Below are 57,671 nucleotides of genomic sequence, written 5' to 3' on the forward strand. Positions count from 1 at the left end.
CAATATTATTGCCCTGGATTGTGGAATCATGGGTAGAATAGATCGTGAGACATGCTATTACGTTATAGAGATACTCAAAGGCTTTTTAAATCGGGATTATGACCACGTTGCAAAAATGCACTTTAAAGCTGGTTACGTTTCATCACAGCATAGAAATTTTGTCACAGCTTGCAGGGCAATAGGTGAACCCATTATTGGGCAGCCTATACAGAAGATTTCATTTGCTAGTTTACTTGCTCAGCTATTAAAAATAACTGGTGATTTTGATATGAAAGTTCAAACACAATTGTTATTGCTGCAGAAAACTATGATTTTACTGGAAGGGACATGTAGAAAGATCTACCCAGAAATCAATATGTGGAAAGTAGTTGAAGCGTGGATAAGCAGTCAACATGAAAGTAAAATAGGGTATAGGGAAAAAATTAGAAATTCTTATCCTGTAAAAACAATCCAAGGGATATTTAGCCTTATAGAAAAATTAAACCTAATAGCTGATAAAAAATTAGAAAACATCCAAGTTAAAAATAAATCAAATGGAAAAGTCTATTTTTTACTGTGGTTTGTAATTATAATTCTAATCGTTAAGTTTTTAATTTCTTAAACTATGGGAAAAAACTGCGTCAAACCCAATTTTTAATTCAACTTAATTTTTAATCTGCAGGAGTCGAGTTGAGAATGTCCAATTTTCCACTTTCTTTATAGCATAACATACTTCAGTCCTGATCCGCCTCTTGCTCCTCTTGAAGCCCAATAGCTCACCACTTATGTGTAAATTAATCGTTAATGTTGTACACGTTCTTTTCTTTTTCTACTCTCTCTTGCTCTTCAATACAATATATAGCAAGCGGATTAGCTTTAAGTCTTTCGACTCCTATTTCTTCTCCTGTTCCATCGCAGTAACCATAAGTGCCTAATTTTATTTTTTCTAACGCCTCCTTAATCTTTTCTTTTCTATCTTTTCGGCGCTTGATTAATTCCTCATTTCCACTATCTCCATCAGAATAGTATGTATCAATACTATTATCTTCTAGTTCTTGTTTCTCCAACTCAGCGAGTATTGATTGTAACTTTAAGCTGAAGTATTCCAGTTGTTTTACGCTCATATATTCTTCATCTTCTGAAGGAGTATAATCCTCTGGTGACTTTATTTTCGGTAACTTTTCCATAATTGCATTATCAAAAAAATAATAAAACCTATATAACTTATGAACAAAAAATTATACTACCCTCAAAGTAAACACTATAATTTATAATAAACATTTAAAAGCCTAGTATGATCGACTTAGTAAAAAAATTAGTAATAGATGGTAAGAACCTTACCTATATAGTATGTATTTTTATTATAATGTTAAGTTTATCTTCATTTACACTTGAAAACAACAATAAACAAGAAGTTATGTTAACATTAACATGGATATGTGCTACATTTGTTTTGCAGATCTCTACAAATAATTTGTTTACATCTGATTATCATGATGGAATATTAGAGCAAATCTTTGTACAGCCACTCTCTTCTAGGCTTATAGTTGCTTATAAAATTTTCGCTCACTGGTTATTATTTGGGCTACCGATTTCAGTGGTTTCTTCCATATTCAGCTTTGCAGTTCTAGGCAATAGTATTGAACACTCAATAGCAGTTGGAGTGTCTTTATTATTTAATACGCTGATAATCATTAATATTTCAGCTACTGGAAATGCATTGATGATTGGTCGAAACAACTTAGCATCAGGAGTATCGCAAATTCTTGTTTTGCCAATGATAATGCCAACCTTTGTGTATTTTAAAATTCTAACTCAATTTGAAAATTTGTCCTTGAATATTTATACACTACTAATCACCATGTTAATTTTTGTCGTTTTGATTGTTAACAGCACTATAACTACTCACATTGCATTAAAATTTGCTGTGGAACAGGATTGAAAAATCTTACTGTTATTCAGTAGGTATCCGTTTAGCAGAGTGGCAAAATAGGTAGACAAGATAAACCAAAAAATCAAGAAAAAGTGAGTTTACAACAAATGGTGTCATGCAAGTAGCTGACAACATAGAAACGAAAAAACTTACTTGACAAACTCCGCCAGCCCCCTTATTATGACAATAAGGGTATTTATGACTCAAAACTTGTTTTTGACCTGCAGGCTCAATGACAAAATTCAGTAAAAAACTCAGGGTATTTATTGGCGGATTACATAAAATTATAGCGGCTGCATGTCTTTTTTATTTTTTCTACATTCAGCCAAATCGCGCTTATTTTAAGCGTTAGCACATTATTACAGCGCCAGTTTAAATTATTATAGGGTCAAAACTCGCACCACGGGGCTTCTTTTGCCTTTTTTTCCGCTTGGTAAATTTCTTAATGTTTGTAGCTAAAGCAATTTAAGAGACCGAAAATGGTGTCATTCCAGTGCGTGACGCTGGAATCTAGTCTTTATTATGCAGCCACTTATTTAAAGTTAAGTTTTCTGGATCCAAGTAGTCAGGGCACTGGGATAACACCTTGACGATTTGAAGAATCGTCATCCCGCTATGTGTTAGCGGATGAGATACCGCGGCGGTATGACGGTCTGCGGCAGTATGACGGTTCGCGGTGGCATGACGATAACCTAGTCATCCCGCTGCTTGTTAGTGGCCGCGGCGGTATGACGGTTCGTGGCGGTATAGTAACTCGTCATTCCGCTACTTGTTAGCGGGATCTGCTGTGGCGACATGAACTCAAATCATTTCAAATTTCAATCCAAAGAGGTATCATTATGTCAAACAATTTCAATTTTTAAAGAATTTTTTAACCACTATGAAACAAATAGTACGTCAGATGATATACAAAGGTATTATTTGCTGTGGAAATCAGTAATAGCGCAGGCAATGATTGATGCAGCAAGTCACTGCAAAAAAACAGAAAGCTTGGTAGAAAAACGTAAGGCGATTTCTTGGTTGTCAGACTTCAGTCAAGATTTTGTTCACACATGTATATTGGCTGACTGTGATCCGATATACGTAAAAAACAAAATACAGCCAATTTTAAAAAGCCTTACTAGATAAAGCCTTTTTAATGAGGTTTACTCCTTTTACCGAAAAAAAATATCATTCAATCTCCTATCTATAGCTGCCTCTATATCTTTGATTAATAGCTGCTTTATCATGTCTACTTTCCGCTTTGCATCTTGAGCGTGATGCTCATTGTTACCACTGTTATTGCTGTAATTATTCTTATCACTATAACTACTGCCACTTGGTTTACTACTGTTACTGAACTCACTACCCTTTTTTCTTCTTGTGCTGAGTATCTGCACTATCTTTTCCTTTAAAAAAGACTTCCAGCCTTTGCTAAGGAACAACTTATAGAGAAAATGCGGAGTAAGGAATGCTACTAACACTCGAATAGAAATTCCATAACCGAGATCTTCCCTATTTTCATAATACAATTTGCAATATTGAAACAAATGGTAAAACGCATTTTTGAAAGAGCCAAATTCTACAGCATACCAAAAACCATTGCTGAGAAACATGAGCACAATGCTGAATGTGTAAAGATACATTGTGAAGAGAAACAGTTTCACAGTTATATCTTTTAGACTACCTAATATATAATTCAATAATCTTAATTTATAGAAAAGTGATATCATTTCACACCCACTTCAATATGGCTGGGGTGGAAGGATTCGAACCTTCGCGTGGCGGTATCAAAAACCGCTGCCTTACCACTTGGCTACACCCCAATACTACTTACATCAATAACACTATTAGCCCAATTAGTAAAAGATTTATTTGCTTTTTCTATGGGCATCACAGCAATAGCTGGCTGATCATAAGAATGCATTGCTTCGATTTTTTCTACAATTTTATCAACTTGATCATTTTTGCTCTTCATAATTGCTACTACTTCACAACTATTACTAATTTTACCTTCCCATAAATACAGAGAATTCACTTCGGGAAATATATTTACACATATAATTAATTTCTCGTTTAATAATTCTTCAGAAACAGTTTTAGCCTCCTTCAAACTTGAAAAAGTTGTATAAATCAAAACTAAATTATTCATTAGAATCTACATAAATGCATTGCTACTATACTCCACTCAGGTTTATTCATCAAGAGAAAATAGATGAGATTTTTCTGTTATTCTAGCACTCTCTTCTGTCATTCCAGTGCCCAGACACTGGGATCTCATTTCTTAATTTCACAATATAAATCATTCCAAATTGCACCTATTTGCAAGTATATAAATATAATAATTTTGCATAAAAACTTAGATCCCAGTGTCACGCACTGGGATGACAGAGGATAATGTAAAAAGTCTAATTGTAAATTTAAGTCGACTATAGTCAAAAACAAAAAAGGATGTTACTCATTGAGTAACATCCTTTTAGAGAAGGTGAGCTGTTTTGTTTATTACACTGTTGTAACTTTTTGTGTAATAGGTTCCAGACTAACTCTATTCAAACCCGCACGTCGTTTTGCCAACTTTTCCCCAAGCTCTTTGTCAAATTGTTCTTTTGAAGGAAGACCTTGTCTTGTTGGCGTAGAATGAGCAGATGAGCCAGGTGAACTCCTTCCACTATCAGGGGAAGGGCTTCTAGGTACCTTTGGTGTAAAAGTAGGAGGCTTTTGTTGTTCCTTATCTCCTCCATTAGTTCGAGCAGAAAGCGCGTGGTGTTTCACCCGCTGATCAACAAACTTTGACCATTTATCCTCTAAAGTTGGACTTTCAGGCACCTTTGGTGAAGCAACTGGAGTAAGCTTAGAAGTTAAGCTACTAGATGAACTGCTTCTTCTAAGACGATTAGGATTTACTGTTGCAGGTGGCATTGCGCCTGATTCAAGAGCTTGATATTCAACTTCAGAAGTTTTTCCTGACTTTTTGCCACTTTTGAAAGGTGATGAAACCTTATCCCAAAATGAAGAAGGTGCTTTTACTTCTTTATGCTCACTAGGGTCTAACAACTTCGCTTCGCTGCTAGTAGTGCTGTCAGTCCTTGCAGAATCTAGTGAACTCATTGAACTGCTTTCTGATAAACTGCTAGTTAATTGTGTAGAGTCTTTTCTTCCTAGTGAAGACAATGATGACGATATAGACCTAGTTAAACTTTTGAAAGAAGGCCTGTTAGCTCTTTTCTCAGCTTTGTTGAACATATTGCTTACGCTTGAATACAAATGACTTTCTTTACATTCTTTAATAACCTCCTTAATTTCATCGTAATGGTCAGAGAAAACACTGTCGATGAAATACCTATACTTAGGCAATGACCTTTTTGTTAACAAGCTATACAAACTTTTTTCATTTAAATTATGAATGAATTCTTTCTGTACTTGCCACTTAGGAGTATGCTCTTCCCATCTTGATTTTGCTTCCTCTGCCATTTTTAAATCAATTTTTGACGATATTCTAGAAAGTATATTTTTTACTAACCCAGAATTATTTCCTTTGTCAGCAAAAATTGCCTTGAGATCCCCTTTTATTTCTTGAATTTTCTTCTTTTGTGATGAATCAGGAACAAGCTCATCATTTATTCTGTCTGAATAATTCTCGCTACCAGCCGCATTATATAACTTATTTGCCGCTGCCTCAGTTACACGACTTGCTCCTTTCTTTACTTTTTCACCTACGAAGCTAACACCTCTTTCTAGTGAAGCTGCCGAATATTCATAACCCTCTTTTACCTTGTTTTTGGAATATACAGCACCATCTCTAATTTTTCCGCCAATATAATTCGCCCCATCAACTGTCTTTTCTGCAGCATATTTGAAGCCTTCTTTTATTTGTGCTCTATATTTCCACATTGCATAAGAAGCACCAACCAAAACAATAGCTCCTACTACTGCTCCAATTACAATTCCAGCTATTGGTACAGCAGCTGTTCCTGCAGCGACTGTAGATGTTCCTGTAGTTGAAAAAGCAGAAGCAATTGCTGACCAGTTGGTTGCAACAAGATAAGATATGAAGCCAATTGCTCCCAACCCAAAAATACTACGGTCCAATCGAACCTGCTTTTGTAATGATTTTATTTCTTTCCCCAATGATTCTATTTTTTGTTTTAATAAATCCTCTGAAGAAGGCGTAGAATTACTTTGTTGTTTAAGTTGTTGTATTTCAACAACATTTGAATTTGTTCCATTATCAGATAACATTTTAAACCTCACTATTAATTAAATATATTCATATTGTACACCCTCGATTCTTAAGTTAGTGTTAATTTGGCTGTTAATGTTCATTTGTCTTTGAATAATTCTGCTTGACGTGTTTTTTGATAGTGTGGAAAATTAGGTCAAGAAGCCGGAGTATTTATGAGGTGCATAAAAAAGGCACTCATCTTTTTGGCTGTTATAACTTTAATAATAATAGCTTTACTATTTAGGTACAATTCCCATTTTCACGAAGACGTAGTGCACTTAAAGAGTGACAACAAAGAATTCAAAAAAAAGCCAGAAAATTCTATAGAGTCGACCATACTACATAGAGAAAAGGAAGTGTACGATCATGTTTTCCATCCTGATGATTAATTTGTAAATAAAATAGCAATTTATGTTTGCATTTTCTTATTAAAGAAGTAATATTAGCGTATTAATTATAGAATCAATCATTATGTTTGATGAGAATAATCCTTGGAATTTGGGAAAGAAACCGGTAGGGAACAAAACTCCTAATAATGAAGATATTTTAAGTAAAGCTGTATCTGATGTAAGGTTCTTTCTGAATGGATTAACCAGAAACAGGGGCAAAAAACCTTATTTCATCATTTTTATTATTTTGCTGTTCTATGCTTGCACTGGCTTTTATATTGTCCACCCTAGTGAGGAAAGTATAGAACTTACCTTTGGTAAGTATTCTAATACAGAAACACCTGGTTTGCGTTATCACTTCCCCTACCCTATTGGCAAGGTTTTTAAAGTGAATGTTAAGGAAGTAAATCGTGAAGAAATTGGGGTAAGTAGTTCTTATGGGCGAGACACAGATCGCGGTGAAGGTGTGATGCTAACTGGAGATGAAAATATAGTCAACGTTAACTTCGAGGTTCAGTGGCGCGTTAGAGATGCTAAGGACTATTTATTCAAAGTGCGTGATCACAAACCCGGTTTCAGTGTTAAAAATGCTGCTGAAAGTGCTATGAGAGAAATAATAGGTAAAAACACGATCTCTTTTGCACTTGGTCAAGGCAGACCAGAAATTTCTAGAGATACTAGAATTCTATTGCAGCAGATTCTTGATGGATACCAAATGGGCATAGAGATTTTATCTGTTCAAATGAAAAAAATTGATCCACCAGAAAAAGTAATCAGTTCGTTTAGAGATGTACAAAGTGCTCGTGCAGACAAAGAGCGTACTATAAACGAAGCATATGCTTATAATAATGATATTATACCTCGAGCAAAGGGTGAAGCGATAAAGATAAAATTAGATGCAGAGGCATATGAGAATGAAGTAATAAATGAAGCAAAAGGTAATGCAAATCGCTTTTTATCTCTTTACGAGGAATATAGACAGAATCCTTCTCTCGTTAAGAATCGTATTTATCTTGAAACTATGGAAAATATTTTCAGTAAGGTAGACAAAGTTGTTGTAACTGATGATCTGAAAGGTATGTTTTCTTATTTACCTCTTACAAATTTAGGGAAATAACCATGAGTAGTAATATTAAAATTGTTTTTGTTTCTGTATTTGTTGTTTTATTGATTGTTTTATTTAATTCAATATTTGTTGTGCAAGAAACAAAGCAAGCGATAGTTATACAACTCGGTAAAGTTGTAAGAGATGTTAGGGAAAGTGGCTTATATTTTAAGTTACCATTCATAAATAGTGTAGAGTTTCTTGATAAAAGAGTTTTAGATTTAAGTCCTGATAAGATCCCAAGGGAAGTGATAACAGCGGATCAAAAACGTATTATAGTAGATGCGTATACAAAATATAAAATAACAAATCCTGTTACTTTTTACCAGGCTGTGAGGAATGAATCAGGGCTGGTTAGAAGATTGTATCCGGTTATAGAAGCACACATAAGAGAAAATATAGGCAGATTTTCGTTGATTAGTTTGTTGAACGAAAAAAGATCAGAGGTTATGCAATTGATTCAGCGTGGAGTTTATTCTGAAGCTGAAAAATTTGGCATAGAAATAATAGACGTAAGAATTAAGAGAGCAGATTTACCAGAAGAAAATAGTTCTGCAATATTTCGCCGTATGCAAACTGAAAGGGAAAAAGAAGCAAAAGAAATTAGAGCAGAAGGAGAGCAAGCTGGGCAGGAAGTTAGATCAAAAGCTGATAAATTAAAAAGGGAAATTATCTCTAGTGCAGTAAAAGAATCATATGAAATAAGGGGCCGTGGTTATGCTGAAGCAACTAGAATTTATAATGAGGCATTTAAGGTTGATGAAGAGTTTTTTAACTTTTATCGCTCTATGAGCGCTTACAGTAAATCATTTGCCGAAAATAATACTAAATTTGTACTTTCACCAAATAATAACTTTTTAGATATTTTAAACAAAGGATGGAAATAATTTATGAAAAGTAAGGCATTTATTTTATCTATATTTGCATATTTTCTAATTGCGTTTTCTTCATACGCTAATATGTTTGATTGGGATGCAAAAAAGGTCGTTGATGCTAGCACTACTGCATGTAACTGTAATCAAGGACTTGCCGATTTAGTGGAAGAACTCATTCCTGCGGTTGTAAATATTTCAAGCGAACAAATAATCAAACAAGAAAGTAACAATAGAACTAAAATCCCTTTTATGCCAAGAAATAATTTCTTTGATGATTTTAGAGAATTTTTTGAGCATTTTGATCAGTTTTTTATGGATAGGGGCCCTAGTGTTAACAGAGAGGTGGTGTTGCTTGGTTCTGGGTTTATTATAGATAAAGGTGGAACTATAGTAACCAATTATCACGTTATTAAAAACGCCCAAGATACCACAGTTACTATGAACGATAATACTTATTTCAAAGCAGAAGTTTTAGGCTATGATGCAAGAACTGATCTTGCTGTGCTTAAGGTTCATTCTAATAAAGATCTTCCTTTTGTTGCATTTGGTAATTCTGATACAGCAAGGGTTGGCGATACAGTTATTGCAATAGGTAACCCATTTGGTTTGGGTAGCTCTGTAAGCACAGGAATTATATCTGCAAGGTCCAGAGACATTAGTATCGGCACTATGAATGAATTTATTCAAACTGATGCTGCAATTAATAGAGGCAACTCTGGAGGGCCATTATTTGATTTAAATGGAAAAGTTATAGGCATTAACACCGCTATCTATTCCCCATCTGAGTCTGGCGGTAACGTGGGTATAGGCTTTGCTATACCATCTAATTTAGCTATGTCAATTATTGACACATTAAAAAGTGGCAAAAAAATAAAACATGGTTGGCTTGGTGTGCAAGTTCAGCCTATAACGAAAGAATTTGCTGAGTCTTTGGGTTTAAAAGATACAAAAGGTGCACTGGTTGCAAGTATAGTAAAGGATAGCCCTGCAGAAAAAGGTGGAATTAAGGTGGGTGACATATTATTAGAATTTGATGATAAAAAAATTGATAGAATGACACAACTGCCTCAAATGGTTTCAAGAACTGAACCTGGAAAAAAAGTACAAATTAAGTTACTTAGAAAGGGCAAAGAGGTCAATATTAAGGTTGTGATTGAAGAATCTGCAAATGATGGTCAAGGTAATAATCAAGAAGAAAATAAATCAACATCCGATTACATAACTGGTTTAACTGTTTCAAACCTGCCAAAAGAATCAAAAGAAAGTAATCCTACAAAAGGTGTGATAGTTACTAATGTAGATAGTAACAGTAATGCCACGCTGCGTGGTATTAAAAAAGGAGACATTATTATCCAATTAGATGGAACCGATATAGAAAATACTAATGATTTTCAAAAACAAGTTGATTCAGCAGTAAAGAAAAACGGTAAAGATTCAATAATGTTGCTCATTTACCGCAATGGAAATCAGTTTTTTACTTCAATAAAGTTAAAGAAATAGCTGGCTTGCAGATTATTCTGTAAGGCAACATTTTGCGTTACTTCCTGTCACCTCAGTGCTCGACACTGGGATCTATCTTCTTTTTTTCTAGATTCCAGCTTCACGCGCTGGAATGACCCCGAAGGGTGAGCGTGGTTATGCAAGAAGTTCTCTGAATTTGTATAGCCAGAAAAATCTTCATAAAATTTACTTCTTCTAAACTCTTCAACTTTCTTCTCATCATTTAGTGAACCACGTTCAGCAAAGTATGCATCTGTCTTTTGAATATATAAACTAATCAACTTAGGAAAAGTGTAACCAGCTTCGTTAGAAGATTTTAAACACTTAATAGGCAAGCCATGAATGCCCTTGTTAGTCCTTTTATGATCAATGCATTCATCATTTTTTATTAACATTGTATGTTGCTTGAAAAATTTCTCACTCTCTTCAAAACCTTCGAAGACTTCTTTTTTTTGATAATTTTTCTTTCTACCATTTTTTTCTATTCTTTCTATTTTTGTTGCAAGTTGCGCTGATTGTTTGATTGTCTTATCTCCTTCGCGATTAAAGTACATCTTATAAGGAGTAATTGAATTTATGATTTTATGTGTTTTCCAATGACAACCAAAAACCTTTAGTACTAATTTGATTATCGGAGCAAGAAGAATTTTTAATTTTGCTATAAAACCAAAGTAGTAAAGAGAGGCTTGTTTGAGTGAACTAGCAGCGTTGCTAACAACACACCTCAAATGTATATCATTATTTTTAAAATTTTTATGAACCTCTGCAGCTACATGTCCGCCAAAGCAATCCCCAAATAATATTATATTATCCGGCTTTACACCATTTTTTAACAAATCAGTGACAACTACAATGCCTGATTCAACTCTATCGTTACGAAACGTAAAAGAGTTTTTGCTCTTGCCCAAGCCAGGATAATTAAAGAGATGTACAGTAATTCCTCGGTCTGTTGACCACTGCCAATTTTGCAAATCCAACTCTTTGGATTTTACAATACGATTCCCTCCACCTACGAAATAGACTAGATGCTTTCCATTCCATTGATCTACATCTTTACTAAGCATTATTATTTTTTGGATTTTCATCCCATTTCGAGTTTTCACAAACTCTTCCTTAGTGTTTATTCTTTCCGTTGCTGTCACCTTAATTCTCACTACATCAATTTCATAATACATAAAACTTTCCAAAAAGTCAAATTTATGAACAAAATCAACTTTCAAAAATTCATTGAGTTATGCTTTCAAACGGTGGTGCCGGGATGTAAGTATAATGATTATCAGTACATAAAAGTCATAGAAGACAGGCTGAAAGCAGCGAATGCTGGCGAAGTAAGGCGCATAATATTCAATATGCCACCGCGTTCAATGAAGTCCATGTGCATAAGCGTTGCGTGGCCCGCATGGATACTGGGAAATCAGCCAACTGCAAGAATAATAGTTGCAAGTTATTCTCGGCTGCTCAGCGAAAAGCACTCGCTTGACACCAGGTGCATAATGCAATCTGATTGGTATAAAGAGCTGTTTCCAGAGGTAAAATTATCCAAAGACCAGAACACTAATACCAATCCCCACTATACAAAGAACGGATAGACAATAATGGGAAAAAAGCCATACTAAAGTAAGTGAAGTAGCGAGGTATAAATGGCATTAAGATCAAAATTATTGGATGAAAAAGTAGTAGAATCAGCAAAAGAAATGCTGAAGAAAGTAAGGAACAATGTATATGTTTCAAAAAAACTAAATGCTGTAATTGCGGCAAAAAAGCATAGTATAACGGCTGTAGCAAAAATATATTGAATTTCAAGAAGCGCACTAACTTCGTGGATAAAACTCTTGAAATTTGGCAGAGAAGAAAAACTGTTTGCTCCTCCATCACGCCGTAGAAAAACTAAATTAAATCAGGCTCAACTACAGCAAATTGAAGCATGTATAGAAGAAAATCCTAATATTACCATTAAAGAAATGAGAATAAGAATCCAGGAAAAGTTCGGATTAAATATCAGCAAATCTACAGTACACCGCCATATGCAAAAGATGAAATTTTCATATATTACACCAAGACCAGTACACAACGTACAAGATAAAAGTAAACAAGAGGAATTCAAAAAAAAATCTCAATGGAGCTATTAGCAAGTATCCAGAAAAAGAGCTATTTTTCTTTGATGAATCAAGGTTTGGCACACATTCGAAAGTTGGGCATGGATGGTTTAAAAAAGGCACTAGGACTCGGGTTAAAATAAAATTAGGTAGGCATAATTTTTATCTCTACAGTGCAGTTAATCCTAAAAATGGAGAGAGTTTTAGCTTATTTGCACTAAATGTTAACACTGATTGCATGAATGTATTTCTTGAGCAAATGTCGCAATATCTAGGGACAAGAGAAGCTGTTCTTGTTATGGACTGTGCTAGTTGGCATAAGTCAAAAAATTTAAAGGTAGCTAAAAATATTGAGATTATATACCTACCTCCATATTCACCTGAACTCAATCCTGTTGAGAGGCTTTGGTTATACATAAAACAGAACATTTTGCGCAATAAAATATACGATACAATTGCTCTGCTTTAGGGTGCTTTGTGCAAATTTATTACTTCTCTTGCCAGCTCCACAATTAAACAACTCTGCAATTTCTCCTATTTGACTGACCAACAATGAGAATTGGTATGAGATACCGCGGCGGTATGACGTAGGGAAACCTTTCTTGGGTTAGGTGTGTCGTAGAGACACAAAGAATGTTCAAGTAAGAGCAAACTAAGTGCAAAAGCTACTCAATAGATGAGGGTGGGCCCCTCGGAGCCGGTTTACAAGAGCAGGCTTCAAACAACATACTGTAATTGCAATTGAATGACGGAGAGACATACTCCATTATTTTAGCACGAAGTAACAAGTTCAATGAATCTGTTCTTCAAAAATAATTTAAACCTTTACAGTAGGAGTAGTCTTATGAAATATTATAGCGGATTAGATGTCTCACTCAAAGAAACTTTTGTAAGTATCGTTGATGAGAAAGGAAAAATTGTAACAGAAGAAGTTGTTGTGAGCGAAAGCAAGGCAATAGCTGAGTATTTGCTCAGTCAGAGTAAAGAGTATGAAGCAATAGGAATAGAAAGTGGACAGCTGTCAATATCAATGTGCAAAGAGTTAAGGAGCTTTGGATTACCAGTAATTTGTGTAGATGCGAGGCATATGGCAGCAGCATTGTCTGCGAGAATCAATAAAAACGATAAAAATGATGCAAGCACAAATGATGAGAGCTGGGCTGTATAAAGAGGTATTAGTAAAATTAGATGAGTCTTGTCAAGTTAAGGTAGCGCTCGGAAGTAGAAGGCAGTTAATGTATTGCAGAGAGCAAATTATGGGAACAATAAGAGGGCTATTGAAGATATACGGAATAAAGCTTGGCAAGAAGTCAAAGATTGTAATCTTTTCTTTAAAAGTGCAAGAAGCAATAAAAGATCTAGATAAAGTCAGTAAGGATTCAATTGAAGCATTAGTTTGTAGTTTGGAAATAATAGAAGAATCAATTTGATAAAATATTATCAGAGAAAGGCAAGAAAGACGAAGATTGCAAATTATTAACTACTGTTCCAGGAGTTGGTATTATAGTAGCAATGACGTATAAGGCTACAATTGATAAACCACATAGGTTTGAAACATCTGATACAGTCGGAGCCTATATGGGATTGACGCCAAGACAGTACGCTTCTGGAGAAGTTGATCGTCATGGTAGCATATCAAAGATGGGACCAGTAGAATGTAGAAATATGTTGTATGAAGCTGCGCATACAATGCTGACAGTTAGCAAGAAAAAATTCAAATTAAAAAGCTGGGGTTGCAAAAAAGAAGGGTATAAAGAAAGCAGTAGTTGCATTCGCAAGAAAACTAGCTATAATTATGCATAGGATGTTGGTTGATAAAACAGAATTTTATTATCAATAAACACTGAGGGAGTATAGGACAATAATTTTATTGAAAGTAAAGATAGTAATGCCGATGGAAGGGATAAGCAAGAGCTATGGTTGAAGCGTAGACTTCGTAAACAACATGTTGCCATCCACTTCCGCCCTAACAAGTATAGTGCGGCTTGGCTAAAATTAAACTAGCCATATCAGACCGCGGAGAGAACCATGGAAAGCATGCTACTTTTAACTTATGTGAAATTACCAAGGATTATGAAGAAGATACGCTGTTTTGATTTGTGTGAAAATTATTGTTGACTTATGTGCAATTAGAGAACCATAAGCTGCTTTGGCAAGGTAGTGAGCGTTATGGAAAAGGCGCAATTATGCGTCATGTGTGAAATAGAGAGACGAATGCAAATGAACCACTGATAAAGTGTCGAAAGGAACTAGACGACGTCAAAACCAGGGGTCTAACCTAACCTGGGATAAATCTATCGGGAGCTTGTTTACTGGATAGGTGGCGTCCGGCATAGAGGTGGCGTGAATCTATTTTGGGCTATTGCGTGGAACTGCGGGAACCTGTCGTTTCGATGATAAGGGAGAAATCCAAGGAGCTAAACTCCAAGGGTGAGAGTACCGATGCGGAAAACAGGGGCGCGTAGTAGTTAAGAAGTCTCTGTAATGGAGATGGAGCGAAGGGATTTAGTTTAGTTATTTGTCAACCAGAAATGGGATGAGCAATTGATTAAAACAGAATCCTTGATTATGCTATAATTAGTAGCAAGGGCCGAATAATGGGAGCTATGTGAGTCGAGAGGTTCATGCACAGTTCTGCGAGAGGCTGGCGGGGAAGGTCCGCCGGTCTACTCTCCCTATACAATGCTAATAAGTGGCGAATCGTTGGTAAAACTAAGTCACTTTAGCTATAGAATGACAGAAAGGGTTTGCATTAGCCAAATTTTTAGTTGAGGTAGCATAAGAGGTTAAAGGAAAAGCTTTGTGTTAATGGATTCATTTCAGGTATAATGCAGATAATACCACAATACTTATAAAATGGATCATGTTGTTAATGCGTACAATAGACTTGACACTCCTATAGTTAGGGGAGAAGGGGCATATCTTTTTGACAAAGATGGTAAAAAATATTTAGATTTTGCTGCAGGTATTTCTACAACTTCTTTAGGGCATTGTCATCCATACATTACAGACAAACTGAAAGAGCAATTGAGCTCACTATGGCACTGCTCTAACATTTTCACTATTCCCGAGCAAGAAAGGCTTGCTGAACGTTTAACAACCCTTACTTTTGCAGATAAAGTTTTTTTCTGCTCAAGTGGGCTTGAAGCAACAGAAGCTGCAATTAAGTTTATTCGTCGTTACTTTTATTCAAAAGGGCAAGCAAAACGTAATCGTATTGTTACAATTGAAGGAGGGTTTCATGGCCGCAGTATTGCTGCAATTTCTGCTGGAGGCAGTGAAAAATCATGCGAAGGTTTTGCTCCGCTTCTTTCTGGTTTTGATAAAGTGCCAAGAAATGACATTAAAGCTTTGGAGAAAAAAATCAGCGATGAAACAGCTGCTGTGTTTTTAGAGCCCATACAAAGCGAAGGCGGAGTATATCCACTAGACGTGGAATATCTTCAAAAAGTAAGGAAAATAACAAAAGCTCAAGGGATAATTTTGTGCTTTGATGAAGTGCAATGCGGATATGGACGCATCGGTTCTTTATTTTATTATCAAAATGTCGGCATTGAACCTGATATGCTAACCTGTGCAAAAGCTATGGGTAACGGTTTTCCTCTAGCTGCATGTTTAGTAAAAGATTACATAGCAGAAGCAATCACTCCAGGAACTCATGGATCAACCTATGGCGGCAATCCACTTGCCATGACTGTTGGTAATGCAGTGCTCGATATAATGCTAAAAGAAGGCTTTTTTGATCATGTTAAGAGAATTAGTAAATATTTAAAAGAAAAGCTGTTGCCTTTAGCTAAAGAATTTCCTGAGATGATTTCAGAAGTTCGTGGAGAAGGGTTACTAATGGGAATAGAACTAGCAACTCCTGTAGCTGATAAAGTTATTAGTCGATCTCTTGATAAAGGTTTAATAATAACTAGGGTTTCAAACAACAAAGTAGTAAGGATAACCCCACCACTTATCATTGAGGATGAGCATGTGAATGCAGCGTGTAATATGCTTTATGATTTATTTTTTAAGATTAAAGATATATAAAATTCGGCAATATAAATTCAGGCTTGCAAATGCCTTTCATAACATGTAAAATTAATTTTGTTTTTTATCACAATAACATCGTACTTTAATGGATTGGTTATTGGTCTTAGTATCATCAGCAATTTTTATTTTGTTAATTTTATCGTTTTTGTTCTCAGGAGCAGAAATAGGCTTAACCTTAATTAGCCGTTCTCGAGTTAATAAGCTAAAACTAGACGGTAACAAAAGAGCCAGGATAATAGACCGCTTATTAAATAGGAAAGAATTAACAATAGGAACGGTATTGCTCGGCAATACAATTATTAATATTACTTGCTCTGCTTTATTTGCAGCAATATTTATCAATCTTTTTGGAAATGAGGGCGTTCTCCTATCAACAATTATAATAACATTTTGTATTTTATTGTTCTGCGAAGTTCTACCAAAAACTTATGCTATTCAAAATCCTGAAAAATTTGCATCATTTTCTGCTTATTTTGTATTGTTTTTTGTAAAGATTTTTTCTCCATTGACGCTAGGTATTCAATTTATTGTTAACCTCATCCTGAAATTATGTGGGCTGCATAAAGATAAGGAAGTAATATCTGCAGCGGATGCAATGCGTAATATGATTACTCTTCACCGCAGTGAAGGAACTATGTTACAACAGGATTTAGATATGCTAAGCAGCATACTTGATTTGGCTGAGACAGAAATATCACAAATTATGACTCATAGGAGAAATTTGTTTTCTCTTGATATAGATCGGAATAAAGAAGAGTTAATAAGAGAGATTTTAACCAGTAGTCACAGTAGAGTACCTTTATGGCAGAAGGAACCAGATAACATTGTCGGGGTGATTCACGTGAAAGATCTAATAAACGCCTTGCGTGAAAAAGATAGTAAAATAGAGATTGCCCAAGTTATGTCAAGGCCTTGGTTTATACCAGAAAGTACACCGCTCAGCGTACAACTTCATAACTTCCGTAAGAACAGGAAACACCTTGCATTTGTTATTGATGAGTATGGAGCACTGCAGGGAATTGTAACTCTTGAGGACATACTGGAAGAAATAGTTGGAGAAATTTCGGATGAACATGATTTGATCACGGAGAATTTCATAAAGAAAATATCTGACAATATGTATCACATAGAAGGAAAATCTACTATTAGGGACATTAACAGGCAGTTACACTGGAATCTCCCTGATGAAGAAGCTACAACTCTAGCAGGTATGATTGTGAATGAAATAGAGCGCATTCCTGACGAAGGCGAGGAGTTTTCCATGTATGGTTTTCGCTTTAAGATTTTAAAAAAAGATAAAAATATTATTACTGTTGTTGAAGTGCAAGTAAAAACTGGTAATACTAGTAGGAGCAATTAATGAGTGGAGTTTCATGGAAGATACAGTAAAAATAACGACTGAAGAGTTAAAGGGTTACATAGAGAGAATCGAAAAACTTGAACAAGAAAGGAGGGATGTGCAAGATCACATTCGTGATGTATATGCAAAAGCCGCAGATGAAGGTTGGGATACAAAAGTGATGAAACAAATTATTAGGCTGAGGAAGATGGATGATGATGACAGAGAGGAACAGGAAATATTGCTTGATACCTATAAACGTGCATTGGGAATGAACTACGAAGAAGAGTTAAGTGAATAGCAGAATTGTAATTGGAATAAGTGGAGCATCTGGTTCTATTTACGGTGTACGTATTTTAGAGGCGTTAAGGAATATTAATAGATCTCTTGTCCAAGTAGCTGACACTGGGATCCAGGGAAAAAGAAATATAGATTCCAGCGTCACGCGCTGCAAATTTGGTTATGAAACTCATTTAGTGATAAGTCGTGCTGGAAAAATAACTCTAGCTCATGAGATTAAAGAAAAACTTGAAGATATTACATCACTTGCAGATTTTTACTATTCTGAAGAAAAAATAGGAGAAAAAATAGCAAGTGGCTCATTTAAAACCTCAGGAATGATTGTAGCACCATGCTCTATGAAGACAATGTCTGAAATTGCATCAGGTATTACTTCCAATCTATTGACAAGGGCTGCAGATGTAACGCTAAAAGAAAGAAGAAAATTAATTCTTATGGTGCGAGAGTCACCACTACATCTTGGGCATTTACAAAATATGTTAAAATTAACGGAGATGGGAGCAATAATTGCTCCACCAGTGCCTGCTTTCTATATTAAACCAAAATCGTTGGATGATATTATTAATCATTCTGTTGGCAAAGTATTGGATTTATTTGATATCAAATTACCTGACTTTAAGGAGTGGCAAGGAAGTGACAATTATTATTGATGGTAAAAAAATAGCAAACGACCTATGTGAGAGGCTATCACAAAAAATTGATATTTTAAAGAGAGAGTATAACGTTTTTCCTTGCCTGAAAGTAATTCTCGTGGGCAGCAATCCAGCAAGTCAGGTTTATGTTCGCAACAAACAGAAAAAAGCAGAATCAATAGGCATAAGTTCTGAGACCATTGTTTTGCCTAATAATATTTCAGAAGATGAATTGATTGAAAAAATCAATGAGTTAAATGAAGATCGATCTGTACATGGCATTTTAGTACAGTTGCCTTTACCAAATCATATTAGTGCAAGCAGAGTAATTAACTCAGTAAGTATTGAAAAAGATGTAGATGGCTTCCACGATGAAAACGTTGGTAGATTAGTTAAAGGTGAAAAAAACTGCCTTATACCTTGCACTCCTAAAGGTTCTTTGCATTTAATTAAATCAATTGAAGAGAACCTTTCCGGTAAAAACGCAGTGGTGATTGGTAGGTCAAATATCGTGGGCAAGCCAATGTTTCACCTATTGCTGCAGGAAAATTGCACTGCTACCATCTTGCACTCACAGAGTAAAGATTTAGCTGAATATTGCTCTAAAGCGGATATAGTAGTTGCAGCAGTCGGAAAGCCAAATTTTGTTCAAGCAGACTGGATAAAGAAAGGTGCAATAGTGATCGATGTTGGCATAAATAGTGTTAATGTAGGAGAGCTTGTAGGTGATGTTGACTTTGAGGGAATAAAAGGGAAAGCCAAAGCTATTACCCCAGTACCCGGAGGCGTTGGCCCAATGACAATTGCATTTCTAATGATGAACACTGTTATTGCTGCTTGCTTGCAGAAGGGAGTTGATGATTCTAATTTCATTAGTTGAGGTATGAAGAGGAAAGCTATATGAAGATAGAATGTACCACATCTCACAATTAATAAAAAATTAAGATTTTTGAAATTCCTCAGTAGTCAAATTTATTAAATATTTAGGATCATCATCTATTCTTTTTTCTCTACAAGTATAGTATTTTCAAAAGCGAATGATGAAGGTATAATATATTTTTCTAAAGTAGGGAAAGCGATGGTATATAGTGTAGATTTAAGGGAAAAAGCAGTGTTTGTGGTAGAAAAAGGAAAGTCAAAGGTTGAAGTTGCAGAGGTTTTTGAGATAGACACTATATAGATGGCTAAAAAAGAAAGCTACTGGCCAAGGTCTCAAAGCGGTAAAAAGTACTGGTTTTATTCGGAAAATAGACCCAAAAATACTTGCAGACTATGTTAAAAAACACCCAGATCACACACTAGCAGAAATGAAACAAAACCTTGGCTTTGGAATAAGTGCAATTTGGTATAGGTTAAAACAGCTAAAAATAACCTTAAAAAAAAGTCACATTCTATCAAGAGCGCAATCAAGAAGATAGGCAGCAATTTATCGATCAAGTCTCAAAAATAGACCACTGTAGCATTTTATATATAGATGAAGCAGGAGTTGATAATAGACTATACCGAGAATATGCATGAGCTCCAAGAGGAGAAAAAATATATGCTGATGTTCCAGGAAAAAAGCGGGAAAGAGTGAGTATAATAGGTGGATGGATTTGAAAAGAAGTTTATTGCACCAATGACCTTCACAGAAGGGTGTAATAAAGATGTATTTAATGTATGGTTAGAGCGAAGATTACTTCCACAATTGCAGCGTAATACAACCATAGTTATGGATAATGCTACATTCCATAAAACTCCCAAAACAAAGTCATTAATAGAGTCTTTTGGCTGTCATTTGCTTTATCTTCCAACATATTCACCTGATCTAAATCCTCACTTTTACCCACAAATGTAAAAAGTGAGTAAGCTAAATAATTTAGGATCAAAATGATAGAAACAAGTACAAGCGTGCAATATAAAGATGGCTTAGGGGATAAATGGCTGGAAAGAGAGTTAAAACACATTAATTTGGAAGATATAAGGCTTAATAAAAGACTTATAAAAACAAGTTATTGCATAGAGGGTAAGGCATCTGGTTCAATTAATCAAAGCTGTAGTGGGTGGAAAGAAGCTAAGGGTGCATATAAGCAATGAAAAGCTTGAAGATAAGGAAATTTATTCTTCCCATTATAAAGAAACTAAGGAAAGAATAAAAGGAAACCAGTTGGTCTTTTCAGTTCAAGATACAAGTTATTTGGATTTTGACTCTCATATAAAGACCAAGAGACTAGGCAGTATTTCTAAAGCTTATACAAAGCATAAAATGGATTTACTGTTGCATAGTGCCTAGCGAAGACGGATTACCTTTAGGTCTATCTTCCCAACAATGTTGGGCGCGTTCTATTAGGGAAGAAGAAACGGCACAAGAAAAAGCAAACAGAAAATACCGTACCTCCATAGAAGAAAAAGAAAGTTATAAGTGGATAACAGCTCTCAAAGAAACTATAAACAACCTTCCTCCAAATGTACAACTTGTTACCCTTGGTGATAGGGAAGCAGACATCTTCAAATTTTTATGGGTGGCTGAGACGTTAGGTAGTTTTTATGTAATCCGCAATCGAGCTAATAGAAGATTTATCTGTACTGAAGTCGGAAAAACAGATTTGCAAACACGCATCACTCAACTGCCAGTAAAAAAGAAAATTTCTCTAGAAGTTACTAAAGGTGGAAACCAGAGATCAAGGAAAGCTAATATTGAAGTTAAGTATATGAAAGCCTATTAGAACTTCTTCCATTTATGGGTCAAAAGATACAATACATAAAATAAGTCCCTGTATATGTGGTAAGTGCAAAAGCTCCTGATGGATTGGAAGCTGTCGACTTGACTCTACTAACTAATACCAATTCCCACTATACAAAGAACGGATAGACAATAATGGGAAAAAAGCCATACTAAAGTAAGTGAAGTAGCGAGGTATAAATGGCATTAAGATCAAAATTATTGGATGAAAAAGTAGTAGAATCAGCAAAAGAAATGCTGAAGAAAGTAAGGAACAATGCATATGTTTCAAAAAAACTAAATGCTGTAATTGCGGCAAAAAAGCATAGTATAACGGCTGTAGCAAAAATATATTGAATTTCAAGAAGCGCACTAACTTCGTGGATAAAACTCTTGAAATTTGGCAGAGAAGAAAAACTGTTTGCTCCTCCATCACGCCGTAGAAAAACTAAATTAAATCAGGCTCAACTACAGCAAATTGAAGCATGTATAGAAGAAAATCCTAATATTACCATTAAAGAAATGAGAATAAGAATCCAGGAAAAGTTCGGATTAAATATCAGCAAATCTACAGTACACCGCCATATGCAAAAGATGAAATTTTCATATATTACACCAAGACCAGTACACAACGTACAAGATAAAAGTAAACAAGAGGAATTCAAAAAAAAATCTCAATGAAGTTATTGGCAAGTATCCAGAAAAAGAGCTATTTTTCTTTGATGAATCAAGGTTTGGCACACATTCGAAAGTTGGGCATGGATGGTTTAAAAAAGGCACTAGGACTCGGGTTAAAATAAAATTAGGTAGGCATAATTTTTATCTCTACAGTGCAGTTAATCCTAAAAATGGAGAGAGTTTTAGCTTATTTGCACTAAATGTTAACACTGATTGCATGAATGTATTTCTTGAGCAAATGTCGCAATATCTAGGGACAAGAGAAGCTGTTCTTGTTATGGACTGTGCTAGTTGGCATAAGTCAAAAAATTTAAAGGTAGCTAAAAATATTGAGATTATATACCTACCTCCATATTCACCTGAACTCAATCCTGTTGAGAGGCTTTGGTTATACATAAAACAGAACATTTTGCGCAATAAAATATACGATACAATTGCTCTGCTTTAGGGTGCTTTGTGCAAATTTATTACTTCTCTTGCCAGCTCCACAATTAAACAACTCTGCAATTTCTCCTATTTGACTGACCAATAATGAGAATTGGTGTTACCTACATATTTATATCCGGAAGCAGCAACGCATTTTCCATTATTCAATGTTTGTCTCTTATCAAGACAACAAACTTCCCTTCCTGTTATCGCTTTTGTAATTTGGGGACCACCAAAAAACACTGCAACGAACATACCCAGTGAGAAAAGCGCAGGCCAAGGCATTTTGCCAAATATTGCAAGCAAGCTTGAACCAATGATTACCACTGTAATCATTGGTACACCTATTCCATGAACGTAACCTATTACATTACACATACATCTGTTGCTCCATCAGCGTGTGCATTAGATGCATAGAAAACCATAAATAGAATTACAAGAAAATTTCCCATTGTTCTTTCAATAATCATGCCTGATTGTTTCTTGTTTTTATAAAATTTCAGTAAATAGCTTTTTTCGAAAATTATGCTTAACCCAATCAATATTTATTTATTACTGCCTTTTTAATACTATAATTAACTCAGTTGATTTTTATCAAAATGCTAAACCATGGATCAGAGTTTTTACATCACCACGCCAATATATTACGTAAACGATAAGCCGCATATCGGTCATGCATACACTTCTCTCCTGTGTGACGTGGTGGCAAGGTTTATGAAACTAGCTGGGAAAAATGTCAAATTTACCACCGGTACAGATGAGCATGGACAAAAAATAGAAAAAGCAGCTAAAGCAAAGGAAATGCAGCCAAAAGAATTTACAGATGAAGTAAGCGTTTCATTTAAAGAATTGGCTAAGTTCATGAATTTTGAGTATGATGATTTTATTCGCACTACGGAGGAACGTCACAAAAAAGCAGTTATAGCTTTATGGAATAGGCTTGAAGAGAGAGAACAAATATATTTGGATTCCTATTCGGGTTGGTATTCAGTGCGTGATGAAGCATTTTATCAGGAGTCAGAGCTGATAGATGGCAAAGCACCAACAGGCGCAGAAGTTCAGTGGATAAAAGAAGAGAGCTACTTTTTTTGCTTATCAAACTGGCAAGACAAATTGCTTGAGCTATATAAAGGTCAGCCAAATTTTATCTTTCCTGAGAGCAGAAAAAATGAAGTGATATCGTTTGTAAAATCGGGACTCACTGACCTTTCAATCTCTCGCACTAGTTTTAACTGGGGAATAAAAGTACCAGGTAATGACAAACACGTAATCTATGTCTGGATAGATGCATTAACCAATTATCTCACGTCTATAGGTTTCCCTAGCACTGAAGGTGAAGAATATAAGAGATTTTGGGCAGAATCCAAAACGCAGATTCCAGTGTCAAGCACTGCAAACCTAGCTGACAACTTTTTCAACGTTCATGTAATCGGCAAAGACATATTGCGTTTTCATGCCGTATATTGGCCGGCAATTCTCCTTGCAGCGGATTTGCCACTACCAAAACAAATTGCAGTTCATGGTTGGTGGCTAAACGAGGGAGAAAAAATATCCAAGTCCCTTGGTAATGTCATAGATCCAATTGGCCTCGCTCAAGAGTTTGGTGTTGATCAACTACGCTATTTTCTCCTTCGAGAAGCAAGTTTTGGCCAGGATGGCAACTTTAGTAAGAAAAACATGATCAGCCGCATAAACTCAGAACTTGCAAACAATATAGGCAATTTAGTACAAAGAACAATTTCATTTTTACACAAGCAATGTTCTGGAATTGTACCAACAATCGATCAAAGCCTACTTAAAGGTGAAGAAAGTCTTCCAGGTTGCAAAGCTATACTCGATCAAGTAATGAATCACCTATCAAAGTATGAGTTTAACCAGATTATACTTCTAATTATCAACATCTCTTCTGAAGCCAATGCTTATATAGACAAAAGTGCACCCTGGATATTAAGCAAAACTGATAGAGAACGCATGAATTTAGTAATCTACAAATTACTAGAATATATCAGGATAATTGGCATTTTATTGCAGCCAATCGTTCCCAAGTCAGCAGAAATGATACTTAATCAACTACAAATTCCAAAAGAGCCACGTGATTTAAAATCTCTGTGCAACGCATGCGTAAGTTCAGGCATTACACTACCTAAACCTACGCCGGTTTTTTTGAGGGTTGATATTTGAGTAGAGAGCATATAATATGCCCTCTACTATTTTGTTTTAAATTACCGGGCTGGTTATACTAGAATCAGTAACAAACGATTTAGTTATGTTAACATCATCAAGCGATGCTGATACAGGAGTGGTAGCATAATTATAAAAAACATAAGGTAAACTCATAGCTTTTGTTGCTTGACCAGCAAGCCAGTTAGCTACCCCTATTGCTTGATTTACATAATCATTAACTTTAGTTTCTTCTTTTTCACCCGGCTGACTTTCTGGGCTAGAAATCTTAGTATCTTTTTCATCACCAGATTTTGCGTTACAGTTCTCAACCGACTTACTTTTTAGGCTAGAAATATCAACATTTAAATGATTCAAATTCTTAGAAGTTGCAAGATCTAAATAATCCAAACGAGTTAGTTCTTGCATACTAGGTTTAGATCCATCTTCACGCTTAAACTGCTCTTCCGGACTAGAAACCTTAGTACCATGAAATCTACTGTACAAGCTGCTTCCAACGCTGTTAAGTGCTCCTTTTGTATACTAAACTGATGTACCATAAACATTTTTTAATTTATTTCCAATACCACTAAGTGTTCCTTTTACTGACTCAGTTGATGGCATAGCACCATAAACATCTTTTAAGCCATCTTTAACAATACGAGTTACACGACCACTAATAAATGCTTCTTTTGTAGATGTAAATGCTTTTTCAGATGCTGTTTGGATATCCTTCATTGCTTGCGGAACAAAAGTTTTCTTGTGTTTAAGTTCTTCTATTTCTTTTTTTTGATTATCAATCTCCTCATTTTTTTTATTAATTTCAATTTTTTGCTTAGAATTTTCCTCCTCTTTAGCTTTTACTTCCGCTTCTTTTTTAGTCAGTTGGTCATTTTGCCCAGAAATAGTTTGCTTTTGAGCCTGTACTACATCCTCTTGCTTAGAAATAATTGTATCTCTAGTTTCTACTTTGCTTTTTTCATCAGCAAGTTGATCCTCTTTCTCAGAAATTGTTTTGTTTTTACTAATTGCAGCATATGAAAGTGCAATAACTACAACAGAAAATACAGCACAACCAATAATAAATGGAAGGCCAACACTTAATGCTGCAACAGGAGCTAAGAAACCAATATAAGGAGCTGCAGCAAACACTCCAGATGCTAATGTAGCCAGAGCACCAGCTACAAGATAAGGTACATTAGTTTTATTAAATATATTTCTCATTGTGTACCACACTAAAGTAATCAATTTATTATTAAAGATTGTAGCACAAACAAAAAGATATGTCAATAAGGATAGATATTGACAAAAGATCACTGAAGGCTATGAACTATGCCTCTCCGTGTAATCTTTAAATGCACCTCTGTTAGAGTCAAAATATAGCTTTACACTGCCAATTGGCCCATTTCTTTGCTTTGCAATAATGAGCTCTGCAATGTTTCTAATTTTTTCCATTTTCTCTTGCCATTCCCGATGTTTATTGTTTCCTTCATTTGGCTGCTTTCTTAATTCATAGTATTCTTCTCTATAGAGGAACATCACTATATCTGCGTCTTGCTCTATGCTTCCTGAATCACGTAAATCAGAAAGTTGTGGTTTTTTATCATCCCTCTGCTCAACAGAACGAGAGAGCTGAGATAGTGCAACAACGGGAATATTCAGCTCTTTTGCAATTGCTTTCAAACCCTGCGTCACTTCCGAGATTTCTTGTACTCTATTTTCATTACTTCTTTTTGTTGTTCCTCTGATTAGCTGCAAATAATCAATGAATACCACTTCTACATTATATAATTGATACAGCAAGCGTATTCTGGTGCGAAGGGCACTAATTGATAACGCAGGGGTGTCATCTATGATGAAAGGCAGTTCAGATAATTCTGTACTAGCATTGATAAATTCATGCAATTCAAAATCACTAATTCTCCCGGTTAATGCCTTATAATAACTAATCCCTGAATCTATAGTGATCAGCCTTGCGGTTAATTGTTCTGCTGACATTTCAAGTGAGAAAAACGCTACATAGTGTTGTTTATCTGCTCTTTTTTGCAACATCTTACAAGCATTAAGTGCGATGTTTAGCGCCAGTGCTGTTTTACCCATAGAAGGCCTTGCAGCTAAAATTAATAAATCAGATTTTTGTAGGCCACCAAGAAGCTGATTTAGATCTTGAAGTCCGGTTGTAACGCCCAGCGCTTCTGGATTATTTTTCAGTGTGCTGATCTTCTCAACTACGTCTTTAATTGAACTTGCAAGTTTTATATATGTTTTCTCACCTTGTTTTTTTACTGCTAAGTTGAACAATTTTGTCATTGCTTGTTCAATTTGCGCCTGTGCAGGATTTTCAATATCGTAGTTGTAGCTATCACCAACTATTTCTTGCCCGAGCTTAATTAAACATCTCCTTAAGTAAGTATCACGGATTATTCTAGTCAAACTATAGATATCAAGTGCAATACTTGCCTTTGCTGCAAGCTTTGCTAAGTACTCTACCCCACCACACTCGGTAAACGCTTGGTCGTTCTCAAAAAACATTTTGAGGCTTAGTTCATTGGCAACTATACCGTGTTTCCTGGTTTTGGATATTTGCGTAAAGATACTCTGATGTAATGGATCATAGAAATTCTCTGCCGTGATTGTATCTTCAACTGCATCACAGATTCTATTATCACGAATCATTGCACCAATAAGCATTTGCTCGGCTTCTAAATTATGCGGTAATTTACATATTTCCTTGTCTACACTTCTTGAACTGAGGAGACTAGCTAATTCATTCATTTTAAGTTTTGAGAGTAACTGTTGATTATTGTAGAATATTTAGTCCTCATTTGAAAGACATATAAAATTTGACTAATTCCGTGTTGTCTATAGCATTAAAACTTAATGCCCCTGTGGTGGAATGGTAGACACGGCAGACTCAAAATCTGTTGCTTGCAAAAGCATGCTGGTTCAAGTCCGGCCAGGGGCACGTTAAATATTGGAAAGTATATATATGTTACATAAATTTTTTAATCGTTTATTTTCTATTTTTTCTTCTATAAATGTTATTCAAAAGGTAAAGAAAGATGAAAATGGGATATGTTATGTAACAGGACTTAGGCGCTATATATCAGTATTGCTTGATTTGATTATTATCGTTTTGTTCTTGCAGTTTTGCAGCCAAGCCTTAAATAAGCTCTTTATGAACTCAGAGGATAGCAAAATATTAAGTCAAATTGCTGCAAAATACCAAATGCAAGCGCCACTGTCTGCAGAAGAAAAGACAACGCAGAGTAGACTTATAAAATTACAAATCCTAAATCAAATAGTCCAATGCATTATGCTCTTTTGCTATGTAACATATATGTGGGTAAGGTTTGCTGCTACACCTGGAAAACTATTACTTGGGCTTAGAGTTGTGGATGCACAAACTTTCGAAAAGATGAACCTAAGACAAGCAACAAAGAGATTTTTTTCCTTTATATTGTCAGCTGCACCATTATTCTTGGGCTTTTTATGGTCAAATTTCAACAAACGCTGTCAAACTTGGCACGACAAGATCGCAGGCACAGTGGTTGTCACGAGTAAAAGCCTTAGAAGGCAGAACTAAAAACTAAAGAGCTCAAATGAAAGAAGGTAAACTCTAAAGTATACATTTAGTAGCGCTTTCTATGAGAGAAATCGTATTATCTATTCCATAAAGCTTTATGAAAGATCCCATTCTTGGACCGGTTTTTTGGCCAAGTAACGTTTCATATAATAGCTGAAACCAGTCACGTAAGTTGGTATAATCATATTTTTTTCCAATAGAAAATACCTGAGATTGAATTTCTTCAGCAGTAACAGTTGTAGATAGAGAATGTAAAGTGTCCTTCAAATCTAGTAACGCTTCTTTCTCTTTTGCATTTGGAGTTTTATATGATTTTGTTGGTTTGATAAAATCGTGGTAATACTTTACTGCAAAGTCTGAAAGTCTATCAAGCATTTTATTATTTTCTGGTGTGACGTTCGGTGCATAAGAGGATATAAAACCCCATAGGATCTCTTTGTTTTCAGCATTACAAGCCGCTGCTAGGTTTAAAAGTAGTGAGAAATTTATGCCTGAAGTTTCTATATTGGGAACATTGCCCTGGTGGATATGCCAGGCAGGGTTACATAACCTTGCTTCTGATGGCAATTTTGTCGTTAAAGCTTGCTTGCGCTCCTCAAATACATTCGAGTATTCTGCGGTGCTCACCTGCACTTCTCCTAGAAATTTCTCATCATAACCAGGTTCTGTATGAAATTTACTATTTGTGTTTTCCCCGTTGTTCTCGTTGTAACGTCTTACAAATTCTAAATATTCATCAGTTGATTTTGGTATCACATCAAAATATAAACGTTTAGCTTTTTTAGGGCTCTGAAAAATGTACAATGCTAAACTCTCTGTTGGTGCGTAAGTTAACCACTCTTCAATTGAAATGCCATTTCCTCTTGATTTTGATATTTTCTTTCCTTCTTTATCAAGGAAAAGCTCGTAGCAAAACAGAAGTGGTGGCTTTTCTCCAAGTATTTCACATATTTGACTTGAAAGCACAGCAGATGGAGTTAAATCTTTTCCGTGAGCTTCATAATTTACTCCAAATGCGGCCCACCTCATTCCCCAATCAGGTTTCCATTGCAGTTTACATTTTCCTTTTGTCACTGGAACTTCTATTTTTTCCCCGTTTGGGTCTTCATACGTGATTGTTCCTTTATCTGTATTTGTTTCAATTACTGGAACTTGTAAAACTTGGGAAGTTTTTGGGCATATCGGCAAGAATGGACTGTAAGTCTGCTGCCTTTCTTCCCGAAATGATGGAAGCATTACGTCCATCACTTTATCATAATTTTTCAGCAGTAGTAAAAGTTTTTCATCGTAAACGCCAGATTTATAACACTCTGTTGCACTCCTGAACTCGTATTCAAATTCAAACAAATCAAGAAATTTACACAACAATGAATTCATATGATGACCGTAACTCTGATGAGTGCCAAATGGATCAGGTATCATAGTCAATGGTTTATTTAAGTGCTCTCTTAGCATCTCTTGATTTGGCACATTATCTGGTATTTTTCGCAAACCATCCATATCATCTGAAACTGCAATGATTTTGGTTTTTATACCAGGAGCTATTTTTTTTAATGCATTTACAACAACTGTAGTGCGGAAAACCTCTCCAAAGGTTCCTATGTGGGGTAAACCAGAGGGCCCATAACCAGTTTCAAATATTATTTCTTTTTTATTAGGAAACTCTTGCAATATTTTTTCTGCTTCTTGAAATGGCCAACTTGTCATTATCGGGGTTAAATAGTGTACCTTAACTTAAAGTGCTACTAGTTTCAATGGATTTTTAATATAATGATATAGTATTAGTTATTATTAGAAGGTTAAAGATATGTCCACAGGTAGTATACAAACAGATCAATTATTTAAAGGTCTTACAAGACCTGCAATGCTCTTTGGTGTGAGTTATATGTTTGCAATATTAAACGTCCTGATTTGCATGCTAATTTTCATTAATTCAAATGATTTGAGAGTGATTCTCTTAATGTTACCAGGTATACATGGACTTGGCTATATAGCTTCTGCAAAAGAACCGTTGTTTATTGAATTATTTATGGTAAAATTAGGAAAGTGCTCGAAATGTTTAAATCGTTTTTATCATGGAGCCAATTCTTATGATATTGCTTAATGTTGTGTGATGCTGAGGTTTAGGGCTATTCAATCAAAGAATAAATCTACTCTGAGCAGGGAAGTTCACGCTGCTGAATTTATTCCTTATTCTTGCTATTGGAATAGCACAACCTTGATGACAAAAGAAAATTGGTTGGTTAAGGTTATAAAATTAAGTGGCTTTGCATTTGAAACTGCCGATGACGAGGATTTAGTCATACAGAACAACATCAGGAATCAGATGCTAAGAAGCATTTCATCTCCGGCATTTAGTTTATATTTTCATACTATCAGACGTAAGAAAAATATTTTTTCTGATGAATTTGCAAGTCAAGGTTTGCCGAATTTTTTCGCTAATCACGTAAATCTAAAATGGAGAGAAAAACACGCAACAAGGCAATCATTTATTAATGACCTATACATTACGATTATCCGTAGAGCGGACACAAAAGGAGTAGAATTTTTGTCATATCTACTAAAAAAATTCGGACATGTAACTTCAAAACATGCTTGGGAAAGTGATATGCGTGCCACGTATGAAGATTTAGAGGAAACGACAAATCGTGTAGTGACAAGCCTTAGGAATTATTCGCCTAAAATCCTTGGAGTAAAAGAAACTCCAGATGGTTTGTTCTGTGAAATAATGGAGTTTCTATCTAGAATTGTAAATTGTGGCTTCGTTACAAATACGCTTTTTCCGCTAAGAACTGAAATATCAAGATACTTACCAGTACATAGGTTATTCTTTGGCCGTAAGATGATACAGGTTGTGACTCATAATGGGAGTAAATATGCTGGAATAATTAGTATCAAAGAATATGGAAATCATACTTCTGCAGGAATGCTTGATTCGTTTTTACAACTTCCTTACGAGTTTATAATTACGCAATCTTTTCAATTTATAAACAGGCAAATGGCGATTGGAAAAATGCAGATACAGCAAAATCGAATGATACAGTCTGCAGATAAAGCTATTTCTCAAATAGCAGAAATTTCTCAAGCGCTTGATTACGCAATGAGTGGTAAGATTGCCTTTGGTCAACATCACCTGACTATTTTATGTATAGAAAAAAGTCCTAAATCATTGGATAACGCTCTGTCGTTGGTAGAATCAGAGCTTTCTAATTGCGGTGTTTATCCTGTCCGTGAGAGAGTTAACCTTGAACCAGCATTTTGGGCGCAAATTCCTGGTAATTTCGATTATATAGTGAGAAAAGCTACAATAAGTAGTCTTAATTTGGCTGGATTTGCATCTCAACATAATTATCCTACTGGCAATAAATTCAATAACCACTGGGGAGATGCTGTTACAGTTTTTGACACGACATCTGGTACTCCATTTTTTTTCAACTTTCATATAAGGGATGTTGGACACACTATGATAATTGGCCCAACTGGTGCTGGTAAAACTGTTTTAATGAATTTCTTGTGTGCCCAAGCGATGAAGTTTTCTCCAAGGATATTTTTTTTTGATAAAGATCGCGGTGCAGAGATTTTCTTAAGAGCACTTGGTGGTATCTATACTGTAATAGAACCAAGAACTAAAACAAATTTTAATCCTTTGCAACTTGATGACACCTCTGATAATAGAACATTTTTAATGGAGTGGATAAAGTCTTTAATTTCGGTATATAATGATAAATTTACTTCAGAAGATATTGCACGAATTAATGATGCAATTGAAGGAAATTTTAAATTAAGAAAAGAAGACAGATTCTTGAGAAACCTCGTACCATTTTTAGGGCTTGCAGGTCCTGATACTCTAGCTGGGGCAATATCTATGTGGCATGATAATGGTTTTCATGCTGCAATATTTGATAATAAAGAAGATTTGCTAGATTTTTCACGAGCAAGAGTATTTGGTTTTGAGATGGCTAGCTTGCTAAAAGATCCTGTTGCTCTTGGACCAGTATTGATTTATTTATTTCATAGGATTAGTATATCCCTTGATGGCACTCCATCTATTATCGTTCTTGATGAGGCATGGGCATTAATAGATAATCCAGTTTTTGCACCCAAGATAAAAGACTGGTTGAAGGTACTGAGAAAACTAAATGCTTTTGTGATTTTTGCTACTCAGAGTGTTGAGGACGCAAGTAAAAGTACTATTAGCGATACACTTGTACAACAAACAGCGACACAGATTTTTTTACCAAATCTGAAAGCTACTAGTGTCTATCGGGATGTTTTTATGTTAACTGAACGTGAGTATATATTAATTAAGCACACAGATCCAAGTACTAGATTCTTTTTGGTGAAACAAGGAGTTAATGCGGTAGTAGCTAGAATAGACTTAAAAGACCTAGATGATATAATCAACGTATTATCTGGACGTGCAGAAAGTGTTCTATTGTTACACGATATATTAAATGAAGTTGGGGACAACCCAAAAGTATGGTTGCCTATATTTTATCAGAAGGTAAAAAATGTTTAAGACTAAGCTGTCATTGCTATTAATTGCGATATTTTTACTAAATATAGACTTTTTACTCTCATATCCAGTGCTTGCAGATGGAGTAAGTGGTACTGACAAGACAGAATTTGTTAGCAGATTTAATTCCACTGGCAGTTTTAGTCGTGCCTCTAATCCTGATTGTGGGGCTTTTAAAACAGCTGCAGCACTTGCTGGAATAGCAATTGCTGTTGGTGAAATATTTACTGGCATTGTTTTGATCATCTCTTCCGCTGGTTTATTTACTGCTCTTGTTGTCATTGGAATGATAGCTGCAATTGTTGGAGTCTGGAAAGCGATAGGAGGGCTTGTTGTTTGTGAACATAGTTTTGTTAAACACCCAGTTGCACGCGATCATGATGGAAAATACAAAAATTTTAAATTAGAAGACACACGTTATAGTGGCTGCACCAATGAAAATTACCAAACAGAAGATGAATATTTTTCTTGTTTGCAAAATAAAGCTCGGGAAGACGTGAACAAAAAAGACTATGACGGGAAAAGAGCAGAAAAAGAAGCCTTAAATTCTAACGTTCATGAGAGTACAGAGAGTTATTACTGGCCAAAAAACGGTGTGCAATACAGTGAATATATAGAAGTATGTCATCGAAACCCCTTAACGTTTGGTAATCTTTTTGGTGATATAGACTTTAATGTCAGGGAGAAAGATACTGGATATGAAGGTGGGTCATGGTCCCCAAGAGTTGATGGTAAGCTAGAATGTAAAGTTCTTAAAGCTGGGCAAAGCGAAACCATACATGGGTCAACATTTAAAGCAGTAAGAAAAATGGGCAGGTTGTGTGTGGAGCTGGGAAGTGTGAGCATGCTTGGTATCGAAATGACTCCTTGGCCGCAAGGGGTTAATATGGGATGCACAGAATTGCCACCTGACCCACTTGCTCCTATGTGTGAAAAATCTGTGATGATATTCAAAAATAAAGATGGTACAGGAAAGGAAGAAGTTCCTATTGGTAATAATGATGACTATAAAACTACTATAAGAAATAAGGAAAAGGAAAAAGAAGGAAAAGTTTTTGTAGGCTATGATAATGCTGGCTGTTTTAGCTCATATGTTTCTGAGGCTTGTTATAACCAGGCAGGAAGTAAATCATTAGCTCCTATTCCCGTAACTTCTATGATAGTACAATGCATTAAGGAATCGTTAGATAATTTAGTTGCAGGTATTGATTCAAGTGGCAGCCCACTTAAAGATAAAGATGGACATAACAAGGGCAGTTTCTTATCTGTAGCACAGAAAAGGCTGAAAAACACCATAACTGCTGCTTTGGTTTTAGCTTTAATACTGTTCTCTATAAAAGCTATGTCTGGTGGAGTTCGCAGTCCACAAGAGATGTACACGTTGATTATTAAATTCGCTTTAGTGATTTACTTCACAACAGGCAATACCATGCCTCATTATTATGGAGAATTAACTCGTCTCTCAAATGGTTTGTCAGAGATAGTGCTAAAAGCGTCATCTGAAAGTAAAGGCATATGTAATTATAAAGCAGGTACAGATTATGAATATACTCGTGCAGGAAAGAAGGTATCTTACAGTTATCTTGCACCTTGGGATAGGCTTGATTGTAGAATTTTATTTTATTTAGGTGCCCCTTTAGATGGAATTGGTGGCAAAATTGGTACTGGAGGTGTTGCAACGTTAGCAGTCTTGCTTGGTTCTGCTCCTGTCTTGTTAGTTGCAGGTTCGGTAATCGGTATTATTTTTGCTGGTGGACAGATTTTAATAGCTCTTGTTGCTATATTTATGGCCATTCTGATGATGATGGTTATTTTGTGGCTGTGCTATGTATTTATTTTATCTCTAGTTGCTTTAAGTGTAATCATCATTTTATCACCTTTGTTCATTCCTATGGTTTTATTCCAACACACCAAAGGATATTTTGACGGCTGGGTGAAAGAGTTGATTACCTATAGCTTATACCCGGTTATCCTTTTTGCGTTTTTGTCCTTTATGTTCATAGCATGTGATAAAATCTATTTTAAAAATTTAAATTTTGAACTGGACGAGTCATATAAAAATAAACAACCGGACAAGTCATATGAAAAGAAACAAGCAGAAATCTCATATAGTAAGAAAAAACAGTGGTTCAAATTGAAGGATGGTGAATGTGATAAAAATGAAACTACTCTTGCATGTATGATGCAAAATTATAGCTTTAAAAAGAGCAGCATACTTGGTCTATTCGACTTTACATACATGGAGTTTGGCAGCTCTCTCATCGGAGAGTTATTAAAGTTGTGTCTGGTGTTATTCCTCTTTTACCACTTTTTAAACATTCTTCCTAACATGGCTGCCGAACTTGCTGGTAACCATAGAGCATCACTCGGTTCTGGTAGTACACCTGGACAAATGGTGGGCAAAGCTTTATCTGCTGCCAAAGCTGCTGCTGGAGGTGTTGGTCAAGCTGCTGCTGCGGCTGTCAAGAAGGCAAGAGGTACTGGTGGAGGAGGTGGAAATAGTGTTAAAGGTTCCAGCGAAAAGATTAACTAAGGTGGCGGTGATGCTAGTTAAGGTAAGTAACAGATGCTTAAACGTTTAAGCAACCAAAACTTGGGTAAGCTATGCATAAGTTTTGTGGTACTTTTTTTATTGTCTGGATGCGGGGAGGATCACTGTATTAAGCCAGAAAATTTATCAGGTTTGCGTGAAAAACTAGATATAGTGTCAACAGAGCAGAAGTGGGTTGATTCTGGTGTTTACATCTCAGATGGGATAAGAAGCGTAACAGAGATTAATATAGTGCCTAGTAAGGTTAATTTTTGTCCTAAGCAGTATGGAGATTTTGCAATTGGGCCTGGGAGAAATGACATTACATTACCATTTGCACTTGAAGCTGGTGATACGATAAGCTTTAGTGTTATTGGAAGTAAAGTGTGTCAAGATAAAGAGGATGATACAAAAATCAGGTACGTGAAAATCGATGAAAAGTGCAGCGAACAAGAAGAGAAGTATTTTGCACATGTTTTAAATCGAGAAGGATGTCAGGATGGAATATGTCCTAATAAATATATAATAGGCGATGCGCAATGGTTGAATGGAAAAGAGTACTGGGATTCAGATTTTTCGAAGTTAGATCAAGATGAAAAAAAGATTAAAAATGTCATCAATTCTATAAAACAAGAAGGGGGAAATATAGACTGCAGGGGGCTTTCAAGTGATCAGAAAAGCAAAATAGATACGCGCATTTTGAATTTACTCTGTGGACGTATATGTAAATTTCCTTCCGACAGCGGAAACAAAGGTTGCGCATATATTGAATACAATAGTATAGAAGGTGAGATATTCAATGCTTTAAATTCTAGTGGTGAATCTGTTATTGCTGAAACTATTAGTAACGTATTAAAGGAAAAACAGGTAAAAACTGACATTACACTATTACGTGTTCACATGGATGGTGAAGATTTTGAATACATTCCAACAGGTGGCATATGTACTAACTGTGATTATAAGATAGAAAAATACCATCGAACACTAAGTTTAACTTTTAGTTTATGTAGTAGAAATGACGAGCACTGCTACGATAGAAATGACAAAGGTGGTTTCAACATAAGAGTAACAAAGAACCATAGCCTAAAAAATAACTTGTATATACGCGTCTCTGACAAACTTCCTGAGCATAACCCTGATGAAACCCAGGGAGATATATCTGTGGATATTAGCCAAGTTCATGATACTGAGTACATGGAAGGCTTAAAAGAAAAGTTAAAAGAAAAAAAAGGCACCATATATTATGGAATAAGAGACCATGGCTGCGATTACAAAAATGAAGGTCAGTTTAGCATTAACCTAACAACTAAAGAGCCACCTACAAGAACTTTTAGTGCAATCTATAATTTCTTTGACGAAAAAGTAAAAACTGCATTTTTTGGTTCCAGCTATAAAGACTCCAACGCGATTCACTCTGATACTAGTCCTGTAAAGCATCTTTACGAAAGTTTTGTAAAATCAAGCAAAACAAACACCATTAGATCTACGATAATATCGCTGTTAGTATTATACATAATCTTATATATCCTTTACTATTTTTTTGGATTAACTCATATTTCTATATATGAGTTTCTAATTATATGCGTAAAGATAGGAGTTATTACCCAGCTGCTGCAGGACAACAGTTGGAATTTTTTTTATAACAATGCATTTTCTATTTTTATTAACACCCCAAAACAGTTAATAGAAATAGCAAATTTCAGAGGCACTACTTCAAATGTTTTTGAGTTTCTTGATTTGCCGTTAAATAGATTTCTGTCATCGCATTCAGTATTGTTAATAGTATCTCTTATATTTTCTGGCCCTTTGGGCATTGTATCTTTTTGCTTGGTGATTTGGGGTTTAATCACAGTGAGCTTATCTATTTTTAATGCCTTATTTTCTTTTATTACATCTATAGCAATAGTTGCGTTATTGCTTTCTTTAACACCTATTTTTATTATTTGTCTTTTATTTGCTTATACTAGGCAGATGTTTCACAACTGGGTTAAAAATTTAGCAAGATTTGCGATTCATCCAGTAGTGCTTTTAATTTTTATATCACTGATAAGTCAGGTTATGGATTATATCATATATTCAGTATTTGATTTTGAAGTCTGCTCTACGTGTATACTTAGTATTAACCTAAAGATTTTTAACCCTTGTATCTTCTATGGTTATGCTTCCAAATATACACCTAATATTACCGCTATGATGGCTTTTGTTATTTTGGGACACGCTATGAAAGCTTTAGTTAAAGCTTCTTCGGCAATATCTGACTCGTTGTTTGGTGCTTATGTGCAAAACGAACCTGGAAAAAAATATCAACAAAGCTTAATGGGAACAGTAGGGTTAGATGAACAAAGCGTTCAAAGAAGAGGAGCAGAAGGCGGAAGAGGAGGAGGTACTTCTCAACAGTCAGGTGCGTCAAGACCTCAAATACCGCAAAGGGCTCAAGGACCTCAAGGACCTAAGATACCAGGGGGCTCATAATGATAAGTAAAAGATCACTATTATTGATACTGTGTCTTGCAATCACTGGTTGTACTATGGATTGTGTTGAGCCTGGGTTACAGAGCAGAAACACCAGCGTTAATGTGGATGTTCCAGTTCATAAAGCAGATGAAGGAGTTAAAATTCATTGGGTTGATTCTGGTCAGGTAATTAGTGAGGGTGAGGAAATCAAATTCACCCTCGATGGATCAGTAAATTTTTGCCCTTTTAAAGAAGACAAAAATCCAAGGAAAGTACTTGTGCCTGCTGTATTTTGTGCTGATGGTTCAGAACCAGCTTATAGTAAAGCTGTAAATATTAATAGTGTACCTAACGATTATGGTGTTAATGAACAAGAAGTGTGTAAAGACATAGGGTTCGGAAACGGTCAATCATATAGTAAGAGACGTTATGTGGACACTGGAATTAAAGTAAATCCTGGTGATAAGTTAAGCTTCAGCTTAATTCCCAGGAAGATAACAATTGATTATGATAATCCAGGAGGAGAAGGCATCAGCTTTGATGATAATTGTTATAGAGCTGAAGAAGGAGGTGAAAAAGTGTCAGCAAGTGAAATATTGAATGTTAGCAAGCAAGAGGGAGAGGAATTTTTTTGTGAGGGCAAGGATGGAAAGAGAAATAAAATAAAATTTTTACCTCTTGATAAAACAAAAGCAAAGGAAAGCAAAGTGCTAGTTGGCAATGGTTACACCCCATATGATAATAAGGTACATTTTAATAAAAGTTACATTAAAGACAACAAACCATGGATTCATGGCTCGCTGCTCGATTTACGTCGCGCTAAAATAGGATTGAATGAATTATGTAACGGAAAAAACTGTGATCTTAACGAGATAAAAAAGTACAGCTCTTATGAGCTTAACTGTTACTATCAGAATGTGTGCTATACTAAAGAGGGTATAAGTCGTCCGGGGAGTTGCGTCTCTTCTATAAGATACAACAAATATGATAGTAAAAACGGCGAATGTGATATGTATCCTCACCTTAAAGAGGTTGAAGATAGACTTGAGAAGATTAAGAAAAATAAAGGGGATCCCAAGCAGATTAACATTATTGATTTTGCATCAAACACTGAAGAAGATATTTCCTGGGCCGAAGCTCTCGTTGCAAAAATTAATGATTCTGACAAGTCTGACAAGGAAGAAGGTGGTACTGTGAGTAATCAATGTTTTCCAAAGGAAAAGGGTGCAGGCGAAAATGATAAGCGAGAAGGTTATGATTATGTGCGTAAGTGTTCAAAAACCAATGATAATTTTGAGGATTTTTCTTTAAGGTTGAACCATAATTATGAAGTAAATAAAGGTATAAAGTCCGGTAGTGATGTAATGCTTGCTATAGCAAGTAATGGCGAATACTACCTTCATAGAGGCGGATATCATGTTAAAGTAAGTAGATCATGTGAATACATTAATGGCGAAAAACTGTATGTGTATTTGGGTGATGAGCCACCTAAAGATTTGCATGGTGTGGGAACTAATGATTTCAAAGTGGTAGGAGTGAGAGAAAGAGTAGACGGAAAAGATGAGTACACCATATTAGATGTAATAAGCGGAAAACACTTTCAGAACGAAGAATCTAAGAAGATATATTTTGGTATTGATGTAAGCAACGTAGAGAGAGATGACATTACGGACAAAAATGGCAAATATTATGAAAATAATAAGTACACAGTAACTTTATTTGTCAAAAGAAAAATTAATGATTTTATTTCATCGAATGTAAACGGGGTATTTAAACTTATAAAAGAAGAAGTAATTGGGGACAGCGTTAAAGATTCATACAAAGGATATGCAAGAGGTCTTCTTCAAGGAGTAAGAGCTTTGCTTACTCTATACGTTATATTTACTGTCGTTGGCTATATGCTTGGAACAATACAGCTAAGTAAATTTGATTTCATTGTAAGAATGTTCAAGATAGCATTTATAGCTTTTGCCTTTAGCGATAGAAGCTGGGAACTTTTTGGTACAACTTTATCCAGACTTTTTATAGATGGTAGCACTTATTTAGTTGATAGCTTTTCTGGCTATATAGGGGAAGGGGGGAGAAAATTTGCATTCTTAGACTTGACAGCAGGAGTATTATTCACAGCAGAAACTTGGTTAAAGTTTTTATCGTTGATGCTCTCTGGTCCTTTTGGCTTTATTGCATTTTTGGCAATACTCTACGCTACTTTTGCGTTTTTAAAATGCATTATTAGCGCTACGTTTAAATATGTAATATCTACTGTTCTAGTAGCGTTTTTACTGTCATTAACACCTTTGTTTATCGTGTTTATTTTATTTCAACAGACTAAATCCTTGTTTGATAACTGGATAAAAACGCTGGCTCACGTTGCAGTACAACCAGTTATTTTATTTTCATCTTTATCTCTTTTAAATCAGTTGATGTATTCAGTTCTATACAATCTCACAAATTTTTCTGCATGCTATCAATGTTTAATTAGCGTAAATTTCTTATCGTATGATCTGTGCTTGATGAAATCAATACTGCCTCTTGGATACAGTCCTGGCACTAATGTTGATGTTGCACTCAGTACCGGGGAAAGGGCTGGTGGGCACTTTGCAGCGTTGCCCATAGATCTGATCCAAGCATTTATGTACTTAATTATTGCTAGTGCAATGGAATCTTTTGTTTCTATATCGGAAGCTATGGCACAAGCACTATTCAGCTCTGGTTGGGGAGTTGCTGGCAGTGTTGGTCAAGTTGCCACAAGCGCATCACAATCTATACTGTCGGCTGTTGGCCTTGATAATAAGACCCAAGGTATGATACAGAACATTAGGCAACAAGTGGATAAAGATCGGACGGAAGTTGACGTGAAGGATAATTCCATGAGCCCTAAATCTGAAATACCAGAACAATCAGGTAAGCAAGAAGGTCCTGATAAAAAGGAGAGGGGGAGCTCTAAACCTGAAGCACCAAAACAATCAGGTCAGCAAAAAAATCCTGATGAAACAATAAGAAGTGATCCTAGTGATAAAGCTAAAAACAAGGAAGGAAATGGAGAGAAGTAAGAGAAGTAAGATATGAATGATGTTATGGAGTAACTAATTAAAAAGATATTTTAAGTAAAGTTTTAGAAATTTATTTCTATATTTGGAAAAAGTTTAGATATGCAATCACGCTTAGGCAAATGTTGGTTTAGGGTATTACTTCTTGCAGCTTATATGCTGATCACAGGTTGTAGTAAGAATGATATGCCTTTTCCAAGGTGCATATCTGCTGACTATTTTGGTCCTAAACCTATTGCAGTAAGCGCTCATTTTTCAAGCGACCACGATGCGTTTATTCCAGGAGATGGAGAAGTTGTTGATCCTGAAACTGGAGAAATTAATTATGGTTTCCACCATAACCAAGTGGTGAAGTGGGAGGATACCGGACTTGAAACTAATGGAGATAGTTTACAAGTGCGAGTTAATGGTGCATGGACATCTTGGAGTAATAATAACAAGAAGGAATCTAAAAAAGGGAGTTATACCTTACAAAGCTTGGAGCAGTTAAAATATGCAACTAAATTTGAAGGCAAGTCAGGTGATAATAGTCTACCTGACTTTCACTTAGTTTGTAATGATTATAAACCTAGCATACAAAAATTTTCAAGTAAGCCTAATGCAAGTTGCACTGTAAATTGCAAGTGCATTAATGAAGATGATAGTGCAAATACAGTATCACGTGGTGCTCCATGTTGGTTTACCAATGGCCATGGTGCTTATCTTTTGTTTCAAACGGGGAAAGATGATCCTAACGAAAATCTAAAGTTAATGCGCGATCCTCAATATCCTACTGTACATCTAGGTTATAACTCCACAGCAGAGGGCGACAATGGATTTTTTACTTTAGACAGAGATAACACTAAATTAAAGGACAGAAATTGTAATGAGTTGAAGTTAGAAAAGGGATGGAAAATATATGTAAAAATATTAGATAGATATTATCTAGATAATGTAGGCGGCTACTCTTTTGAGTTTTTGGGTGGAGTACAAAAACCAGGTACCTTTGGATTTTTCAATGAAGTTTATCATTATCTAAAATGTGTATTATTGATTAACAAAAATTGCAAAGAACATTTTAATAGCAATGATCCTGCAGTTGCACAAGCTATGTTCGAAAATATAGCTGAAAAAAGTACGAGCTTTCATAATTTTGTACTTTCCTTGCTTGTTCTATTTGTAGTGATTTCATCGCTTCTTTATCTTTTTGGCATGATACGAGAAACTAAGCATGATATGCTCATCAGAATGATGAAAATCACTCTAGTAATAGTGCTTATATCTCCTGGAAGTTTTAGATTTTTCTATGATCATTTTCTCGTTCTATTCGTTAAAGGTCTTGAACAACTGATAAGTATAATTACTAATTTTGCTCCCAACATGAACACCGGAAGTATTGCTCAAGGAGATGAAGCTAAGTTGTTTAGCTTCATGGAGGACATGTTCAATAAGTTTTTTGCTTATTCTGTTTGGAAAAAGTTTGCAGCGTTTTTACATTACCAAATGTGGGCAAGCTTACTTATGATACCAGCAATTTTCATAGGGATAGTTTTATATTTCTTGCTGTGCTTATATGCTTACATAATATTTCTCTCTGGTTTTATGGGTATAGCTTTTCTTATAGCTATCATGCCATTGTTCCTGATCTCTATTTTATTTTCACCGCTGAAAAGTCTGTTTGAAGGTTGGATAAAATTCTGCATCAGCTTTTGTTTACAGTCGATTATGATATTTGCTCTCTTGTCATTACTGGCTTCCATTATAATGAATACCTTTTATAGGCAGTTAGGTTTTACTGTATGCTACAATAAATGGTTTGAGGTAAGGTTATGTGCTCCAAAATGGGTGTTTGGCGGTTTTTGTATCGTTGATAAGCAGTACTTTGGTTGGACCCCAGGGCAAATTTTCGTACCTTACACTCTTGGAGAAGCTTCTCCGCTGAACGTAGATAAGAACATAGAAGGTATAGAAAAGATAAGCAGAGAAGGTGGTACAATAAAATTTACTGGCGGTGCTGAGTATATCCCTCTTCCACCGGATTACATTGAAAAAGGTTTTCGTTATATAGATTACCCTTTCTTTAACCCAATTCCTGGTACTAAAAAGAATCCAGCAGACCATTATATTGCAGAAAGTGATATGATAGTAGATAATAGCTGTAGTGCGAAAGATTTAGTGCGTTTAACAAATAGTTTATCCCATTCGTCAGAAAAGGCTGATATCCTATTGTTAATCAACAATATAGAAAAAAAGATAGGTAGTATGGATAGTGAAATAACAAAGCACTACTGTCAATCTACACAAGATGGAACCGAATGCAACAATTATCGAAAGATGATAAATGATTATAGAAATGGTATCATAAGACCAGATTTCAAAAGAGAGATAAGGTCTTTAGTGGAAAAGGTTATTGAAAGTGATAAAAGCTGTAAATTGGAAAATTTCTCTGACTTAAATAAAGATTATCAAAATAATAGCGATTACCAAAGGGTGCAAGACATACAGAGAGGTTATTTAATCAATGCAGGAGAGATCTTTGTACTATTCTTGCTTTCATTTTTAATGTTCTCTTTACGCGAGTTCGTACAACAAATGGGCTCAAGTATAGCTGGTGGTGGATTCAGCGTTTACAATATATCTAAAATGTATGAAGCATCGCCTTTGGTTGGCATAATGGAAGAATTAAAACGGCGTTATTGGCAAGACGCAATTGCTGGAAAACTAGAGCCTTTAGGCAGTTGGGCTACTCATTTACCAGACAGATTAGCCGGAGGTACAGCTAATCTACTGGGTAGGATACCAAGAGTTGGAGGTGTACTGAAACATGCTATTGATGCGCCACGTAAACTTGTAAATGCTACTATTGAAGCAACAAAATTTGTGACATCGCCTGAAAATGACATTGATAAGCTTGAGGAAAAAATTTACAGGGCATTTGGAGTTGATAAAGAAGATATTACACATAGAAGGATTGGTAAATATTTAGATTATTATAAAGGATATGTAGGGTCACATTTGAGCTATACAATAGAAGATGCTATGAAGTTTACTTGGGAGCATGGCCTTGATTCTATAGGAGTTGGCCACCGTACAGGAGAAAAAGATGGTTACCAAGGTAATCTGCTCTGTAGAGCAAAATCGCATAGGCGAGATTTCTTAGAAAAACTTCATGATTACACTATCGGACGTAAGAGAGAACCAGAAAAAGACAAGCTTGATCAATCAAATGAAGTGACACGAAATTTAGGCACGGAACCAAAAGGTCCAGTTAAAATAAATACTCCGGAAACTATAGAAAAACGTGCTGAAGGAGCTGAAAGAAAGGAAGAAAGAAATCGAGGAGACAGTGAACCGGTCAAAAGGAAATTACCGGAACCAATGAGGAAACCAGATGCAAAAGGAGAAGAGGATTGAAGATGAAGACTAATAAAAATTTCAAAGGCCTTGATTATTATAAATTGCAGCAAGACGATAACGGCAACATAAAGTTAAATGACTACGATGACATTTTAAATGCGCGTAGGGCAAGAGTAGATCTACTATTAGACAACACACCAGACAACAATATCGACCTCACTAAATTAAATAAAGCTTTGAGTGAGAAATTTGTAGATAATCATAGTTTATTGTCTGAATTTGATAAGGAAGACAAAGAGATTGCACAAGAAAGGCTTAAGGTGTTTAGTATTTTAGAAAGCCTTGAAGACCTTAAAAGCGTGAAAAGTGAAGATCTATTAGAGATTAGTTTATTACTGTCGGATCTTAGCTTCATAGAGAGAAATGTTGTACTAAATCCCGATCAGAATTCTGATCTTGCAGAGTTTAAAAGTCTATTTATCGAAAAAAAGGCATCTGGTGAAGAGTATAGTGAAGAAGAATGTAGAGGCTTTCTTGATAATATAGATAAAATCAATACTATAATTAAGTTAGAGTTAGAAAGCAGAATTGAAGGGAACAATCACGATGAAAGAAATGATTATGGTGGGTTACAAGATGAGATTGGTCAAGCAATTAATGCAGCAGGCAAATCAGAAAAAGATAACTGATGAGTCTTGTGTTTGTGTTTTTCTTACAAGCGACTCGATAGCTTCTCTCTATTAAACTGCTAAAGCCATATTGACATTAATCATATAGTATTAAATAATTAGTTATTTTGGAGCTTATTTAGTATGCTACGCATCATTGCAGGCAAATATCGCGGAAGAAAAATAACTACAGGTAAGCATTTAGCTGCACGGCCAACTATGAGTGTTGTCCGAGAAGCAATATTTAGTATACTTTCCTCAAGAAAACCTATTTATAACTTGAATGTACTTGATTTATTCTGCGGAAGTGGCTCTTTTTCATTTGAAGCACTTTCTCGCGGCGCTAAACATGCATTCATGGTAGATTCAGACTATTACAATTTACAATTACCTAAAAAAACAGCAGAAGATTTTGGAATTACGGACAATGTTACGCTAATTTGCTGCAGTGCTAACGGATTACCAAAACCTATTTCAAAATGCGACATAGTTTTTATAGACCCACCTTACAATAGCAATCTAGTTGAATCAACGTTGAATGGACTAGCTCACTCAGGCTGGTTAAGTAATAATGCATTGATAATTCTAGAAATCAAAAAAAATGAAGATTTTCAGTACAATAAAAATTTTAGCGTAATTTTGGAACGTACTTACGGTATAGCAAAAATAATTTTTCTTTCTCTATCAACTTAAACTTATATACCCCTTCCATCGAAGGATCTTAATTCTATTTTCGTCAAGTTTCTGGAGAAACGGCTTTTTTTATATTGTTTGGGCTTATAACCTCCATTAAAGTTATTACTTACCAGATAACCATACGCCAACTCAATAAAATCACTTTTTATTTTAATATAACTTTCATATTTTTCGCCATCTTTCCATACAAAATGTTCTTCATGATCGATGTGAATATTTTTATTCCCACAAGCTATTTTTGGATCATGTTCAAGCACTTTATTTCTTCTTAACCTTTCTTCAGTTGATTGATCACTCAGTTTACCAACAAGTTGTATTTCCTGTGGAATCACAGTATCGCCTTTCCTACCGACAATTAATACAGGGCATTTTGTATCCTCTACAATTTTTCGTGGATTAAAATCTAATCCACAGCGCCCAAACCAACGATTCAAGAGCATTGAGGGAAGCCATTTAACTAAACTATGAGGAGAATCTCTGACTGTGTCCTTAAGTGAGCTATAAGAGTTACTATGAATTAGCGTTAAATAAATCCCTTGCTTTTCAAACCTTTTTAAAACTTCTGCTGCAACTCCTCCTCCAAGAGAATTAGTGTCTAATACCAATTCTCATTGTTGGTCAGTCAAATAGGAGAAATTGCAGAGTTGTTTAATTGTGGAGCTGGCAAGAGAAGTAATAAATTTGCACAAAGCACCCTAAAGCAGAGCAATTGTATCGTATATTTTATTGCGCAAAATGTTCTGTTTTATATATAACCAAAGCCTCTCAACAAGATTTAGCTCAGGTGAATATGTAGGTAGGTATATAATGTCGATATTTTTAGGTACCTTTAAATTTTTTGACCTATGCCAACTAGCACAGTCCATAACGAGAAAAGCCTCTCGTGTTTCTAGATATTGCGACATCTGCTCAAGAAATATGTTCATGCAATCAGTGTTGACATTTGGTGCAAATAAGCTAGAACTCTCTCCATTTCTAGGATTAACCGCACTATAGAGATAGAAATTTTGCCTAACTAATTTTGTTTTAACCTGTGTTCTAATCCCCTTTTTAAACCACCCATGTCCAACCTTTGAATGTGTGCCAAACCTTGATTCATCAAAGAAAAATAGCTCTTTTTCTGGATACTTGCTAATAGCTCCATTGAGATTTTTTTTTGAATTCCTCTTGTTTGCTTTTATCTTGTCCATTATGAACTGGTCTGGGTGTAATATATGAGAATTTCATCTTTTGCATATAGCGGTGTACTGTAGATTTGCTGATATTTAATCCGAACTTTTCCTGGATTCTTATTCTCATTTCTTTAATGGTAATATTAGGATTTTCTTCTATCCACTCTTCAATTTGCCGTAGTTGATCCTGATTTAATTTAGTTTTTCTACGCCGTTGTGGAGGAGTAAACAGTTTTTCTTTTCTGCCAAATTTCAAGAGTTTTACCCACGAAGTTAGTGCGCTTCTTGAAATGCAATATATTTTTGCTACAGCCGTTATACTATGCTTTTTTGCTGCAATTACAGCATTTAGTTTTTTTGAAACATATGCATTGTTCCTTACTTTCTTCAGCATTTCTTTTGCTGATTCTACTACTTTTTCATCCAATAATTTTGATCTTAATGCCATTTATACCTCGCTACTTCACTTACTTTAGTATGGCTTTTTTTCTATTATTGTCTATCCGTTCTTTGTATAGTGGGAATTGGTATAAGCAAGCAAACTAGCATAGAAAGTGGTTGTTAAAACACAACGTTTTCGATGAGATTATATGGAAAACTGGATTCCAGACTGGAATGACAAGTTCTCGGCAACCCCTACTTCATACCGCCGCGGTATCTCTAGATCCCGCTAACACGTAGCGGGATGACGGTTGTCAGGGTAGTACCTTCTCCTGTCATCCCAGTGCCCAGACTACTTGGATCCAGAAAACTTAACTTTAAATAAGTGGCTGCATAATAAAGACTAGATTCCAGCGTCACGCGCTGGAATGACACCATTTTCGGTCTCTCAAATTGCTTTAGCTACGAACATTAAGAAATTTACCAAATGAAAAAAAAGGCAAAGAAATCCCGTGGTGCGAGTTTTGACCCTCTAATACTTTAAATTGGCGCTGTAATAATGTGCTGACGCTTAGTTTAAGCGCGATTTGGCTGAATGTAGAAAAAATTTAAAAGACATGCAGCCGCTATAATTTTATGTAATCCGCCAAAAAATACCCTAAGTTTTTTACTGAATTTTGTCATTGAACCTGCGCAGATTAAAAACAAGTTTTGAGCCAGAAATACCCTTATTGTCATGATAAGGGGGCTGGCGGAGTTTGTCAAGGAAGTTTTTTCATTTCTATTCCCAAGAAAAGTTCGTTATATGGTTATGCAAGAAGTCTATTATATTTCCTTACCCATTTGCTTAACTTTCTCTCTACTTTTTTTGAATAAGGTCACTATTGGCATGACAAACATTCATCGTAGTCAATATCTGTTTTGTGTTGCAATATTTCACTTTTTTTGAATATGTCATGCGAAACCTTGTCAGCTCTCTGCATTGATTGTGATCTGCAGTAATATAAGCTCTTCAATCCTTTTTTCCAGGCAAGCATGTGTATTTTATGCAAGTAACGTTTGTGTATGTTGGCAGGCAAGAACAGATTGACTGATTGAGACTGACAAACATACGGAGTTCTATCACTTGCATGTTCTATAATCCATCTTTGATCAAGCTCGTACGCTGTTTTAAATGTCAATTTTTCATGCTCACTAAGAAAATCTAAATGCTGAACGGAACCCTCGTTTGTTGAAATTGAAGACCATATTTTATCATTGTCTTGATTTTTTTCTGCTAATAGTTTTTGCAAGAATTTATTTCTCACTACAAATGAGCCTGTCAGTGTCTTTTGTATGAATACGTTTGCTGCATATGGCTCTATTCCAGGAGAGGTATTGCCTGCAATAATGGAGATTGAGGCAGTTGGAGCAATAGCGAGCTTGTGTGTAAACCTTTCCATTAGATCGACTTCTTTGGCATCAAGACATGCCCCCTTTTCTTCTGCCAATTTTTTAGAAACTATATCTGCTTGCTCACGTAAATACTTAAATATTTTTTTATTCCATTGTTGTGCTATTACTGATTCAAAAGGAACCATTTTGCTTTGTAAAAATGAATGAAAACCCATCACACCAAAACCAATACTGCGTTCTCTGGCTGCAGAATATTTTGCTCGCTGCATTTCATTCGGTGCTTTATTTATGAAATCTTCCAATACATTATCAAGAAAGCGCATTATATCTTCTATGAAGAGTTTATTGTCTTTCCATTCTTCGTAGTACTCAAGGTTTACGGATGATAGACAACACACAGCAGTGCGTGACTTATTCAGGTGATCATAACCTGTAGTTAAAGTTATTTCACTGCATAGATTTGACATCTTGATGTCTAAGTTGAGCTTTTTGTAAGATTCTGGCTTATTGTTATTTGTTGCATCAAGGAAAATAATGTAAGGTTCTCCAGTTTCAACTCTTGCTGTTAATATTTTGATCCATATATCCCGCGCTTTTACAGTTGAAATAACCTTATTGTTGTGAGGGCTTATTAAATTCCATTCTTGATCATTCTCAACAGCCTGCATAAATTTATCTGTTACTATTACAGCATGATGTATATTTAACGCTTTGCGATTTGGGTCACCGCCTGTTGGCTTGCGCAAATCCAGAAACTCTTCTATCTCCGGATGAGATACAGGAAGATAGACTGCTGAACTTCCTCGCCTTAAGGATCCCTGACTAATTGCGAGCGTTAGAGCATTTTGCACCACAATAAATGGTACAATTCCTGATGTTTTACCACTACCTTTTACACTTTCACCAATTGAACGTAAATTTCCCCAATAACTACCTATGCCTCCTCCACGTGCAGCAAGCCAAACATTTTCATTCCATAAGTCAACTATTCCCTGCAAGCTGTCTTCGGTTTCATTAAGAAAGCAAGAGATAGGCAACCCTCTCTTGGTGCCACCATTGCTGAGTATTGGTGTTGAAGGCATGAACCACAAGTTGCTCATGTAGTCATAAAGACGCTGCGCATGTTCTTTGTTATCAGAATAGTAATTAGCAATACGTGCAAAGAGGTCTTGGTAACTTTCATTTTCTATTAAATACCTGTCTGATAGAACTGCTTTTCCAAAATCGGTTAATTTGCTATCCTTTGCGTAATTAATAGTAATGTTATTCATAAAATTCCTTTTATTCTTTTATTATATATAGATACTTAAAAGCCACTTTGAGCGATTTTTAAGTTAGGTTTTTCGGATTTTCTTGTTGATGCTGTAATGCAAACAAGATACCGTCAACCTGACTGCCATATATTTTACAGTAACTCATATAACTTATCTGCATATTTATTTTTTTTGCAACATGTTGAACATAACTTTCTGAGTGACGAAAATAGTCTCCTTTGTTTACAAAGTCAATACCTTCACCTTCCTTTCTTCTTATTAAACATATAATAACCCCTTTTTTGCTCGTAGATCTTTTTGCTAATTCCAATTCTTCTTGAAAGTCATGTAGATAATGTAGCACTTCAGCAAAGATAATTACATCATACTGCTGGTTTTTCTTTTGTTTAAGAAACTCTTTCATTTCCATATGTATTAATTCATTGTAAACAGGCTTACCTTTTATAAAGCATCCTCTTGCAATATTTAGCATTCTACTTGAAATGTCAATTCCTGTTATGTGGCTTCCAGTACTATTTATTTTCAAGAAATGACCACATATTCCAGTCCCACAACCAAGGTCAAGTATATTGAGCTCAGAAGTGGAGTTGTTGAAGATTTTTGTAATTATCATGTGTACAAGTTCATGCCCTCTATACTGTTTAGCAATCAACCAATGCTCAATAAAATATTCACCTGTGTAATCAAAATATTGTCTTATGAGGTTTTTTGGCAATTCTGTAATAGGCGCTGAGTTTGTCATTTTTTTTATATAGTAAGATGCCTCCTCGTGATCACTATCTAATTTTAGTGTCTGTGTTAAATAATTATAAGCTTTATTAGTATTCCCTACTGCAAAATGACACCTTCCGATGTTATACCAGACTATGGGTAAATGGGGGTAAAATATGCTAATTAACCAAAATCGTAACTTTGCATCTGATATGCTACCTTTATAAAAGTGATATAAACCGATTTCAATGTTGGTATTTAACAGGTTCTTAGATTTTTTAAGAAGCACTGTCATTTCTTTATGAAGAGTATTATATTTATTCACAATGAAGTGTTTTACTTTCTTAATATTTAATACACCAATGAGCTTAGACATACAATTTAAAGCAACGTTTTTTATAAAAGAGAGATTACTTTTCATACATGAGAAATACTCCGAATGTTCATTATCATTTTTAGGCAATTGATTTTAACACATTTTATCTTACAAAATATCTTTTTTATTAATTTTTACTGTATATATAAGTTTACCGCATATTTCTCAGATTGTACTGTTTAGGATTGCTAGTATATTGTTGTTGATAATATAAGTAGATGTTTTGTGCAAAAAGGCGTTGACATATTATTTATTAGGTTGTAATATATAAAAGATTAATTTAGTTTTTAGATGTTTGACAAGTTTTATGGTAGAGATTAATTTAATCTCAATTCAATTTTAATAATATTTAACTCTGCATATTCTGCATATAGTCGGATAAATAAATTATTAAGAGCACTTGATGGATGCCTTGGCGTTAAGAGGCGATGAAGGACGTGGCAGGCTGCGATAAGCTGTGGGGAATTGTCAACAAATTTTGATCCGCAGGTTTCCGAATGGGGAAACCCAACTAGCTTAGCTAGTTATTACATACTAAGTATGTAAGGCAAACTTGGTGAACTGAAATATCTAAGTAGCCAAAGGAAAAGAAATCAACCGAGATTCTGTTAGTAGTGACGAGCGAAAGCGGAAAAGGCTAGTGATTTAAGAATAAGAATTAGAATACTCTGGAAATAGTAACCATAGAAGGTGATAGTCCTGTATAAGTAGAAAGTTTTTAAATCCTTGAGTAGAGCGGGGCACGTGAAATCCTGTTTGAATATGGGGGGACCATCCTCCAAGCCTAAATACTCCTTAACGACCGATAGTGAACAAGTACCGTGAGGGAAAGGTGAAAAGAACCCCGGGAGGGGAGTGAAATAGAATCTGAAATCAAGTGCTTACAAACAGTTGGAGCTCTATATTAATTTATTGATATTTAGAGTGACAGCGTACCTTTTGCATAATGGGTCAGCGAGTTAATCTATAAAGCAAGCTTAAGCCGTTAGGTGTAGGCGTAGCGAAAGCAAGTCTGAATAGGGCGTTTTAGTTTTATGGATTAGACCCGAAACCAAGTGATCTAGTCATGACCAGATTGAAGGTGTGGTAAAACACACTGGAGGATCGAACTAGTTAATGTTGCAACATTATTGGATGAGTTGTGATTAGGGGTGAAAGGCCAATCAAACTTGGAAATAGCTGGTTCTCCGCGAAATCTATTTAGGTAGAGCGTTGTATGTATGTTGTTGGGGGTAGAGCACTGGATAGACTAGGGGGATTCACCGTCTTACCAAATCTAACTAAACTCCGAATACCAACAATTAATTATACAGCAGGCACACTACGGGTGCTAAGTCCGTGGTGGAAAGGGAAACAACCCAGATCACTATCTAAGGTCCCAAAATTACAGCTAAGTGGGGAAGGAAGTAGAAAAACCATTACAGCTAGGAGGTTGGCTTGGAAGCAGCCATCCTTTAAAGAAAGCGTAACAGCTCACTTGTCTAAATAAGTTTTTCTGCGCCGAAAATGTACCGGGGCTAAAGCTGTATACCGAAGATGTGAGTGCTTATTGATTTCGATCAATAGGCGCAGTAGCGGAGCGTTCCGTAAGTCTGTGAAGGTGGTTTGTGAAAACTGCTGGAGATATCGGAAGTGAGAATGCTGACATAAGTAGCGTAAAAGAGTGTGAAAAACACTCTCACCAAAAATCTAAGGGTTCCTACGTTAAGTTAATCTGCGTAGGGTTAGTCGGTTCCTAAGGCGAGTCCGTAAAGGAGTAGTCGATGGCAATTAGGTTAATATTCCTAAACCTCTTAAGTGTGACGGGTTTCGTATTTGTATAGATCTTATTGGATTGATCTATGCTTAAAAGAAGCTCCAGGAAATAGCACTTATATTTATGAGGCCGTACCGCAAACCGACACTGGTGGATGAGTAGAGTATACTAAGGTGTTGAAAGAATGATGTTGAAGGAACTCGGCAAATTATACCTGTAACTTCGGAAGAAGGGTAACCTGCTTTTAGGCAACTATGAGTAGGTGGCACAAAATAGGGAGTAGCGACTGTTTACTAAAAACACAGGACTCTGCAAACACGTAAGTGGAAGTATAGGGTCTGACGCCTGCCCGGTGCTGGAAGGTTAATAGGAGGGGTGCAAGCTCTAAATTGAAGCCCCAGTAAACGGCGGCCGTAACACTGACGGTCCTAAGGTAGCGAAATTCCTTGTCGGGTAAGTTCCGACCCGCACGAATGGCGTAACGATTTCTCCACTGTCTCCAACATCACTTCAGCGAAATTGAATTCCCCGTGCAGATGCGGGGTACCCGCGGTTAGACGAAGAGACCCCGTGCACCTTTACTATAGCTTTACATTGCTATTAAAAGTGTGATGTGCAGGATAGGTGGGAGACTTTGAAGTTATGGCGCTAGCTATAATGGAGTCAACCTTGAGATACCACCCTTTACACTTTTGATATCTAACTATGTTTCATTATCTGGAACTAGGACATTGTATGGTGGGTAGTTTGACTGGGGCGGTCGCCTCCTAAAAAGTAACGGAGGCGTGCGAAGGTAAGCTAGAGCTGGTCGGAAATCAGCTTGATAGTATAATGGCATAAGCTTGCCTGACTGCGAGGCTGACAAGCCAAGCAGAGACGAAAGTCGGTCATAGTGATCCGGTGATTCTGTATGGAAGGGTCATCGCTCAACGGATAAAAGGTACGCCGGGGATAACAGGCTGATGGTGTTCGAGCGTTCATAGCGACGACACCGTTTGGCACCTCGATGTCGACTCATCACATCCTGGGGCTGAAGAAGGTCCCAAGGGTTCGGCTGTTCGCCGATTAAAGTGATACGTGAGTTGGGTTTAGAACGTCGTGAGACAGTTCGGTTTCTATCTGCCGTGGGTGAAGGAAATTTGAGAAGGTCTGACTCTAGTACGAGAGGACCGAGATGGATATACCTCTGGTGTACCAGCTGTTATGCCAATAGCATCGCTGGGTGGCTATGTATAGATGGGATAATTGCTGAAAGCATATAAGCAAGAAACCCTCTTCAAAAAGATTTCCCAATTAAGGCCGTGGAAGACTACCACGTTGATAGGCTAGGTGTGGAAGCATGGTAACATGTGAAGCTAACTAGTACTAATAGCCTGATTGATTTATTTGCTTTCTATATGTGTGTATGCAGTGTTAAATATTAAGTTAAAATTGTTAAGTTAGAAATTTTTATTGACTTGGTGGCTATAGCAAAAATGAACCACCCGATCTCATCTCGAACTCGGAAGTGAAACTTTTTAGCGCTGATGGTACTTGAAAAGGGAGAGTAGGTCGCCGCCAAGTTTATAAAAATTTCTTTTTATCGCCTTTTAATAATTCTTTTATTACGAGAAGTCGCTTCTATATTCAAATCTAATAATTGTGGTCTAGGCTTATTCTTATTCTGCTCTAAGTATTGACTTTGCTCAAATGCTAATTCCCATTGTGTACGATAACTAGATTTTCTATATTCATAAAAATCTTCTTTAACATTATTTGTATTTATATTGAGATTTTTATCTTGTTCTTTTCTACTCTCTACCATTAAACACCCACACCCGTTAATTTATTTTAAAAATTTTACTTATGTTATCATAAAAAATATAGTTGTAAATACCTTAATTGAGATTTTTTTTATTTTATCTTTTCTAAGCAAATAGTTAGATCTTTTTGTAAGTTTTTATAATTTGCTTGCATAATGTTTCTATGAGTTAGTATTATGTAGTAGTGCCCTATATTGCTTATATTTAAAATGCTAATTTTAGCAAGCATTCGTAATTGCCTTTTTATTTTATTTCTTTTTGCTGCTTTTCCGGCTTTTTTACTGATAGCCAGACCTACTCTAATAGTATGAGTGTACTTTTCAGGTTCTCTTTCTTTTATAGCGTACAGTGATATATAAAGCCCACGATAAAAAAGACTGCTGAGTGCTAACTTATTTTTGAAAGCAAAGGAAAAATCTTTTTTTTTATACTTACTATGCGCATAATTTGTTACACCCTAATGAACGGCGCCTATTAAGGATTTTTCTTCCAGCTCTTGTTGCCATACGTGAACGAAATCCATGTCTGCGCTTTCTTATCAAATTTTTTGGTTGAAATGTTCTCTTCATTGTTTTTATATTAATATAATTATTTATTTTAAATTGTTTTACTTTATTGTCAAATGATGGTGAACTTGTATGACATTTTCGTAGAATAAAATTTGATGCATGGGAAAATGAATTCGGTGATAGTCATACCTGTCCTACTAATCCTTTTATTTTGTTTTAGTAGGTTTCAAGAAGTAAATAAGGTTAAATCTTATCTATATCTTACTTGTGTATGGATGCTAACTTGGTTGTTAGTACTCTATAATAATTGTTTTGTAACTTTTATTTCTATAGCGTTACTTTTTTTCATGCTTGCTTTTATCTTTAAAAATAAAAGAAATAAGATAATAAAACTTTCGTTATTTGTGGCTTTGGCCATATCATTTTTTATCACTTTATTTATAATGCTATCTATTTTTATTCAATCCATTAATTTTTTTAATAAAGTAGCTATTTCAGAATTCTTGTTTTGCTTGAAATGGGGCCACAATGTAGTCACTATCAATGAAGAGAAGATAGGATGTTTTGGTATAGCGCCGCTTTTAGTAGGTACATTACTTATAACTATTATAGCAATGTTAGTTGTCGTTCCGCTTGGTTTATTTTCTGCAATATATATTAGTGAATATGCGAGTGAGAAAGTGCGTTATATTGTTAATACAACTTTGCAAGTTTTATCTGCTATTCCTACGGTTGTATATGGATATTTTGCGGTTGTGTTCTTGTCTTTCTTTATAAAGCAGGTAGCAAATTTTTTTGGTTTAAGTATACACTCAGAAAGTGCCTTAGTTGCCGGTTTATCGATTGGGATAATGATTCTTCCTTTTATTATTTCTTTACTCGAAGATGCCATAAGATCTGTTCCAAAAAGCTTGCGTTATGGCTTCATGGCACTTGGCGCAACTCCAGCGGAAACTATATGGCATATAACAATACCTTATGCAATGCCTACAATTTTAAGTGCAATTTTATTGTCAATTTCAAGAGTGATAGGTGAAACAATGATTGTGCTAATGGCTGTGGGAATCAACGCAAATTTGACTTTTAACCCTCTTAATTCAGTTACTACCATTACCGTGCAGATCGCTACATTACTTACCGGAGATCAGGATTTCAATAGTGTACAAACTCTTGCTGCTTATGCGCTTAGTTTAGTATTGTTTATTATTACTTGGCTATTAAATGCATTTGCATTGTTTGTAATGAAGCGTAACTAGTAAGCGTTTTAATGTTGCAAAATTTCTATTAATAATATAAGATTTATTTTCTTTAGAAGTTCTTTTATGGAATTATAGTGTTAGGTGATAAAAATAAAGAGATGAATATAGGTAGAGCGATTAAGGTAACTCAAGCAGTTGTTGATATAAAATTTGAAGGTGAATTGCCTAAAATATTTAATGCTTTAAAAAGCAAACTAAAATATAAGGATAAGGAGCTGGTTTTAGAAGTTTCGCAGCATATAGGTGACAATATAGTACGTTGTATTGCTATGGATAGCACAGATGGCATGTCAAGTAGGGATGAATTTGTTGATACAGGCGCACCAATATCAGTTCCGGTTGGGCGTTCAACTTTAGGAAGGATTTTTAATGTTGTTGGAGAGCTTATAGATGAGTGTGGTCCACTGAAGGGAAAATATAACTTAGAGCCTATACATAGAGCACCTCCAAGTTTTACTGAACAGAGAATACAGGAAGAAGTTTTAGTTACGGGAATAAAAGTTATAGATCTTCTTGCACCTTATCTTAAAGGAGGAAAAATTGGCTTATTTGGTGGAGCCGGTGTTGGTAAAACAGTCCTGATAATGGAATTAATTAATAATATAGCAAAAGCTCATAAAGGATTTTCTGTGTTTGCCGGGGTAGGGGAGAGAACGCGTGAAGGTAACGATCTTTATCACGAGATGATCACTTCAAATGTAATAAATATAAATGAGCATGAAAAATCTCAAGCTGTTTTGGTTTATGGTCAGATGAATGAGCCTCCTGGAGCAAGGGCTAGAGTTGCTTTAACAGCACTTACTATGGCAGAGTATTTTCGTGACCGTGAAAACCAAGATGTTCTATTTTTTGTGGATAATATCTTCCGTTTTACACAAGCTGGTTCTGAAATTTCTGCTTTACTTGGAAGAATACCGTCAGCTGTTGGTTATCAGCCAACCCTTGCAACTGATATGGGTGCAATGCAAGAAAGAATAGCTTCAACAACTTCTGGCTCTATTACTTCTGTGCAAGCTATATATGTTCCTGCGGACGATTTAACTGATCCAGCCCCAGCAACTACATTCTCTCATCTTGATGCCACCACAGTGTTGTCAAGGCAAATAGCTGAAATGGGAATATACCCTGCTGTTGATCCACTTGATTCAACTTCTCAGTCTTTATCTGCTGAAATCATTGGTGAAGAACATTATAAGGTAGCTTCTGAGGTGAAACGTATATTGCAAACTTATAAATCACTGCAAGATATTATCGCAATACTTGGTATGGATGAGCTATCTGATGAAGATAAAATTATTGTTGATAGGGCTCGTAAGATTCAGAAATTTCTTTCTCAACCTTTTCACGTTGCAGAAATATTTACTGGTATGCCTGGTAAATTTGTTTCACTTTCTGATACTGTTTCCAGTTTTAAAGAGATTGTTGAAGGTAAATATGATCACTTACCAGAGGCTGCTTTTTATATGGTGGGGAATATAGATGAAGCAATAAAAAAGGCTGAATTAATACAAGCTGAAGCTAAATAAAATTTAAAGATTATGAATACTTTTGAAGTGCAATTTTTCTCTCCTGATGATCAAATTTCATTCAGTGGAGTGGTTTCTCTTTCAGTAACTGGGCTCGAAGGGGAGCTTATGATTTTAGCTCACCATGCTCCTTACTTAATTTATTTATTGCCTGGTATGATTACTGTTAAAATGAGTAACCAAACAGAAAAGAAGGTTGTAATTGATAGTGGCGTATTAGAAGTTGCAAATAATAATTGTAGCATTATAACAAGTCAAATTCAGGTTTTTGATCGTGCAATTCATGATGAGAAATCGTTTAAAAATAAGAGAATTAGTATAT

General features: G+C 35.6%; 45 protein-coding genes, 2 tRNA genes, 2 rRNA genes and 7 pseudogenes (2 of these 56 cut by a window edge). 38 read left to right on the forward strand and 18 right to left on the reverse strand.

Annotation, left to right across the window (positions count from 1 at the left end; genetic code table 11):
• Positions 1 to 601, forward strand: partial view of a 2-polyprenylphenol 6-hydroxylase gene (ubiB, locus tag OPR24_RS00285; protein WP_265033320.1) — the 3' portion only. It extends 830 nt beyond the left edge of the window; the window shows 601 of its 1,431 coding nt (coding positions 831-1,431); its start codon lies off the left edge, out of view; its stop codon occupies positions 599 to 601.
• A gap of 172 nt (positions 602 to 773) precedes the next feature.
• Here the strand turns inward: ubiB and OPR24_RS00290 are convergent, their stop codons facing one another.
• Positions 774 to 1,166 carry a TraR/DksA family transcriptional regulator gene (locus OPR24_RS00290; RefSeq protein WP_253302608.1) on the reverse strand — a complete coding sequence of 131 codons (393 nt, stop codon included), beginning with the start codon at positions 1,164 to 1,166 and terminating at the stop codon, positions 774 to 776.
• Positions 1,167 to 1,273: 107 nt separating this feature from the next.
• Between OPR24_RS00290 and OPR24_RS00295 the strand changes: the two genes are divergently transcribed.
• A complete protein-coding gene (locus tag OPR24_RS00295) occupies positions 1,274 to 1,921 on the forward strand; it encodes a heme exporter protein CcmB (RefSeq protein ID WP_265033322.1) in 648 nt (215 codons plus the stop codon).
• A gap of 786 nt (positions 1,922 to 2,707) precedes the next feature.
• On the forward strand, positions 2,708 to 3,040 hold the full coding sequence (locus OPR24_RS00300; RefSeq protein ID WP_265033324.1) for a hypothetical protein: 333 nt from the start codon (positions 2,708 to 2,710) through the stop codon (positions 3,038 to 3,040).
• Positions 3,041 to 3,066: 26 nt separating this feature from the next.
• Here the strand turns inward: OPR24_RS00300 and OPR24_RS00305 are convergent, their stop codons facing one another.
• From OPR24_RS00305 to OPR24_RS06450, 4 genes are all read right to left on the reverse strand, one after another.
• Positions 3,067 to 3,507: a hypothetical protein gene (locus OPR24_RS00305; RefSeq protein ID WP_265033326.1), complete on the reverse strand. Its 441-nt coding sequence runs from the start codon at positions 3,505 to 3,507 to the stop codon at positions 3,067 to 3,069.
• Between the two features lie 135 nt (positions 3,508 to 3,642).
• Positions 3,643 to 3,717 (reverse strand) — tRNA-Gln (locus tag OPR24_RS00310).
• Positions 3,708 to 4,043, reverse strand: coding sequence for a divalent-cation tolerance protein CutA (cutA, locus tag OPR24_RS00315; protein WP_265033327.1), 336 nt, complete (start codon positions 4,041 to 4,043; stop codon positions 3,708 to 3,710). The genes OPR24_RS00310 and cutA overlap by 10 nt, the downstream gene beginning before the upstream one ends.
• 350 nt (positions 4,044 to 4,393) lie before the next feature.
• Positions 4,394 to 6,130: an actin-bundling T4SS effector WalE1 family protein gene (locus tag OPR24_RS06450; protein ID WP_320157122.1), complete on the reverse strand. Its 1,737-nt coding sequence runs from the start codon at positions 6,128 to 6,130 to the stop codon at positions 4,394 to 4,396.
• A 156-nt stretch (positions 6,131 to 6,286) separates the two neighbouring features.
• Here OPR24_RS06450 and OPR24_RS00325 point away from each other — a divergent pair, with 156 nt between their 5' ends.
• The 4 genes from OPR24_RS00325 (at position 6,287) to OPR24_RS00340 (ending at position 9,982) form a co-directional block, all read left to right on the forward strand.
• A complete protein-coding gene (locus tag OPR24_RS00325; protein ID WP_265033328.1) occupies positions 6,287 to 6,502 on the forward strand; it encodes a hypothetical protein in 216 nt (71 codons plus the stop codon).
• An 82-nt stretch (positions 6,503 to 6,584) separates the two neighbouring features.
• Entirely contained in the window at positions 6,585 to 7,619 is a 1,035-nt protein-coding gene (gene hflK, locus OPR24_RS00330; RefSeq protein WP_265033331.1) for an FtsH protease activity modulator HflK, read from the forward strand.
• Between the two features lie 2 nt (positions 7,620 to 7,621).
• On the forward strand, positions 7,622 to 8,494 hold the full coding sequence (gene hflC, locus OPR24_RS00335; RefSeq protein ID WP_265033333.1) for a protease modulator HflC: 873 nt from the start codon (positions 7,622 to 7,624) through the stop codon (positions 8,492 to 8,494).
• 3 nt (positions 8,495 to 8,497) lie between these two features.
• Positions 8,498 to 9,982, forward strand: coding sequence for a DegQ family serine endoprotease (locus OPR24_RS00340; protein ID WP_265033336.1), 1,485 nt, complete (start codon positions 8,498 to 8,500; stop codon positions 9,980 to 9,982).
• A 47-nt stretch (positions 9,983 to 10,029) separates the two neighbouring features.
• On the opposite strand, the gene OPR24_RS00345 is transcribed toward OPR24_RS00340, so the two are convergent.
• Positions 10,030 to 11,157 carry an alpha/beta hydrolase family protein gene (locus tag OPR24_RS00345; RefSeq protein ID WP_458694320.1) on the reverse strand — a complete coding sequence of 376 codons (1,128 nt, stop codon included), beginning with the start codon at positions 11,155 to 11,157 and terminating at the stop codon, positions 10,030 to 10,032.
• A 24-nt stretch (positions 11,158 to 11,181) separates the two neighbouring features.
• Here OPR24_RS00345 and OPR24_RS00350 point away from each other — a divergent pair.
• The 15 genes and pseudogenes from OPR24_RS00350 to OPR24_RS00415 form a co-directional block, all read left to right on the forward strand.
• Positions 11,182 to 11,538 (forward strand): annotated as a pseudogene (locus tag OPR24_RS00350) (hypothetical protein); the annotation flags it as partial.
• 84 nt (positions 11,539 to 11,622) lie between these two features.
• Positions 11,623 to 12,634: pseudogene (locus OPR24_RS00355) on the forward strand (IS630 family transposase).
• A 288-nt stretch (positions 12,635 to 12,922) separates the two neighbouring features.
• Positions 12,923 to 13,246 (forward strand): hypothetical protein, encoded by a 324-nt coding sequence (locus OPR24_RS00360; protein ID WP_265033342.1) that lies wholly within the window; start codon positions 12,923 to 12,925, stop codon positions 13,244 to 13,246.
• On the forward strand, positions 13,224 to 13,508 hold the full coding sequence (locus OPR24_RS00365; protein WP_265033344.1) for a hypothetical protein: 285 nt from the start codon (positions 13,224 to 13,226) through the stop codon (positions 13,506 to 13,508). The genes OPR24_RS00360 and OPR24_RS00365 overlap by 23 nt, the downstream gene beginning before the upstream one ends.
• A gap of 82 nt (positions 13,509 to 13,590) precedes the next feature.
• Positions 13,591 to 13,881, forward strand: coding sequence for an IS110 family transposase (locus OPR24_RS00370; protein ID WP_265033346.1), 291 nt, complete (start codon positions 13,591 to 13,593; stop codon positions 13,879 to 13,881).
• A gap of 1,053 nt (positions 13,882 to 14,934) precedes the next feature.
• Entirely contained in the window at positions 14,935 to 16,113 is a 1,179-nt protein-coding gene (locus OPR24_RS00375) for an aspartate aminotransferase family protein (protein WP_265033347.1), read from the forward strand.
• An 88-nt stretch (positions 16,114 to 16,201) separates the two neighbouring features.
• Positions 16,202 to 17,476 (forward strand): HlyC/CorC family transporter, encoded by a 1,275-nt coding sequence (locus OPR24_RS00380; protein WP_265033349.1) that lies wholly within the window; start codon positions 16,202 to 16,204, stop codon positions 17,474 to 17,476.
• 13 nt (positions 17,477 to 17,489) lie between these two features.
• Positions 17,490 to 17,756: a DUF2312 domain-containing protein gene (locus tag OPR24_RS00385; RefSeq protein ID WP_265033351.1), complete on the forward strand. Its 267-nt coding sequence runs from the start codon at positions 17,490 to 17,492 to the stop codon at positions 17,754 to 17,756.
• On the forward strand, positions 17,749 to 18,405 hold the full coding sequence (locus tag OPR24_RS00390; RefSeq protein ID WP_265033353.1) for a UbiX family flavin prenyltransferase: 657 nt from the start codon (positions 17,749 to 17,751) through the stop codon (positions 18,403 to 18,405). Before OPR24_RS00385 ends, OPR24_RS00390 begins: the two co-directional genes overlap by 8 nt.
• Positions 18,389 to 19,267 carry a bifunctional methylenetetrahydrofolate dehydrogenase/methenyltetrahydrofolate cyclohydrolase FolD gene (gene folD, locus OPR24_RS00395; protein ID WP_265033355.1) on the forward strand — a complete coding sequence of 293 codons (879 nt, stop codon included), beginning with the start codon at positions 18,389 to 18,391 and terminating at the stop codon, positions 19,265 to 19,267. Before OPR24_RS00390 ends, folD begins: the two co-directional genes overlap by 17 nt.
• A gap of 349 nt (positions 19,268 to 19,616) precedes the next feature.
• Positions 19,617 to 19,805: pseudogene (locus tag OPR24_RS06465) on the forward strand (IS630 transposase-related protein); the annotation flags it as partial.
• A 167-nt stretch (positions 19,806 to 19,972) separates the two neighbouring features.
• A complete protein-coding gene (locus OPR24_RS00400) occupies positions 19,973 to 20,224 on the forward strand; it encodes a transposase (RefSeq protein ID WP_265033357.1) in 252 nt (83 codons plus the stop codon).
• A 32-nt stretch (positions 20,225 to 20,256) separates the two neighbouring features.
• Positions 20,257 to 20,463, forward strand: coding sequence for an IS4/Tn5 family transposase DNA-binding protein (locus OPR24_RS00405; RefSeq protein WP_265033358.1), 207 nt, complete (start codon positions 20,257 to 20,259; stop codon positions 20,461 to 20,463).
• Positions 20,464 to 20,651: 188 nt separating this feature from the next.
• Positions 20,652 to 21,092, forward strand: a complete 441-nt coding sequence (locus OPR24_RS00410; protein ID WP_265033360.1) for a hypothetical protein — start codon at positions 20,652 to 20,654, stop codon at positions 21,090 to 21,092.
• Between the two features lie 197 nt (positions 21,093 to 21,289).
• Positions 21,290 to 22,298: pseudogene (locus tag OPR24_RS00415) on the forward strand (IS630 family transposase).
• Here the strand turns inward: OPR24_RS00415 and OPR24_RS00420 are convergent.
• The gene (locus OPR24_RS00420; RefSeq protein WP_265033362.1) at positions 22,280 to 22,570 is read right to left on the reverse strand and encodes a TrbC/VirB2 family protein; all 291 of its coding nucleotides are present in this window, start codon (positions 22,568 to 22,570) and stop codon (positions 22,280 to 22,282) included. The pseudogene OPR24_RS00415 and the gene OPR24_RS00420 sit on opposite strands and share 19 nt — an antisense overlap.
• 231 nt (positions 22,571 to 22,801) lie before the next feature.
• Here OPR24_RS00420 and metG point away from each other — a divergent pair, with 231 nt between their 5' ends.
• Positions 22,802 to 24,373 carry a methionine--tRNA ligase gene (metG, locus tag OPR24_RS00425; RefSeq protein WP_265033363.1) on the forward strand — a complete coding sequence of 524 codons (1,572 nt, stop codon included), beginning with the start codon at positions 22,802 to 22,804 and terminating at the stop codon, positions 24,371 to 24,373.
• 36 nt (positions 24,374 to 24,409) lie between these two features.
• Here metG and OPR24_RS00430 read toward each other — a convergent pair whose 3' ends face one another.
• The 3 genes from OPR24_RS00430 to OPR24_RS00440 all read right to left on the reverse strand — a co-directional run bounded on the left by OPR24_RS00430 (position 24,410) and on the right by OPR24_RS00440 (position 27,127).
• Complete coding sequence (locus OPR24_RS00430) at positions 24,410 to 24,859, reverse strand: hypothetical protein (RefSeq protein WP_265033364.1); 450 nt, start codon at positions 24,857 to 24,859, stop codon at positions 24,410 to 24,412.
• A gap of 36 nt (positions 24,860 to 24,895) precedes the next feature.
• The gene (locus OPR24_RS00435) at positions 24,896 to 25,576 is read right to left on the reverse strand and encodes a hypothetical protein (protein ID WP_265033365.1); all 681 of its coding nucleotides are present in this window, start codon (positions 25,574 to 25,576) and stop codon (positions 24,896 to 24,898) included.
• A 99-nt stretch (positions 25,577 to 25,675) separates the two neighbouring features.
• On the reverse strand, positions 25,676 to 27,127 hold the full coding sequence (locus OPR24_RS00440; RefSeq protein WP_265033366.1) for a replicative DNA helicase: 1,452 nt from the start codon (positions 27,125 to 27,127) through the stop codon (positions 25,676 to 25,678).
• A 107-nt stretch (positions 27,128 to 27,234) separates the two neighbouring features.
• Here OPR24_RS00440 and OPR24_RS00445 point away from each other — a divergent pair.
• Together OPR24_RS00445 and OPR24_RS00450 are read left to right on the forward strand one after the other, a co-directional pair.
• Positions 27,235 to 27,317: transfer RNA gene (locus OPR24_RS00445), tRNA-Leu, on the forward strand.
• A 24-nt stretch (positions 27,318 to 27,341) separates the two neighbouring features.
• Entirely contained in the window at positions 27,342 to 27,938 is a 597-nt protein-coding gene (locus tag OPR24_RS00450) for an RDD family protein (RefSeq protein ID WP_265033367.1), read from the forward strand.
• A gap of 33 nt (positions 27,939 to 27,971) precedes the next feature.
• Here OPR24_RS00450 and lysS read toward each other — a convergent pair whose 3' ends face one another.
• Positions 27,972 to 29,645, reverse strand: a complete 1,674-nt coding sequence (lysS, locus tag OPR24_RS00455) for a lysine--tRNA ligase (RefSeq protein WP_265033368.1) — start codon at positions 29,643 to 29,645, stop codon at positions 27,972 to 27,974.
• Positions 29,646 to 29,745: 100 nt separating this feature from the next.
• Here lysS and OPR24_RS00460 point away from each other — a divergent pair, with 100 nt between their 5' ends.
• The 8 genes from OPR24_RS00460 (at position 29,746) to rsmD (ending at position 45,185) form a co-directional block, all read left to right on the forward strand.
• Entirely contained in the window at positions 29,746 to 30,042 is a 297-nt protein-coding gene (locus OPR24_RS00460) for a type IV secretion system protein VirB3 (RefSeq protein WP_007548615.1), read from the forward strand.
• 9 nt (positions 30,043 to 30,051) lie between these two features.
• The gene (locus OPR24_RS00465; protein ID WP_265034024.1) at positions 30,052 to 32,457 is read left to right on the forward strand and encodes a VirB4 family type IV secretion/conjugal transfer ATPase; all 2,406 of its coding nucleotides are present in this window, start codon (positions 30,052 to 30,054) and stop codon (positions 32,455 to 32,457) included.
• Entirely contained in the window at positions 32,450 to 34,987 is a 2,538-nt protein-coding gene (locus tag OPR24_RS00470) for a TrbL/VirB6 family protein (protein WP_265033369.1), read from the forward strand. The genes OPR24_RS00465 and OPR24_RS00470 overlap by 8 nt, the downstream gene beginning before the upstream one ends.
• Before the next feature lie 33 nt (positions 34,988 to 35,020).
• Positions 35,021 to 37,456 carry a TrbL/VirB6 family protein gene (locus OPR24_RS00475; RefSeq protein WP_265033370.1) on the forward strand — a complete coding sequence of 812 codons (2,436 nt, stop codon included), beginning with the start codon at positions 35,021 to 35,023 and terminating at the stop codon, positions 37,454 to 37,456.
• Positions 37,456 to 40,491, forward strand: a complete 3,036-nt coding sequence (locus tag OPR24_RS00480) for a TrbL/VirB6 family protein (RefSeq protein WP_265033371.1) — start codon at positions 37,456 to 37,458, stop codon at positions 40,489 to 40,491. The genes OPR24_RS00475 and OPR24_RS00480 overlap by 1 nt, the downstream gene beginning before the upstream one ends.
• 99 nt (positions 40,492 to 40,590) lie before the next feature.
• The gene (locus OPR24_RS00485) at positions 40,591 to 43,881 is read left to right on the forward strand and encodes a TrbL/VirB6 family protein (RefSeq protein WP_265033372.1); all 3,291 of its coding nucleotides are present in this window, start codon (positions 40,591 to 40,593) and stop codon (positions 43,879 to 43,881) included.
• Between the two features lie 2 nt (positions 43,882 to 43,883).
• On the forward strand, positions 43,884 to 44,513 hold the full coding sequence (locus OPR24_RS00490) for a WD_0853 family protein (protein WP_265033373.1): 630 nt from the start codon (positions 43,884 to 43,886) through the stop codon (positions 44,511 to 44,513).
• Between the two features lie 123 nt (positions 44,514 to 44,636).
• Positions 44,637 to 45,185, forward strand: coding sequence for a 16S rRNA (guanine(966)-N(2))-methyltransferase RsmD (gene rsmD / locus OPR24_RS00495; protein WP_265033375.1), 549 nt, complete (start codon positions 44,637 to 44,639; stop codon positions 45,183 to 45,185).
• Positions 45,186 to 45,187: 2 nt separating this feature from the next.
• Here rsmD and OPR24_RS00500 read toward each other — a convergent pair.
• From OPR24_RS00500 to OPR24_RS00515, 4 genes and pseudogenes are all read right to left on the reverse strand, one after another.
• Positions 45,188 to 45,796, reverse strand: a pseudogene (locus OPR24_RS00500) (alpha/beta hydrolase family protein); the annotation flags it as partial.
• Positions 45,797 to 46,808, reverse strand: a pseudogene (locus tag OPR24_RS00505) (IS630 family transposase).
• An 814-nt stretch (positions 46,809 to 47,622) separates the two neighbouring features.
• Positions 47,623 to 49,407, reverse strand: a complete 1,785-nt coding sequence (locus OPR24_RS00510; RefSeq protein ID WP_265033379.1) for a ribonucleoside-diphosphate reductase subunit alpha — start codon at positions 49,405 to 49,407, stop codon at positions 47,623 to 47,625.
• A 58-nt stretch (positions 49,408 to 49,465) separates the two neighbouring features.
• A complete protein-coding gene (locus OPR24_RS00515; RefSeq protein WP_265033381.1) occupies positions 49,466 to 50,542 on the reverse strand; it encodes a methyltransferase domain-containing protein in 1,077 nt (358 codons plus the stop codon).
• Positions 50,543 to 50,877: 335 nt separating this feature from the next.
• On the opposite strand from OPR24_RS00515, the gene OPR24_RS00520 reads away from it, so the two are divergent.
• Positions 50,878 to 53,643: ribosomal RNA gene (locus OPR24_RS00520) — 23S ribosomal RNA — on the forward strand.
• 66 nt (positions 53,644 to 53,709) lie between these two features.
• Positions 53,710 to 53,816, forward strand: a 5S ribosomal RNA gene (gene rrf, locus OPR24_RS00525).
• Positions 53,817 to 53,832: 16 nt separating this feature from the next.
• Here rrf and OPR24_RS00530 read toward each other — a convergent pair.
• The 3 genes and pseudogenes from OPR24_RS00530 to rpmH form a co-directional block, all read right to left on the reverse strand.
• Positions 53,833 to 54,057, reverse strand: coding sequence for a hypothetical protein (locus OPR24_RS00530; RefSeq protein WP_265033383.1), 225 nt, complete (start codon positions 54,055 to 54,057; stop codon positions 53,833 to 53,835).
• Positions 54,058 to 54,146: 89 nt separating this feature from the next.
• Positions 54,147 to 54,422: pseudogene (gene rnpA, locus OPR24_RS00535) on the reverse strand (ribonuclease P protein component); the annotation flags it as partial.
• Positions 54,423 to 54,489: 67 nt separating this feature from the next.
• Positions 54,490 to 54,624 (reverse strand): 50S ribosomal protein L34, encoded by a 135-nt coding sequence (gene rpmH / locus OPR24_RS00540; RefSeq protein WP_006279898.1) that lies wholly within the window; start codon positions 54,622 to 54,624, stop codon positions 54,490 to 54,492.
• 107 nt (positions 54,625 to 54,731) lie between these two features.
• Between rpmH and pstC the strand changes: the two genes are divergently transcribed.
• The 3 genes from pstC to OPR24_RS00555 all read left to right on the forward strand — a co-directional run.
• Positions 54,732 to 55,820 (forward strand): phosphate ABC transporter permease subunit PstC, encoded by a 1,089-nt coding sequence (gene pstC / locus OPR24_RS00545; RefSeq protein ID WP_265033385.1) that lies wholly within the window; start codon positions 54,732 to 54,734, stop codon positions 55,818 to 55,820.
• Positions 55,821 to 55,921: 101 nt separating this feature from the next.
• Positions 55,922 to 57,349 carry a F0F1 ATP synthase subunit beta gene (gene atpD / locus OPR24_RS00550; RefSeq protein ID WP_265033953.1) on the forward strand — a complete coding sequence of 476 codons (1,428 nt, stop codon included), beginning with the start codon at positions 55,922 to 55,924 and terminating at the stop codon, positions 57,347 to 57,349.
• A 12-nt stretch (positions 57,350 to 57,361) separates the two neighbouring features.
• Positions 57,362 to 57,671, forward strand: the 5' portion of a protein-coding gene (locus tag OPR24_RS00555) for a F0F1 ATP synthase subunit epsilon (protein ID WP_265033387.1). 35 nt of this gene lie beyond the right edge of the window; 310 of the gene's 345 nt are visible here — the first part of the coding sequence; the start codon lies at positions 57,362 to 57,364; its stop codon lies off the right edge, out of view.

Origin of the sequence: Wolbachia endosymbiont (group A) of Sicus ferrugineus (assembly GCF_947251515.1) — a bacterium.
In the GTDB taxonomy this organism is placed as follows: Bacteria; Pseudomonadota; Alphaproteobacteria; order Rickettsiales; family Anaplasmataceae; genus Wolbachia.

What these genes read in the sequence shown, in the direction of transcription:
- OPR24_RS00290 (WP_253302608.1), bottom strand. Translation starts at nt 1,166, where the DNA reads ATGGAAAAGTTACCGAAAATAAAGTCACCAGAGGATTATACTCCTTCA.
- OPR24_RS00295 (WP_265033322.1), top strand. Translation starts at nt 1,274, where the DNA reads ATGATCGACTTAGTAAAAAAATTAGTAATAGATGGTAAGAACCTTACC.
- OPR24_RS00300 (WP_265033324.1), top strand. Translation starts at nt 2,708, where the DNA reads ATGAACTCAAATCATTTCAAATTTCAATCCAAAGAGGTATCATTATGT.
- OPR24_RS00305 (WP_265033326.1), bottom strand. Translation starts at nt 3,507, where the DNA reads ATGTTTCTCAGCAATGGTTTTTGGTATGCTGTAGAATTTGGCTCTTTC.
- cutA (WP_265033327.1), bottom strand. Translation starts at nt 4,043, where the DNA reads ATGAATAATTTAGTTTTGATTTATACAACTTTTTCAAGTTTGAAGGAG.
- OPR24_RS06450 (WP_320157122.1), bottom strand. Translation starts at nt 6,130, where the DNA reads ATGTTATCTGATAATGGAACAAATTCAAATGTTGTTGAAATACAACAA.
- OPR24_RS00325 (WP_265033328.1), top strand. Translation starts at nt 6,287, where the DNA reads ATGAGGTGCATAAAAAAGGCACTCATCTTTTTGGCTGTTATAACTTTA.
- hflK (WP_265033331.1), top strand. Translation starts at nt 6,585, where the DNA reads ATGTTTGATGAGAATAATCCTTGGAATTTGGGAAAGAAACCGGTAGGG.
- hflC (WP_265033333.1), top strand. Translation starts at nt 7,622, where the DNA reads ATGAGTAGTAATATTAAAATTGTTTTTGTTTCTGTATTTGTTGTTTTA.
- OPR24_RS00340 (WP_265033336.1), top strand. Translation starts at nt 8,498, where the DNA reads ATGAAAAGTAAGGCATTTATTTTATCTATATTTGCATATTTTCTAATT.
- OPR24_RS00345 (WP_458694320.1), bottom strand. Translation starts at nt 11,157, where the DNA reads ATGTATTATGAAATTGATGTAGTGAGAATTAAGGTGACAGCAACGGAA.
- OPR24_RS00360 (WP_265033342.1), top strand. Translation starts at nt 12,923, where the DNA reads ATGAAATATTATAGCGGATTAGATGTCTCACTCAAAGAAACTTTTGTA.
- OPR24_RS00365 (WP_265033344.1), top strand. Translation starts at nt 13,224, where the DNA reads ATGATGAGAGCTGGGCTGTATAAAGAGGTATTAGTAAAATTAGATGAG.
- OPR24_RS00370 (WP_265033346.1), top strand. Translation starts at nt 13,591, where the DNA reads ATGACGTATAAGGCTACAATTGATAAACCACATAGGTTTGAAACATCT.
- OPR24_RS00375 (WP_265033347.1), top strand. Translation starts at nt 14,935, where the DNA reads ATGGATCATGTTGTTAATGCGTACAATAGACTTGACACTCCTATAGTT.
- OPR24_RS00380 (WP_265033349.1), top strand. Translation starts at nt 16,202, where the DNA reads ATGGATTGGTTATTGGTCTTAGTATCATCAGCAATTTTTATTTTGTTA.
- OPR24_RS00385 (WP_265033351.1), top strand. Translation starts at nt 17,490, where the DNA reads ATGGAAGATACAGTAAAAATAACGACTGAAGAGTTAAAGGGTTACATA.
- OPR24_RS00405 (WP_265033358.1), top strand. Translation starts at nt 20,257, where the DNA reads ATGATAGAAACAAGTACAAGCGTGCAATATAAAGATGGCTTAGGGGAT.
- OPR24_RS00420 (WP_265033362.1), bottom strand. Translation starts at nt 22,570, where the DNA reads ATGTGTAATGTAATAGGTTACGTTCATGGAATAGGTGTACCAATGATT.
- metG (WP_265033363.1), top strand. Translation starts at nt 22,802, where the DNA reads ATGGATCAGAGTTTTTACATCACCACGCCAATATATTACGTAAACGAT.
- OPR24_RS00435 (WP_265033365.1), bottom strand. Translation starts at nt 25,576, where the DNA reads ATGAGAAATATATTTAATAAAACTAATGTACCTTATCTTGTAGCTGGT.
- OPR24_RS00440 (WP_265033366.1), bottom strand. Translation starts at nt 27,127, where the DNA reads ATGAATGAATTAGCTAGTCTCCTCAGTTCAAGAAGTGTAGACAAGGAA.
- OPR24_RS00450 (WP_265033367.1), top strand. Translation starts at nt 27,342, where the DNA reads ATGTTACATAAATTTTTTAATCGTTTATTTTCTATTTTTTCTTCTATA.
- lysS (WP_265033368.1), bottom strand. Translation starts at nt 29,645, where the DNA reads ATGACAAGTTGGCCATTTCAAGAAGCAGAAAAAATATTGCAAGAGTTT.
- OPR24_RS00460 (WP_007548615.1), top strand. Translation starts at nt 29,746, where the DNA reads ATGTCCACAGGTAGTATACAAACAGATCAATTATTTAAAGGTCTTACA.
- OPR24_RS00465 (WP_265034024.1), top strand. Translation starts at nt 30,052, where the DNA reads ATGCTGAGGTTTAGGGCTATTCAATCAAAGAATAAATCTACTCTGAGC.
- OPR24_RS00470 (WP_265033369.1), top strand. Translation starts at nt 32,450, where the DNA reads ATGTTTAAGACTAAGCTGTCATTGCTATTAATTGCGATATTTTTACTA.
- OPR24_RS00475 (WP_265033370.1), top strand. Translation starts at nt 35,021, where the DNA reads ATGCTTAAACGTTTAAGCAACCAAAACTTGGGTAAGCTATGCATAAGT.
- OPR24_RS00480 (WP_265033371.1), top strand. Translation starts at nt 37,456, where the DNA reads ATGATAAGTAAAAGATCACTATTATTGATACTGTGTCTTGCAATCACT.
- OPR24_RS00485 (WP_265033372.1), top strand. Translation starts at nt 40,591, where the DNA reads ATGCAATCACGCTTAGGCAAATGTTGGTTTAGGGTATTACTTCTTGCA.
- OPR24_RS00490 (WP_265033373.1), top strand. Translation starts at nt 43,884, where the DNA reads ATGAAGACTAATAAAAATTTCAAAGGCCTTGATTATTATAAATTGCAG.
- rsmD (WP_265033375.1), top strand. Translation starts at nt 44,637, where the DNA reads ATGCTACGCATCATTGCAGGCAAATATCGCGGAAGAAAAATAACTACA.
- OPR24_RS00510 (WP_265033379.1), bottom strand. Translation starts at nt 49,407, where the DNA reads ATGAATAACATTACTATTAATTACGCAAAGGATAGCAAATTAACCGAT.
- OPR24_RS00515 (WP_265033381.1), bottom strand. Translation starts at nt 50,542, where the DNA reads ATGAAAAGTAATCTCTCTTTTATAAAAAACGTTGCTTTAAATTGTATG.
- OPR24_RS00530 (WP_265033383.1), bottom strand. Translation starts at nt 54,057, where the DNA reads ATGGTAGAGAGTAGAAAAGAACAAGATAAAAATCTCAATATAAATACA.
- rpmH (WP_006279898.1), bottom strand. Translation starts at nt 54,624, where the DNA reads ATGAAGAGAACATTTCAACCAAAAAATTTGATAAGAAAGCGCAGACAT.
- pstC (WP_265033385.1), top strand. Translation starts at nt 54,732, where the DNA reads ATGAATTCGGTGATAGTCATACCTGTCCTACTAATCCTTTTATTTTGT.
- atpD (WP_265033953.1), top strand. Translation starts at nt 55,922, where the DNA reads ATGAATATAGGTAGAGCGATTAAGGTAACTCAAGCAGTTGTTGATATA.